Source organism: Amphritea pacifica (genome assembly GCF_016924145.1).
Classification (GTDB): Bacteria; Pseudomonadota; Gammaproteobacteria; order Pseudomonadales; family Balneatricaceae; genus Amphritea; species Amphritea pacifica.
In genome coordinates this window covers 307-57,977 of record NZ_JAFFZO010000008.1, presented here as the reverse complement: position 1 = coordinate 57,977, position 57,671 = coordinate 307, and the positions used below count along the sequence as shown (strand labels likewise).

General features: G+C 53.7%; 32 protein-coding genes and 6 tRNA genes (1 of these 38 running past the window's edge). 16 read left to right on the top strand and 22 right to left on the bottom strand.

Annotated elements, in window-relative coordinates:
• The 5 genes in view from JW499_RS05710 to hemA are tightly spaced (at most 15 nt apart) and all read right to left on the bottom strand, a layout consistent with a single transcriptional unit that may run on beyond the window.
• Positions 1-55: the beginning of a CoA-binding protein gene (locus tag JW499_RS05710; RefSeq protein WP_175483562.1), read on the bottom strand. It extends 341 nt beyond the left edge of the window; the window shows 55 of its 396 coding nt (coding positions 1-55); the start codon lies at positions 53-55; its stop codon lies beyond the left edge, outside the window.
• Between the two features lie 15 nt (positions 56-70).
• Positions 71-826 carry a HesA/MoeB/ThiF family protein gene (locus tag JW499_RS05705; protein WP_205209698.1) on the bottom strand — a complete coding sequence of 252 codons (756 nt, stop codon included), beginning with the start codon at positions 824-826 and terminating at the stop codon, positions 71-73.
• On the bottom strand, positions 816-1,682 hold the full coding sequence (gene prmC / locus JW499_RS05700) for a peptide chain release factor N(5)-glutamine methyltransferase (RefSeq protein ID WP_332874412.1): 867 nt from the start codon (positions 1,680-1,682) through the stop codon (positions 816-818). The genes JW499_RS05705 and prmC overlap by 11 nt, the downstream gene beginning before the upstream one ends.
• Complete coding sequence (gene prfA / locus JW499_RS05695; RefSeq protein ID WP_205209770.1) at positions 1,682-2,770, bottom strand: peptide chain release factor 1; 1,089 nt, start codon at positions 2,768-2,770, stop codon at positions 1,682-1,684. Before prfA ends, prmC begins: the two co-directional genes overlap by 1 nt.
• A gap of 6 nt (positions 2,771-2,776) precedes the next feature.
• Positions 2,777-4,045, bottom strand: coding sequence for a glutamyl-tRNA reductase (gene hemA, locus JW499_RS05690; RefSeq protein ID WP_205209697.1), 1,269 nt, complete (start codon positions 4,043-4,045; stop codon positions 2,777-2,779).
• Positions 4,046-4,225: 180 nt separating this feature from the next.
• On the opposite strand from hemA, the gene JW499_RS05685 reads away from it, so the two are divergent.
• The 13 genes from JW499_RS05685 (at position 4,226) to JW499_RS05625 (ending at position 14,275) form a co-directional block, all read left to right on the top strand.
• Positions 4,226-5,965 carry a tetratricopeptide repeat protein gene (locus tag JW499_RS05685; RefSeq protein ID WP_205209696.1) on the top strand — a complete coding sequence of 580 codons (1,740 nt, stop codon included), beginning with the start codon at positions 4,226-4,228 and terminating at the stop codon, positions 5,963-5,965.
• A 28-nt stretch (positions 5,966-5,993) separates the two neighbouring features.
• Complete coding sequence (lolB, locus tag JW499_RS05680; protein WP_205209695.1) at positions 5,994-6,590, top strand: lipoprotein insertase outer membrane protein LolB; 597 nt, start codon at positions 5,994-5,996, stop codon at positions 6,588-6,590.
• 96 nt (positions 6,591-6,686) lie between these two features.
• Positions 6,687-6,761, top strand: a tRNA-Gln gene (locus JW499_RS05675).
• A gap of 153 nt (positions 6,762-6,914) precedes the next feature.
• Complete coding sequence (locus tag JW499_RS05670) at positions 6,915-7,856, top strand: ribose-phosphate pyrophosphokinase (protein ID WP_091360156.1); 942 nt, start codon at positions 6,915-6,917, stop codon at positions 7,854-7,856.
• A gap of 129 nt (positions 7,857-7,985) precedes the next feature.
• A complete protein-coding gene (locus JW499_RS05665) occupies positions 7,986-8,585 on the top strand; it encodes a 50S ribosomal protein L25/general stress protein Ctc (RefSeq protein WP_205209694.1) in 600 nt (199 codons plus the stop codon).
• A gap of 21 nt (positions 8,586-8,606) precedes the next feature.
• On the top strand, positions 8,607-9,200 hold the full coding sequence (gene pth, locus JW499_RS05660) for an aminoacyl-tRNA hydrolase (protein ID WP_205209693.1): 594 nt from the start codon (positions 8,607-8,609) through the stop codon (positions 9,198-9,200).
• Positions 9,201-9,216: 16 nt separating this feature from the next.
• Entirely contained in the window at positions 9,217-10,308 is a 1,092-nt protein-coding gene (gene ychF / locus JW499_RS05655) for a redox-regulated ATPase YchF (protein ID WP_205209692.1), read from the top strand.
• Positions 10,309-10,494: 186 nt separating this feature from the next.
• Positions 10,495-10,571: transfer RNA gene (locus JW499_RS05650), tRNA-Met, on the top strand.
• Positions 10,572-10,590: 19 nt separating this feature from the next.
• Positions 10,591-10,665, top strand: a tRNA-Gln gene (locus JW499_RS05645).
• A gap of 39 nt (positions 10,666-10,704) precedes the next feature.
• Positions 10,705-10,781: transfer RNA gene (locus JW499_RS05640), tRNA-Met, on the top strand.
• A 7-nt stretch (positions 10,782-10,788) separates the two neighbouring features.
• Positions 10,789-10,863, top strand: a tRNA-Gln gene (locus JW499_RS05635).
• Positions 10,864-11,218: 355 nt separating this feature from the next.
• Positions 11,219-13,354 (top strand): EAL domain-containing protein, encoded by a 2,136-nt coding sequence (locus tag JW499_RS05630; RefSeq protein ID WP_205209691.1) that lies wholly within the window; start codon positions 11,219-11,221, stop codon positions 13,352-13,354.
• A 528-nt stretch (positions 13,355-13,882) separates the two neighbouring features.
• The gene (locus JW499_RS05625) at positions 13,883-14,275 is read left to right on the top strand and encodes a hypothetical protein (RefSeq protein WP_205209690.1); all 393 of its coding nucleotides are present in this window, start codon (positions 13,883-13,885) and stop codon (positions 14,273-14,275) included.
• A 361-nt stretch (positions 14,276-14,636) separates the two neighbouring features.
• Here JW499_RS05625 and serB read toward each other — a convergent pair whose 3' ends face one another.
• The 16 genes from serB to JW499_RS05545 form a co-directional block, all read right to left on the bottom strand.
• Positions 14,637-15,863 carry a phosphoserine phosphatase SerB gene (serB, locus tag JW499_RS05620; RefSeq protein WP_205209689.1) on the bottom strand — a complete coding sequence of 409 codons (1,227 nt, stop codon included), beginning with the start codon at positions 15,861-15,863 and terminating at the stop codon, positions 14,637-14,639.
• A 61-nt stretch (positions 15,864-15,924) separates the two neighbouring features.
• Positions 15,925-16,728, bottom strand: coding sequence for an efflux RND transporter periplasmic adaptor subunit (locus tag JW499_RS05615; protein ID WP_205209688.1), 804 nt, complete (start codon positions 16,726-16,728; stop codon positions 15,925-15,927).
• The gene (locus JW499_RS05610) at positions 16,728-18,710 is read right to left on the bottom strand and encodes a preprotein translocase subunit SecA (RefSeq protein ID WP_205209687.1); all 1,983 of its coding nucleotides are present in this window, start codon (positions 18,708-18,710) and stop codon (positions 16,728-16,730) included. The genes JW499_RS05615 and JW499_RS05610 overlap by 1 nt, the downstream gene beginning before the upstream one ends.
• Positions 18,710-20,857, bottom strand: coding sequence for a hypothetical protein (locus tag JW499_RS05605; RefSeq protein WP_205209686.1), 2,148 nt, complete (start codon positions 20,855-20,857; stop codon positions 18,710-18,712). The genes JW499_RS05610 and JW499_RS05605 overlap by 1 nt, the downstream gene beginning before the upstream one ends.
• Positions 20,857-22,683, bottom strand: a complete 1,827-nt coding sequence (locus JW499_RS05600; RefSeq protein ID WP_205209685.1) for an efflux RND transporter periplasmic adaptor subunit — start codon at positions 22,681-22,683, stop codon at positions 20,857-20,859. The genes JW499_RS05605 and JW499_RS05600 overlap by 1 nt, the downstream gene beginning before the upstream one ends.
• Positions 22,684-22,755: 72 nt before the next feature.
• Positions 22,756-23,076 carry a DUF3467 domain-containing protein gene (locus JW499_RS05595; protein WP_205209684.1) on the bottom strand — a complete coding sequence of 107 codons (321 nt, stop codon included), beginning with the start codon at positions 23,074-23,076 and terminating at the stop codon, positions 22,756-22,758.
• Between the two features lie 15 nt (positions 23,077-23,091).
• Entirely contained in the window at positions 23,092-41,355 is an 18,264-nt protein-coding gene (locus tag JW499_RS05590) for a DUF4347 domain-containing protein (RefSeq protein WP_205209683.1), read from the bottom strand.
• A gap of 79 nt (positions 41,356-41,434) precedes the next feature.
• On the bottom strand, positions 41,435-42,781 hold the full coding sequence (locus JW499_RS05585; protein WP_205209682.1) for a TolC family outer membrane protein: 1,347 nt from the start codon (positions 42,779-42,781) through the stop codon (positions 41,435-41,437).
• A gap of 477 nt (positions 42,782-43,258) precedes the next feature.
• Positions 43,259-46,003 carry a ribonuclease R gene (gene rnr, locus JW499_RS05580; RefSeq protein WP_205209681.1) on the bottom strand — a complete coding sequence of 915 codons (2,745 nt, stop codon included), beginning with the start codon at positions 46,001-46,003 and terminating at the stop codon, positions 43,259-43,261.
• Positions 46,004-46,181: 178 nt separating this feature from the next.
• Positions 46,182-47,105, bottom strand: a complete 924-nt coding sequence (secF, locus tag JW499_RS05575) for a protein translocase subunit SecF (RefSeq protein WP_205209680.1) — start codon at positions 47,103-47,105, stop codon at positions 46,182-46,184.
• A 14-nt stretch (positions 47,106-47,119) separates the two neighbouring features.
• A complete protein-coding gene (gene secD, locus JW499_RS05570) occupies positions 47,120-48,970 on the bottom strand; it encodes a protein translocase subunit SecD (protein ID WP_205209679.1) in 1,851 nt (616 codons plus the stop codon).
• Positions 48,971-49,156: 186 nt separating this feature from the next.
• The gene (yajC, locus tag JW499_RS05565) at positions 49,157-49,492 is read right to left on the bottom strand and encodes a preprotein translocase subunit YajC (RefSeq protein WP_091360186.1); all 336 of its coding nucleotides are present in this window, start codon (positions 49,490-49,492) and stop codon (positions 49,157-49,159) included.
• Positions 49,493-49,533: 41 nt separating this feature from the next.
• Positions 49,534-50,658, bottom strand: a complete 1,125-nt coding sequence (tgt, locus tag JW499_RS05560) for a tRNA guanosine(34) transglycosylase Tgt (protein WP_205209678.1) — start codon at positions 50,656-50,658, stop codon at positions 49,534-49,536.
• 130 nt (positions 50,659-50,788) lie between these two features.
• Positions 50,789-51,838 (bottom strand): tRNA preQ1(34) S-adenosylmethionine ribosyltransferase-isomerase QueA, encoded by a 1,050-nt coding sequence (queA, locus tag JW499_RS05555; RefSeq protein WP_205209677.1) that lies wholly within the window; start codon positions 51,836-51,838, stop codon positions 50,789-50,791.
• Between the two features lie 284 nt (positions 51,839-52,122).
• Complete coding sequence (locus tag JW499_RS05550; protein WP_205209676.1) at positions 52,123-52,866, bottom strand: hypothetical protein; 744 nt, start codon at positions 52,864-52,866, stop codon at positions 52,123-52,125.
• A 98-nt stretch (positions 52,867-52,964) separates the two neighbouring features.
• Entirely contained in the window at positions 52,965-54,053 is a 1,089-nt protein-coding gene (locus tag JW499_RS05545; RefSeq protein ID WP_205209675.1) for an ethylbenzene dehydrogenase-related protein, read from the bottom strand.
• A 326-nt stretch (positions 54,054-54,379) separates the two neighbouring features.
• Between JW499_RS05545 and trhO the strand changes: the two genes are divergently transcribed.
• Positions 54,380-55,360: an oxygen-dependent tRNA uridine(34) hydroxylase TrhO gene (gene trhO / locus JW499_RS05540; RefSeq protein WP_205209674.1), complete on the top strand. Its 981-nt coding sequence runs from the start codon at positions 54,380-54,382 to the stop codon at positions 55,358-55,360.
• A gap of 64 nt (positions 55,361-55,424) precedes the next feature.
• Here trhO and JW499_RS05535 read toward each other — a convergent pair whose 3' ends face one another.
• On the bottom strand, positions 55,425-56,303 hold the full coding sequence (locus JW499_RS05535) for a LysR family transcriptional regulator (RefSeq protein WP_205209673.1): 879 nt from the start codon (positions 56,301-56,303) through the stop codon (positions 55,425-55,427).
• A gap of 145 nt (positions 56,304-56,448) precedes the next feature.
• Here JW499_RS05535 and JW499_RS05530 point away from each other — a divergent pair, with 145 nt between their 5' ends.
• Entirely contained in the window at positions 56,449-57,222 is a 774-nt protein-coding gene (locus JW499_RS05530; protein WP_205209672.1) for a ferredoxin--NADP reductase, read from the top strand.
• 122 nt (positions 57,223-57,344) lie between these two features.
• Positions 57,345-57,431: transfer RNA gene (locus JW499_RS05525), tRNA-Leu, on the top strand.
• The last annotated feature ends 240 nt before the right edge of the window (positions 57,432-57,671 follow it).

The window sequence follows — 57,671 nt, the reverse complement described above, 5'->3', positions numbered from 1 at the left end:
CTCCTACCATCGCAATAGTTTTGGTATTGGTTAATATCTGACGAATTGTGTCCATGAAATACGGTACCTCTTATATATTTTTATCGCCGCAACAGGGACACTCAGGATCCCGTCGCAGCTTCAGTGTTCGCCAGTCCATATGGCGACCGTCCAGCAGTAATAACCTGCCCACCAGCGGTTCACCCAGATCCGCCAGTACTTTTAATGCTTCCATCGCCTGCACCGAGCCGATAATACCGACCAGCGGTGCCAGCACGCCACTTTCGGCGCAGGTCAGATTTTCATCATCGCCATCCCGATAGAGACAGCGATAGCAAGGGGCACCTTCACGACGCGGATCAAACACCGCCACCTGCCCTTCGAGGCGTATCGCCGCCCCTGAAACTAGAGGAGTCTGATGCTTTACACAAGCAGCATTCACCGCAAAACGGGTAGTAAAGTTATCACAGCAATCGACTACCAGATCGCAATCAGCCACATGCTTTTCCAGCTCTGCCTGATCCAGCCGGGTGTTGATTGCTATCACCTCAGTATCGGGATTGAGCCCGGCAATGGTCGCTTTCGCCGAATCAACCTTGGCCATCCCGATGGTCGCCGTACGGTGGATAATCTGCCGCTGAAGATTGGTTAACTCAACCTGATCGTCATCCACCAACACCAGACGACCGACGCCCGCTGCAGCCAGATACATCGCCACCGGACTGCCCAGCCCTCCCAGGCCGATAATCAGCACAGAGGCGGTTAACCAGGACTCCTGTCCGGCGATATCCACCTCAGGCAGCATAATCTGGCGACTGTAGCGCAACAGCTGATCATCATTCAGCATCACATCTCTTCTCTTGTTTCACTGATTCTGTCCAGCGAGCCCAGGTGATGCGGTCATTCGCCCCATAATCCTGTGCCGTTCCGATCTCGTGGTAGTGCAGATCAGCGAGCAGCTGCTGCACCTTCACCGCCTGATCATAGCCATGTTCAAACAGCAGCCAGCCACCATCTACCAGATAATGGCGGGCTTCGCTGGCGATATAGCGAAGATCGGCCAGTCCATGATCCTCTGCGATCAGCGCGCTCAGCGGCTCAAAACGCACATCCCCCTGCCCCAGATGCGGGTCATCAGGATCGATATAGGGCGGGTTGCTGACAATCAGCTCAAACCGCCCGGCAACCGGCTCAAACCAGCTACCCTCTGATACTATGACATTCTCCAGCCCGATTCGTTGCCGGTTTTTTTCTGCCAGGGCAACAGCCTCCGGCACCCGGTCAACGGCAACCACACTCCAGGTTGGGCGTTCCGACGCCAGCGCCAGTGCAATGGCGCCGGTTCCGGTGCCCAGATCCAGGACTCTGGCAGCCTGCGACGGCAGCAGTTCCAGCGCTTTTTCTACCAGGCACTCGGTATCGGGGCGGGGGATCAGGGTGGTGGCATTCACCTCCAGGTCCAGGGTCCAGAAACCGCGACTGCCGGTCAGGTGCGCCACAGGCTCCCCCAGAATACGGCGCTGAATCAGCCGCTCAAACTGCGCCTGCTGATGCGCAGTCAGGGGATCGTCCCGGTGGGTAAACAGAAAGGTACGACTGCATTCAAGGGTATGACAGAGCAGCAGTTCGATATCGGCTGCCGGACTATCGCTGGTCGCGGCAAGCTGCCCGGCACAGGCCTGAGCGTCACTGATCTTCATCATCAGTTCTCGTCAGACAGGGCACCCAGCAACTCCGCCTGGTACTCACTGACCAGAGGATCAACCACCGCGCCCAGAGCACCTTCCATCACTTCCTGAAGTTTATACAGGGTCAGATTGATACGGTGATCGGTAATCCGCCCCTGCGGAAAGTTATAGGTGCGGATCCGTTCAGAGCGGTCGCCGCTGCCCACCAGTGACTTACGGGTGCTGGCCTGAGCCGCAGCATGCTTTTCCTGCTCTGCCGCCTGCAAACGTGACGCCAGCAGAGACATCGCTTTTGAGCGGTTCTTGTGCTGTGAACGCTCATCCTGACACTCAACCACTACGCCAGTGGGAATATGCGTAATACGGATCGCAGAATCGGTTTTGTTGACGTGCTGTCCACCGGCCCCCGAGGCGCGGAAGGTATCAACTCTCAGATCAGCCTTATTGATCTCAATATCACTGACCTCATCCATCTCAGGCATCACCGCCACGGTGCAGGCGGACGTGTGAATCCGCCCCTGGGATTCGGTTTCCGGGACCCGCTGCACCCGATGCGCACCGGATTCAAATTTCAGGCGCGAATACACATCCTTACCAACTATGCGCGAAATAACCTCTTTATAACCGCCATGTTCCCCCTCGCTGGCGCTGATAATCTCCAGCTTCCAGCCCTGGTTTTCTGCATAGCGGGTATACATCCGCAGCAGATCACCAGAGAAGATAGCAGCTTCATCGCCACCGGTTCCCGCCCGCACTTCAACAAACACATTACGGGAGTCATTCGGGTCTTTCGGCAACAGCAGAATCTGAAGTTCCTGCTCCAGCGTCTCAATATTCTCCTTAGCGGCAGAAAACTCCTCCTTCGCCATCTCCCGCATATCGGGGTCTGAATCATCCAGCATCATCCGTGCTTCTTCCAGATCGGCTTCAGCAGCCTGGTATGACTGGAAGCATTTAACCACCGGTTCCAGCTCAGAATATTCCATAGAATAAGCACGAAACTTATCCTGATTAGAGATAACCCCGGCATCCCCCAGCAACGCCGCCAGCTCTTCATAACGGTCGGCCAGACTTTCCAGTTTATGGGCAATCGATTCTTTCATCACTAATCAGTCTTCTTTTACATTATGAGACAGCTGAAACAGATCCTGCGCCATCTCGAGATAGTCATCACGCCCCTCGGCGCTGGCTTTACGCAGCTGTACGGTGGGGCTGTGAATTAATTTATTGGTTAAACCGCGAGCCAGATTGCTGAGTACCGCCTGCGCATCTTTGCCATTGCTCAGTTGCCGTAGCGCTTTTTCCAGCTCGACATCGCGCAGCTGTTCTGCCTGCTGGCGTAACGACATCACGGTCTCTACGGCCCCCAGAGCGCGCAGCTGACGCATAAATTCCGAGGCACCCGCCTCTACCAGGGTTTCCGCTTCCTGCGCGGCGGTTTCACGGCTGCGCACATTCTCTTCGATCACCTCTTTCAGGTCATCAACGGTGTAGAGATAGACATCATCCAGCTCAGCAACTTCGTGTTCAATATCCCGGGGAACCGCGATATCCACCATGAAAATGGGACGATGTTTGCGCTTTTTCAGCGCTGACTCAACCGCCCCCTTACCCAGAATCGGTAGCTGGCTGGCGGTCGATGCAATAACAATATCGGCATCTTCAAGCGCGTCAGGAATATCCCCCAGCAAAATAGCCCGGGCATTAAACTCTTCCGCCAGCGCCTCGGCTCGCACCAGCGTCCGGTTGGCCACGGTCATCTGTTTAACGCCGGCTTCGGACAGATGCCGGGCGACCAGCTCAATGGTTTCCCCTGCACCGATCAACAACGCTTTACTCTGGCTCAGATCGGCAAAGATATGTTGCGCCAGACTCACCGACGCATAAGCCACCGAGACCGGGTTTTCACCAATCGCCGTATCGGTGCGGACTTTCTTAGCCACGGCAAAGGTTTGCTGAAACAGGCGATCCAGTTCTGCCCCCACGACTCCGGCACTCTGTGACACCGCATAGCTGGACTTAAGCTGGCCCAGAATCTGCGGCTCACCCAGCACCAGAGAATCCAGACCACTGGCTACCCGCATCATGTGCTGAGCAGCTTCCTGCCCCCAATGGGCATAACTGCAGCGCTGCAACTCATCCGGATCAAGACTGTGATAACTGCCCAGCCACTCTAACAGCGCACGGGTTCCTTCCAGCTCAGTGGAGCAGTAAAGCTCAGTTCGATTACAGGTCGAGAGAATTGCCACCTCTTTCAGATGCGCCAGTTCACAGGCCTGTGCCAGTGCATCGGCCATCTGCTCTGGTGCAAAAGCGACCTTCTCCCGGACCGAGACCGAAGCTGTCTTATGATTGATGCCTAATGCGAGCAAAGCCATAAAGGAAAATATCACCCAGATTGAAATAGCGCGTAATAATACACTTTATTCACTGAAAGGTTAAAATACCCGTGCCGCATCAGGTCAATTTTTTGCAATTTACTTCCATATATGACAACACCCCTGCGATTCATCTATAGTGGAGCCATCAATCTCTTTGCGACAGATAAAATCAGCAAAATGAAAGCACCTACTCCTGTAAAAACAGCCGCAACATCGGTTGCCGTTACCTTAATAGCCGCACTGATGACGTTAAGTGGCTGCACCGGCAAGTTTAGCAAACCCGGGCCCGACACTGAGGTTACTCCACTCGCCCCGGTGGAATACCATCCGGGAGAGCTCAACCGGGAAACCCTGTACGAGCTGATCGTGGCGGAAATTGCCGGACAGCGAAAGGAGTTTGATCTGTCGCTGAACAACTATCTGCATCAGGCACAGATGACCGGTGATCCGGAGATCGCCAAGCGCGCCACCTATATTGCCCAGTACCTGCAACGGGATGATCAGTTGCTTGAAGCCAGCAAACTCTGGCAAAAAGCAGAGCCGGACAACCCCGAGCCCTACCTGATCTCTGCCAGTCTGTTACTGCGCAAAGGCGATTTCACCGCAGCCCTACCGCTGCTGCGTAAAGCGCTACACCACTCCGATAAACAGACACTGATGATCATCAGCGCCCAGGCTGACAAGTTCAGCCCGGAAGAAGCCGACGCCTACATTAAACTTCTGGAGGAGCATGCCAGCAAGGAGACCGATGCCACCCTGCTGACAACCCTGGGGATTCTCTACGGAGTTCAGGGCAACAACATCAAGGCCTTACAGCGTTTTAACGCGGCTATCGCTGAAGACCCGGATCACCTGGAAGCGGTGATACAGAAAGCGGAACTACTGCGGTCACAAGGGGATTACCGTCAGGCGATCAAAGTGCTTGAACCACAGCTGGCCGCCGATCAGCCTGATCAGCAAATCTTCACCCTCTATGTCCAGTTGCTGTTCCAGTCAAAACAAACGAAAAAAGCGGTAAAACAGGCCCTGCTGCTGGTGGATACTTTCCCGGATGAACCGCAGCTAACCTTCTACACCGCCCTGCTCCTGCTGGAAAACGAACAGGTGGAACAGAGCCGCAACATTATGCAGGAGCTGCTACAACGTTACCCGGACAATACCACGCCCCACTACTATCTGGGCCTGATTGAACAGCATGAAGACCATACAGAAGAGGCGATCAGTCATTTTCTTAAAGTCAAAGACCCTAACAATATCCTCCAGGCTTACCGGCGTATCGGGGCGTTGCTCGACCACCCCAACAACCGCACCCGACTACAAAATATTCTGCAGGATGCGCGCGGCAATATGCCCGAAATCGATATTCAGCTATACGTCATGGAAGCGGAATGGCTCAACCTGCATGATTATAAGGATGCCGCGCTGAGTAGTCTTGATGAAGCCCTGCAGCTGCATCCAGATGATGCCAACCTGCTCTACACAAGGGCGATGACCCTTGATCCCCAGGATATAGGTCTGATTGAAAAAGATCTGCGACAGGTACTGGCGCTGGAACCGGACAACAGTATGGCGCTGAACGCGCTGGGCTATACACTGACGCTCTACACCGACCGGTTTGATGAAGCCTTTGAGCTGATCAGCAAAGCCTTAGCACTTACCCCGGACGATCCGGCAATCCTCGACAGCATGGGCTGGATACTGCTGAAACAGGGCAAAGCCGCTGAAGCGGTAGGCTTCCTGCAACAGGCCTACGACCAGTTTCCCGATCCGGAGGTCAGCGCCCATCTGATTCAGGCTTACCATGCCGCGGGACAGCAGCAACAGGCACTGCAGCTATTAAAACAGGAGCAACTGAAGCACCCGGATAATGAGTTCTTAATCGAAGCGGCGACCTCTATTAACGCCCCTCTGGATTAAGATCAGGAATAAGTGACCGGATAACACCATGCGATTACGTTTACTGATCTTAGCCGCGATCCTGCTACTGAGCGGCTGTACCGGACTGACACCCAAAGACCAGGTGGCGCCTACAGAGCGTCCCTGGGAGGAGCAATACCCAGCTCTGTTAGCAGCGGACAGCTGGCAACTGAAAGGTAAAATCGCGATCCGTACCGCCCGCGAAAATAACAACGCCAGCCTGTTCTGGCAGCAGTTGCAACAGCACTATCAGATTGAGCTGACCGGCCCGCTGGGTCAGGGGGGCGCCCGCATCGAAGGTGACGATGATGGCATCACCATCGATATCGCCGGAGAGGCCCCCCTCTGGGCCGCAACCCCTGAACAGCTGATGGAACAAACCCTGGGGTGGCAGTTCCCGGTGCGGGACCTGCCCTACTGGATCAGGGGAATTCCCGCACCAGGACACCCCTTCGAGCTCAGCATGAAACAGCAACATCTGCAAAAACTGCAGCAGAATAACTGGGAAATCAACTACTTAAGATTTACCAACCAGAACGGATATATGCTGCCGGAGAAGCTGACTATCAGCCGCAACGATCTGCGACTGACCATCATCGCCAAAGAGTGGCAGATACAACTCTGAAATTACCGATTTTCAGCGCCATATGTTTGACTTTAACTTCCTGTTCCGGGAAAATGTGCGCCTCTTTTACGGGCTCAGCCCGTAGATTTGGGTTACTGGGGTATCGCCAAGCGGTAAGGCAACGGGTTTTGATCTCGTCATGCGGAGGTTCGAATCCTCCTACCCCAGCCAACTTTAACCTGCCCCCTGATCGGGGAGTTAAAGAACCTGGCCGGGCAACGGCTCCTGACCCCTTTTTAATGAGGTTTAAGTAGAGTGGAAGCCCCGTCACAAACAAAGTACGAATCTCAATTTAACGACTGCAGATCCGAGAAGGTAGACACTGTGCCTAAAATGATGGTCTTCACTGGCAATGCAAATCGCCAGCTGGCTGAGAAAGTTGTAGAGCGCCTGGATATTCCCATGGGCGAAGCCTCAGTAACAAAATTCAGCGATGGTGAAATCAGCGTTGAGATTCTCGAGAACGCCCGTGGCAAGGATGTATTTATCCTCCAGTCCACCTGCGCGCCAACCAACGACAACCTGATGGAACTGATCGTCATGGCTGACGCACTGCGTCGCGGTTCTGCCAGCCGGATCACAGCGGTTATCCCCTATTACGGCTACGCCCGTCAGGACCGCCGGCCACGTTCCGCCCGGGTTGCCATCAGCGCCAAGGTGGTTGCCGATATGCTGGCCGGTGTAGGTATCGACCGGGTACTGACGGTCGATCTGCATGCAGACCAGATTCAGGGTTTCTTCGATATCCCTGTGGATAACGTTTACGGATCTCCGGTACTGCTGGATGAGATCGCTCGTCAGAGCTATGACAACCCGATTGTTGTCTCGCCTGATGTTGGTGGTGTGGTACGTGCCAGAGCGGTTGCCAAGCAGCTTGGTTGTGACCTGGCGATTATCGATAAGCGTCGCGAGAAGGCCAACGAGGCACAGGTTATGAACCTGATCGGTGATGTGCGCGGTCGTACCTGTATTCTGGTCGACGATATGTGTGACACCGCAGGCACCCTGTGCAAAGCCGCCGGAGCTCTGAAAGCGAATGGCGCCGAGAAGGTAGTCGCTTATGCAACCCACGCCGTACTATCCGGCGCTGCAATCAGCAATATCTCAGGTTCTGATCTTGATGAACTGGTTGTCACTGACACCATCCCGCTGAGTGAAGCTGCAGCGAACTGTTCTCAGATCCGCCAGCTAACTCTGGCACCGATGCTGGCAGAAGCGGTACGCCGCGTCTGCAATGAAGAATCTATCAGCGCAATGTTCCGTTAAGGCCGCGATCTTAACGGTAGCTGATATATATCCCAAACGGGAAAACGTGCCCATTGTGGGCTTACTGAAATAACTGCAAGTACCTGGTCGCAAGGTGTTTGCAGTTTTGTTTTTACTGAAGGTATTAAAATGACCGATTTTGTATTGAATGCACAGCCTCGTACTGACGAAGGGAAAGGTGCGAGCCGCCGCCTGCGTCATACTGGTTTTGTTCCTGCTGTAGTTTATGGCGGTGACAAGCGTAAAAAGCCTGTGTCTATCTCTCTGGAAAACCGCGTTCTGGTTAAACAGATCGAAGATCCAAGCTTCTTCTCCTCTATTCTGACTCTGGAACTGGAAGGTAAAGAAGAAAAAGTGATCGTTAAGGACCTGCAACGTCACCCGGCTAAAAGCTCTGTGATGCACGTTGACTTCCAGCGCGTCACTAAATCTACGCCTATCGAAATCATCGTGCCGCTGAACTTTGTTAACTTCAACCAGTCTCCAGCCGGTAAAGCGTCAGGTAAATTCACTATCCAGCAAAACACTGCGAAAGTTCTCTGCCTGCCAGAAAACCTGCCAGAAGCACTGGAAGTTGATCTGTCTGGCGTTGCGATGGACCAGGTTATCCACCTGTCTGACATCACTCTGCCAAAAGGTGTTGAGATTGTACAACTGCGTCGCGGTGCTGACCGTGACCAGGGTATCGCTCAGGCTTACGCACCTCGCGCAGCTAAAGCAGGCAAGTAATAGCTGACCACAGGCTCCGGTATGCAAGACCAGATACAACTGATCGTTGGCTTGGGCAATCCAGGCCAGAAGTATGACCAGACCCGTCACAATGCCGGAGCCGACTTTGTCGGGCAGCTTGCTGCCCGACACCTTATCCGACTCAAACCAGAAACGAAGTTTCACGGTCTGTACGGCAAGATCACACTGAATGGCAACCCCGTTCATCTGCTGATCCCAACCACCTTTATGAATCTCAGTGGCCAGGCGGTTGCCTCACTGGCTAATTTTTATAAGATTCCTGCTGAACAGATACTGGTCGCCCATGACGAACTCGATCTGCCCCCCGGTGTTGCCCGCTTTAAGCAAGGCGGAGGTCACGGCGGACATAACGGTTTACGCGACATTATCAGCAAACTGGGCAACAACAAGAATTTTTATCGCCTGCGCATCGGCATCGGACACCCGGGCAGCGCAGGCGAGGTTACCGGCTTTGTATTGAAAAAAGCCCCCGCGTCCGAGTTCAGCATAACCGAAGCGGCTTGCGATGAAGCGATGCGGGTACTGGAACAGGCCGCCGGTGGCGACTGGCACAAAGCGATGACAACCTTACACTCTTTTAAGCCGAACAACTGACGACAGGATTACAGCCATGGGTTTCAAATGCGGCATCGTTGGCTTGCCAAATGTAGGCAAATCGACTCTGTTTAACGCCCTGACCAAAGCGGGCATTGGCGCAGAAAACTTTCCCTTCTGCACAATTGAACCCAATGCCGGTGTTGTTCCTATGCCGGATCCCCGTCTGGATGCTCTGGCTGAGATTGTTAAACCTGAGCGGGTTCTGGCAACCACCATGGAGTTTGTTGATATTGCCGGCCTGGTTGCCGGAGCCTCCAAAGGTGAAGGTCTGGGCAATAAGTTTCTCGCCAACATCCGCGAAACCGATGCCATCGCGCACGTGGTTCGCTGCTTCGAAGATGATAATGTTATCCACGTCGCCAATAAAATCGATCCCATCGATGATATCGAGATCATCAATACCGAACTGGCCCTGGCTGATCTTGAGTCGGTTGAGAAACAGCTGAACAAGGTGATGCGGGTTGCCAAGAGCGGCGATAAAGACGCCCTGAAATCCAAAGTAATCCTGGAAAAAGTGCTGGCTCAGCTGGAACAGGGCAAACCGGTTCGCGCCCTTGAACTGAATGACGAAGAGCAGGCGGAGATCCGTCAGTTCCACCTGCTGACCGTTAAACCGACCATGTATATCGCCAACGTAGCCGAAGATGGCTTTGAGGATAACCCTCATCTCGACAAAGTCATTAAACTCGCTGAAGAGGAAGGTGCAGGGGTAGTGGTCATCTGTAACAAGATGGAAGCCGAGATCTCTGAACTGGAAGATGAAGAGAAACTCGAGTTTCTGCAGGAGATGGGCATGGAAGAGCCAGGCCTGGACCGGGTAATTCGCGCCGGATACTCCCTGCTGGGGCTGCACACCTACTTCACCGCCGGGGTTAAAGAGGTGCGGGCCTGGACTGTCAAACAGGGCGCAACAGCGCCTGAAGGCGCCGGCGTTATCCACACCGACTTCCAGAAAGGCTTTATCCGCGCCGAAGTGATTGGCTATGACGACTTCATCCAGTATAAGGGCGAAGCGGGTGCCAAGGATGCAGGCAAATGGCGTCTTGAGGGGAAAGATTACATCCTCAAAGATGGCGATGTGGTCCACTTCCGCTTTAACGTTTAATACAGAAACGGGAAAGTCTCTCCGACTTCACCCTGTTTTTCGTACAAAAAACAGCCATTCTGAAGCCATTCAGGATGGCTATTTTTTTGCCTGACAAAAGGCAATGAAATTGACCGGTTTTTTCCCGCCAATTGGTTGACATGATTGGTAAAAAAGAGAATAATTCGCGGCCTTGATAAGTGCTAAGGCAATATAGCTCAGCTGGTTAGAGCATCGCATTCATAATGCGAGGGTCGCAGGTTCGAGTCCCGCTATTGCCACCATTCACTTATCAGACAATGCTGGGGTATCGCCAAGCGGTAAGGCAACGGGTTTTGATCTCGTCATGCGGAGGTTCGAATCCTCCTACCCCAGCCATATTTATATAACGGTTATTAAACCCACTGTTATATAGATGGCAATATAGCTCAGCTGGTTAGAGCATCGCATTCATAATGCGAGGGTCGCAGGTTCGAGTCCCGCTATTGCCACCATTTTTGCTGGGGTATCGCCAAGCGGTAAGGCAACGGGTTTTGATCTCGTCATGCGGAGGTTCGAATCCTCCTACCCCAGCCATTCTTTCCTGGCTTCAAGCTACTCAGTTCTTAAAATAATTCCAAGTCCACACAACCACCTGGTACATAAACGATAAGTGGCTAGTGTCGTTAGTAGCTAGGAAAAGCAAATAATTGATCCTGCCAGACAGATAGAATAACTTTCTTACAAAGCTCTTACTCCATAAATCATCACATACTCGCTTAAGAAGGCTTTCCGAGCAACGAACAAGTCACGCTCTTTGTGACGTCGAGCAACGAGCGACGGCTCTTCAAGCTACGAGCTACTGTTTTTTTAACAGCCTTCCCGCTGACAGATCAACTCAAAGCGGATACACTCAGAGATCCATAGAGTGTTTTAACTGCAGAAGAAAACCATGAGCGGACAAGCAGCAACAGGCGCACCTGATGGCCTGTTAAAAAGGATTATTTCTGAAAAGCGACAGCGACTGCGCAAAAATGTGCACATCCTGTTTCTCGGCCTGACCGCAGCGGAAGCGGATCCGATTATCACGCTGTTGCGGGGCGCACGTCTCGCCCCCAGAGGGCAGCAGGCACAGTCGGCCGAAGAGTTTCACCAGGCCCTCAGCGAACGCTCCTGGGACCTGATTCTGAGTCCTCAGGTAGAAGGCCAGTTCGGTGCCAAAGAGGCAGTACAGATTCTTCACCGGCTGAACAAAGATATCCCGATTATTCAACTGGTACCCAAAAGCAACAGTCAGGCCCTGCTACAGGGGCTGAAGGCCCGGATGGCCACGGTGATCTCGCTGGAGGAACAGGAGCTGTTGCTGATTCAGATTCGCAGACAACTGGAGCACCTGGAAAACCGGCGACGTCTGCGCATTGTTGAGGCACAACTGGCCGAATCTGAAAAGCGCTGTCAGCAACTGGCAGAACTGTCAAAACTACCGGTTATCTATCTCACCTCTGATCTGGTAACCCTGTATAGCAACCCGGCATTCTCTGAGTTGTTTGGTCTGGATGACAGTAACGACCAGCAGTATGAACCGCTGGATAAGTTCACCGTTTTAAAAGACCGCGATCTGTTAAAAACAGCACTACAGGACGCTCTGCAAAGTAACAGTCACGGCGTTAAAACTGAGCTGAAAGCACGCCGTGTCGATGGCACAAACTTTCAGGCGCATTTCAATATCCAGCAGACGCGTTATCTCAATCAGGACTGCCTTCAGGTTATTATCAGCCCGGAGATCAGGGGCAATGAAGAGAGTTTCGAAAACCTCGACCCAACCACCCGTCTGTTTGATGCCAACTACCTTATAAGTGCCCTGGAAAAAGCCGTTCACCGGGCACTCACCGGGGGATCAGACTGCCATCTCCTGTATATCAGATTTGATAATTACAGCGCTCTGCAATCTGAACTGGGGACCAGCGGTTGCGATATTGTATTGGCAGATGTCGCCGAGTTAATGCAACAGAAGATCAACAAAACCCATATCTGTGCCCGCCTGGAAGAGGATGTATTTGCCATTCTGTTCCATGACCCCAGCCCCGATAAAGCGATAAAGCTTGCCGACCTGCTGTGCCAATCGATCGCGCAGTTAAATATTGATGTCACCGGCAGCAGCGTACAGACCACCTGCAGCATCGGGGTCTGCTCAATCAATGATAATGCCCCCCACTACATCGAGTTGATAGACCGTGCCAGAGTTGCTGCGGATGAAGTGCTTAACAATGGCCAGCGGGGTAACGGCGTCAAACTGTTTGAGCTGGCAGATGAAGATCATGATGATATCGATGACTCTTCAATCAAAATGATCGTCGATGCACTGGAAAACGACAAGTTCCGTATCCTGTTTCAGCCCATTGTCGCGCTGGCATCGGCCAATGGCTGGGGTAACTATGAAGTCTTCCTGCGCTTGCAGGAAAACGAGGGTGAGGAGGGCTTATCGCCCAACGTTTTCCTGGCGACCATGGACAACGCCGATATCAGTATCCGAATCGATCAGTGGGTTATTCAACACGCTTTTGTCCGTGTCGCAGAGCAACTCAGGCAGCATCAGCGAAGCCGGTTATTTATCAACCTGACCACTGGCTTTTATCAGGATGCAGATGCTCTGAACTGGATTGCAGATCAGCTTAAGGAACACCGCATCCCAGCTGAGATGATCGTCTTCCAGGCCAGTGAGTCAGACCTTAGCACCAGCCAGGTGCAGGCCGAACAGTTCCGCTTTGGACTGAAAAAACTGGGTTGCAAGTTCTGCATCAAACATTTTGGCGTCTCTGAAAACCGTGAACTGCTGCGCAAAAAACTGAAACCCGATCTGGTTAAACTGGACGGTTTCTACATCCAGGATCTGAGTAATTCATCGGAATCGGACAAAGCCTTCGCGGCCCTGATCAAAGACCTGAAAGGTTCGGGCATCGGCAGCATCGCCCCGCTGGTTGAAGACACCCGCCTCATGGGTAAACTCTGGAAACTGGGGGTCGATTATATTCAGGGCTACTACCTGCAACCCCCTGCCGAAGATATGACCTACGATTTTTTTGAATAGTATTAAAAGCAGTGGCTAGATCGCGGCTTCGCCGATAACTTCAGATCGCCGCTTCGCGGCTAGCTAGTTGTTAGAACGTCGCTTCGCGACTGCTAGAAAAAACATAAAGAGCCGTGGCTAGATCGCGGCTTCGCCGCTGGCTAGTAGTTAGAACGTCGCTTCGCGACTGCTAGAAAAAGCAAAGAGAAACAGCCACTGTAGTCATCGATAGGATAACTGCGGTATAGTTAAATCGGATGGGTAACTGGAGTACCCGTATCGTAGTCTGTGATTTTAACGGGTCTGTGTCGCTAAGCAAGGCGCGTAAGACAGTTCAGACGGATATTCAGGATGAATACCAAATACCATTAATCCTCTTTTCCTCTCTGGCCGCACTTGCCTTTGCATATTGAGTCACTATTCCTGATACTGACGGCTTATGCGAGACACCTTTACCCATCTCTGAATATAAATGTACCTTGCAAGGTAGCAAAGCTTACATGGGCTCAATAATAAATTGTTATGTGAGAAAGGGTTCAGGTTATTTCCATGAATGAAAGCTATGAATTGAGTGAACTAACCAAGATCGATAATCAATGCATATTGGTGGCTTTCTCGTTACTGGTTGCATGCTTTTTATGCTGGAATTTTGGATGGTCTGGGTATTTCATGCCAGATTATGTGGAGTCAGATTCATGGTTTCAGCGCTCTGGTAGTTTGAGTCTGGTGTTTTGTATTTTTTCCGAGTTATTTCTTATAAAGAAGCTTTCGAGTGCATCAATAATACTCAGCAAAAATCCCGATGCTCCTCAGCCTTTCTCGGGTTTGTGGTTTAACAGTTTAAATAATTTTGTAAAAATTATGATCCACTTCCTCACAGTATCTTCTACTCTCATTTGTGGATATGGAGATGTGATTTACAAATCGATAGTGGTTACTTGATGGGTATGAATGATTTAGCACATAATCGGGTAGCCGAGGGTCTCTAACCCTCAGCCGCCACAACACCCTGCATGCGAGTCCGCACACGACTGAAAGGATTCAGGAGGTAGGGTGAAGCAGGAAGCCAAAACCGAGGGCGTCTCATTTGCCATAGTGAAGCTTGATCCATCCGTCACGTAACTCATATCCCGTTCCCACGCGGGAGCGTGGGAATGAGTGGAATATCTTGCCAGAAGGCGGGGCTTTAAGCTCTTGCTTTTTCTAGTAGCAAGTCACGAAGTGACGTCTAGCGGCTAGCGAGCTGCGCAGCAGCGTTCTGATTTCTCAAGCGGCGAAGCCGCGTCTAGCCACTTCTTTGCTCTTAAAGCGTATCCCGGTCACGGAAGCCGATCAGGTATAAAATCCCATCCAGCCCCAGGGTGGAGATCGCCTGTTTGGCGCTCTGTCGCACCAGCGGTTTGGCCCGGAAAGCGATACCCAGACCGGCGATAGAGAGCATCGGCAGATCGTTCGCGCCATCACCGACAGCGATGGTCTGCTCCAGGCTCACCCCCTCTTTCTCTGCGATCTTACGCAGCAGTTCTGCCTTGCGCTTACCGTCGACGACGGTGCCGGTAACGTTACCGGTGACTTTGCCATCCACAATCTCAAGCTCGTTGGCATAGACGTAGTCAAAGCCCATCTTCTGCTGCAGATAGTTACCGAAGTAGTTGAAACCGCCAGACAGTATCGCTGTTTTAAAGCCCAGCGCTTTCAGCTTGGAGACCAGCTCCTCAACCCCTTCGGTGAGCGGCAGGCTGTGGGCGATCCGCTCCAGTACAGATTCATCCAGCCCCTTTAGCAGCGCCATACGCCGGGTAAAGCTTTCGGTAAAGTCGATCTCGCCCCGCATCGCAGCTTCAGTAATCTCAGCAACCTGTTCGCCAACACCCGCTTCTTTAGCCAGCTCATCGATCACTTCCGCCTCAATCAGGGTCGAATCCATATCGAACACCACCAGACGACGATTGCGACGGTAGATATCATCCTTCTGAAAGGCGATATCCACATCCAGATCACTGGCAATACGCAGGAACTCTTCGCGCAACTGGGCGGAATCTGCCGGCGCACCCCGCACGGAAAACTCGACACAGGCACGGGTCTTCTCGCCGCTTTTTTCCAGCGCGGCGGCTCCAATAGAGACCCGGCCCGACAGGCGGCTGATATTATCGATATTCAGACCATGATCAGCCGCAGTCTGGGTGACCTTGCCAATATGCTCAGCGGTGATCTTGCGCGCCAGCAAAGTAATAATATGACGCGACTTACCCTGTTCACCAACCCAACCGGTATATTCAGCTTCAGTAACCGGTTCAAAGCGGATATTCATATCCATCTCATGGGCTTTAAACAAGACATCCCGTAGTAAGCTGGACGCTTCCGCTTCCTGAGGAACGCCGATCAGAATGCCCAGTGACAGGGTATTATGGATAACCGCCTGGCCAATATCGAGAATATCGATCTCAAACTGGGCAAGAATACTGGTAATAGAGGAGGTAACGCCCGGCTTATCCTGGCCGGAGATGTTGAGCAGGATGATCTCTTTCATGACCTATTCGCAATGCGTGCTAAAGATGAGCGGATTATACCACCGCTATAATTTATTGCTGTTAAAGATCGAAGCGGATACTGCACTTCAGGCCAGCGGGTAACCGGTAACCGGGATTAGGCAATGAGAGCCGGACACCAAACGTACCACTGGCGGCGTCCAATACCCGGTCGACGATAACAACTTTCGCCGAGTGTTTACTCTCCAGTGGCTCTTCCAGAGTGACTTCGGCGGTACTGTCAGTGGGGATTGCCCCAAAATAGCGGGCCGGCACCACCGCTTCTATATACAGAGGATCCAGCTGTGCAACCTGCAGAATTGGCGCATCGCCCACATATTCGCCGGGATCAAGGAAGGTCTCTACAACAACGCCGTCGATCGGGCTGCGAATCGTTTTCTGGCCCAGCATCGCCTCGGTTTGGGCCACTTCAAAGCCGTACAGACGGTTGTTGATAATGATCTCATCTTTCTCCTGTTCGGAGATCAGATTACGCTCATAGAGCCCGATATTACGCTGTATTGTACGCTTTCCATATTCAGCCTGAGCCCGGTTGAGTTTCAGGGTTGCCTGTTCCACTTCGGATCGAAGCTTCACCAGCACCTGCCCTTTTTTTACCAGATCACCCCGCTGCACCAGCACCTTATCGATGACGCCAACCACCGGACTGGCTAAACTGGCATCGACACTGGGGGTCAGCAAACAGTCGGAAGCCAGCGCTTTGTTACCACTGCCGGCGGTTGTTTCAGCGGTGGAGGGAGCGCTGTTTTCCAGCGGCATGGTCAGTAGTTTTTCAGCTTCTGTATCGGTCACAGCCAAAGCGGTACCGGAAAGCATAACTGTCAGTAATAAAAGAGGTTTGAACATTAATCTACCGATCCTGCAAAGGCTAAAAGGTCTTTCTGTTTATGATCATACTCAAGGGTCGACTGCCTGGCCAGATAGTTCTGCCGTTCAACAAACTGCTGCTCCGCCCGCAGCAGATTCCGAGCGGCCTGCTGCCCTGCCCGACTGGCAAGTCCCAGACTACGACAGGTTGGCATCAGGCTCTTACCCCGCAGGGATCTGAGCGGCTGATCTTCCAGGCTCAGCAGCATCTCGAAACTGCCCGGATCTCCCTGTCGGGCACAGCGGCCGGCCAGTTGCCGGTCGACCCGGCTGGATTCATAATGCTCGGTGAGTATGACATGCAGCCCACCCGCCTGTTTGACTTCAGGCGCTAATTTGATATCGGTGCCACGCCCCGCCATGTTGGTGGCTACTGTAATCCGGCCCGGCTGCCCGGCGGCTGCGACGATCTCCGCTTCCTGTTTATCCTGCTTGGCACTGAGCAGATAGTGAGCCAGTCCTGCCTGTTTCAGTGACGCGCTGGCAGTTTCGGAAGCGGATACGGAAGCCGTTCCGATCAGCACAGCCCGCCCCTGCTCAACCTGCCGACGACTATGCTCAACAACCGCTTGCCAGCGCTCCTGATCTGTAGCAAACACCCGGGCTCCCAACTCTTTACGCTGCTCGCGCCTGTTCGGCTTCACCCGGCTAACCGCCAGACCGTAGACCCGCCACAGTTCATCTTTCACCTCCCAGGCGGTGCCGGTCATACCAGACAGGTGCAGATAACGGCGGAAAAAATTCTGATAACTGATCCGTGCCAGCGTCACCCGCTGCTGGGTCAGTTCACACTCCTCTTTAAGCTCGACCATCTGATGCAGCCCCTTCTCCCAGGAGCGCCCCTCCATGACCCGTCCCGAAAGCGGATCAATCAGTTCAATCTTGCCCTCGCGTACCAGATAATCTTTATCCAGCTGATAGATAAACCGCGCCAGCAGCGCCTTATGGATAATCTCCTCGCGGCGAATGGCCCCCTTCCAGAGCGGCCCCAGAGTTTCACTTAACCGTTGCAGATTATTACGCCCCGCCTCAGTCAGATCGATATGACGGCGTTCCCGGTCAACCAAAAAGTCATGATCTTGCTGCAACTCAAAGGAAAGCCGCCAGCCGGTTTCAATAAATCGCTGCTCCTCTTCATTTCCCTGTACCCCCGAGATAATCAATGGCGTACGGGATTCATCGATCAACACCGAATCTGCCTCATCCACCAGGGCAAAGTGCAACCCGCGCAGCTGAAGCTGTGCTTCAACACGGGTGCTTTTGAGCGCGGCCACCTGCATTCTGAGAGGGTGCTGATGGGTTAGTTTCATCTGATCACGCAGATAATCAAACACCAGCTCTTTACCGGTGATATAGACAATATCGCTTTGATACGCTGCCCGCCGCCCCACCGGATCGACCTCATGAGTAACCACCCCCAGGGATAAACCAAACCAGCGGTACAGTGGTGCCATCTCTTCAGCATCACGGGCGGTCAGATAATCGTTGACAGTAATCACATGTACCGGAAGCCCCGCCAGTGCCACTGCGATGACCGGCAGCACCGCCGTCAGGGTTTTACCCTCGCCGGTTTTCATCTCCGCAATCCGGCCCTGCACCATAATCCAGCCGCCGGTCAGTTGACTGTCAAAGTGACGCATCCCCAGAACCCGGCCAGAGATCTCGCGGATAATGGCAAACTGCTCGGCCAGCAAATGGTCGTTAAAGCCCTGCTGTCGCATCCGTGTTCCCAGCTCCCGCGCGCGCTGCAGCAGTGCGCTATCGGCCTGAGTCCCCAGCGGTTGGCTATGCCTCCTAACCGCCGCGAGAAAGCGTTTCTGACGTAGCTTAAGACGCCAGGGATGCAGCTCTAAACGCCCCACTACACGTCGCTGCAACCGTTCCAGCCAGTCCAGTTGAACCACCGGGCGTTCGGGTCTGTGACGGTAGTCCGCCGGGGCATGCCCCGCGCTCCTGCTCATCAGAACTCCAGTTGCCGTAGCAGGGTCCGGCGGATCTGCCGATAGAGACGAAAACCGATCGGTTCAGGGGTGTGTTCAAAGCGCACATAGACCCGTTCTCCGATACGGGAGACTGGCATATTGTTCACTTGCAGATCAAACAGAAACACCGGTTCAAATGCTTCCGGGCGCTCTTTCACCGTTGGGTCGAGGGCAAACTGACCGCCACCATCCACTGATAACGCGGCACTGGGCAGGGCTTTCTGAGCGCTGGGAACCTCCCCCACCAGTGTTGCCGGAATAGTCTTCTCAAGACGTTCAGACACCCTCACAGACACCCCCTTAAGATCATTACGCACCGCTTCAACATCACTCTGTCCGACGACGGCCCGGATGCGGTAATCCCCGGCCTGCAACAGATAGCCCATCAGGGTGCCGCGGGGGATAAAGCGATCTTTAGGGTCAACCGGCAGAGCCAACTGGAATATGCCATCGGCGGGGCTTGTTAATTGCAGTCCACGCTTTTCAGCAAGCCCCCGGCTCAGTTCTGCCCGGGCCTGTTGTATCTCTTCAAGAATGATCCCCGCTTCATTTTGCCGTTCCTCTGCCACCGCGGTACGGTAATGCACCAGCAGCTCTTTAATCCGGCCGGCGGTTCGGTCAAGTTGAGATTCCAGTTCAGCATTGCGGCTTATAAACAGCACCTGTCCGGCTTTCACCGGTTCCCCTGAGGCCGCCGCAACGGTTTCCAGAAAGCCATTACTACCGGCCATCAGCCGCGCCGAATCAGGCGCCCAGAAAACTCCATGAACCACTGACATTCGCGGTACGGGCACCACAAATAACAGCACTCCGGTCAAGCCTGTCAGCACGGCGACCACCAGGGCCGCCCGGCCTCTTTTCTGTACCATACTCCGATCCATAAAAAGATATTTAACGATGCTAAATAAAGGCTTACCAAACATATTATAGAGCGACAGTATCGCCAGCAGAATGCCGATGAAGAACAGCTGGCTGGCAACAAACAGCACTATGCTAATAGTAATAAAAATTCGATAGATAAAACTGGCAATCGCATAAAAGACCATCCAGCGCGCTTCTCCCCGACTGTAAGCCGGTGATTCCTCATGCTCCTGTGCCAGCAGATAGCGCTTACACAGATACGCTATCTGACGGGTACTGCGGGACCCCAGATTGGGAATTTCGAGAAAATCAGCTAACACATAATAGGCATCAAAGCGCAGTAAAGGATTACCATTGAACAGCAGCGTCGAGACACCTGCGATCAGCAGTGCATTAAAGGCCACACTGCGCACCAGCCCCGGTTCAGCATACACCCAGACTACCATCGCAATCGCTGCGATAAAGGCCTCAACAACAATGCCCGCAGCCCCCACCATCATCCGCGGATACTTGTTAGTAAAGGCCGCAGAGGCTGATGCATCGACATAGGGAATCGGCATAAAGATCAGGAACATCAACCCCATCTCATGCACTTCGCCCCCCCAGCGCTTCAGGGCATAAGCGTGACCAAACTCATGGATCAGTTTGACAAACGGATAGACCAGCCAGATCAGAAACAGGTTTTCCGCTGCCAGTACCCGGTCAGCCAGGTTTTCAGTCAGCGCATCCCAGTGGTAGCCCGCCTGCATCAACGCCCAGCCGACACAACAGAGCCAGATCAGGCCACTCAGCGGATTGAACAACCAGCGGCTAAGCCCTGCCGTCCGGTTAAGAAACGGCTCGGGATCGAGCAGCGGAATTTTTATCGCCAGGGGGGACTTCACCATCGCCAGCAGCTTACTGCGCCGGTCTTTCTCCCGCCGTTCTGACGCTTCGGCAATATCAGGAATCACGTCGGTCTGAATAAGATCGACCCGGTAGAGCTGAGATAACAGATGAATCACCTCATCCTGAGAGGGCATATCATCGCCCAGCTGTTCACCAGCACTGTGCCAGATTTCGTCCAGATTACGCCGACCATCCATCAACCCGATCAGGGCGTAAGCCTGCGGCGTAAAACGGTGAAAACGCCCACTGGCATCGTCCTGAATCACATACCAGACATCCCCCCGATAGAGGTGACGGTTTATCTCAACATGGGAGCGCAAACGCGGCTTAACGGCGGCCACCCGATGCCAGAATGAGCTGAACAGCGAGGTGGACATCAGGGCATCCAGGACCAGAGTTTAAGCTTCAGCCACTGGATCATCGGATAGGTCCAGATCCAGATCAGGTGGCGCTCATCCACCTCCACCTTGGCGACCCCTTCCATCCCCGGACGCAATCTGGATGAGTTGTCGTTTAACTGCGCATCCACCCGGAAAAAATTACTGCCATCTTTTGCCTCGGTCACCGGTGTCACCCGGTTAATAGTAAAGGCAAAACTTTCCTCAGGCAGGGCGTTCAGCACCAGTCGCCCGTGCTGACCGTTGGCGATGTCAGCCATACGGTGTTCATCGATCCACAGCACCACCCGATAACTATCAAGGGGGGCCACTTCAAACAGCACTTCACCCTGCTCAACCGCACCGCCCAGACGCTGGCTCAGATCGCCACTGATAACCAGACCATCAAAGGGTGCCTTTAGCCGGGTACGCTGTAGTTTACTGTCGACCAGTTCCAGCTGCGCCCGGCTCTGCTCCATCTGCGCCTGAAGCACCTGGGCTTCGGCCCGGTCACGCTGCGCCACCGCATCCTCATATTGCCGTTGCAGTTTTGCCTGTTCACTCAGATAGCCAAGCTTCTCCAGGGTCAGATCCCGGTCATCCAGGCGGCTCATCACCTGCCCGGCAGAGACCCGGTCACCCGCTTTCACCAGGGCATCATCCAGATAACCCTGAAAGGGAGCCACCACGGCTCTGCGGACTTCACCCTCCAGCTTACTGTCAGCAGCAACCCGATAGGTGCCGGTGGCAAAGGTAAAAAACAGCACGATTATCGCGCTCCCCAACAGCAACAGTTTGCGTCCCAGATAAGCCGCTCCGAACAACCGGCCCAGTTGGGTACGGCTGGCCCGGTAAAGATGCTGCAGCCAGCTGCTATCCTGATGCTCCTTGTTTCGCAAGACCTCGCTGGATAGCGCCACAATGCTGCTGATTCTTCCCTGCTCCTGCTCATCAAAAGGCTGACCGGTGGCCCGCTCCAGGGTGACCGCACCAAAGTAATCATCGCCGCTGTGCAACGGAATTGTCAGGATATTACCGTTGCCTCCGGACTGGGAAAACTGGGCATGTTCGCGCAGCACCATCTGGCTGTCGCCAGCACCAATCACGTTATAGTTAATAACACCCCGCTGCAGGATCGCTTCATCCATCACCCCGGACAGACGGCGAATAAGATTCATCTTTTTACCAAACTGAGCACTGTGAGACAGTGCGATCACCTTGGTCTGACTGCGCTTGGTCATGCCAAAGCTGACCCGGTCACAACGAAAGGCAGCGGCCAGCTCATTGACAAAACGCAGTGCCGACGGTTGGAAACGGGGTTCGCTGAGTACCGCGGACAGCAGATCAACGGCTCCTGAAAGGCGGTCGTACTGCTCGCCCTGCTCCCTGCCCCGCTGTCGCCTTACCAGCAACTCAATCCAGGCACTGCCCCATTGAAGCTGCTCCATTACGGCGGGCAAAGCAGTCTGAGGCAGCCGCAGAGAGACCGCAACAACACCGACCAGTTGATCGTCAAGACGGATAGGAAATGCCACGCCATAGCATCCCGATGCCATTGAGTGCACCAACCCGGTCGCCTCATCAATGCCCTCTTCAATCAGCGCAGTAAACTCATCATCCGGCTGACTCTTTTCCGGCCAGATCGCGGTTGGCAGAAAACCCGCATCGCCACTCTCCAATACCAGCGCGGCAAGGGTGACGCCGTCAATGCGGGTACACATCAGCTCCAGCCAGTACTGACAGTAATCGCTATAGCTTACGGCGTTGCTGAACTGCACCCAGGCCTGGCGCAACTGGTCGTTATTTGATTCAGAATCTAGCTGCATGAAGTCGGCTTTTCAGAAGGTTGAAAAACAGTTATGCCCGGCTATACCGGGCATAAGATATAACACTCAGTGTTAGTGGCTTTCAGGATTAACCGCTTCCGCAGCTTCCGGACTGCCCTGTCCGATCTCGCCGAAACGTTGTTCATACTTCGACAGTACATTGTTCAGCAGGTCCGCCATCCGTTTTGCCGCATAGGGATTCAATATAATGCGGTCAGACAGTTCGATGGTCAGTTGCTTCTGTTGCGCATTCCACGCCTGGTTGAGACCGAATAGCAAAGTGATCTCTTCACGGGTGCTGGAAACATTGCAAACATTAGCGTAGGTACTTTTCATTTTAGAATCATCCCAGCGAATAGTTGGGCCCTGTACCTTGTTGTCTTGCTCTGCCATAACAGTTCCTTACGTTTAGTGTTTGGTATTACTTTTTAAAGCCTGTAACCAGTCATTCCCGGCTGCAGAGCTAATCGTTTCTGCTGCAATAAAACGCTGTGATGCTTCATCCCAGCGTTTTACCCGGCGTTGCTGATGCCGTAACTGGCTGAAACCTTTCTCAGCCAGTCTGCCGCTTTGACTGCGCTCACCACGGGCCAGCTTCCAGCCAGCCAGTGCCGCAATCGCGGCAACCGTATCGGTCTCAATGCTCCGGAAATCCGTTGTCTGTTGCTCCGTTTCATGCCCGGCCCCATGGCGGTTATTGGCAGAGTTATCTTCACTCCCCTGGCCCGCCTCTGGCTGGCCTTGCGGTGCCTCAGGCTGTTGCGTTGCATTCGCCGGTTGCTCTGTTGCCGGTTCTTCTACCGGGCAATCGACACTCTGCCCCTGGTTATCAAGGCAGATGTTATCCTCATCATCACCAGGCGACTGTTGTTGATCAGATCCATGCGCTGCAGTTCTGCTGCCATGATGGCGGGTCTTGGTTTCTGAATAGAGATCGGTATCACCCTCTGAACCTTCAAAACGAAGCGGTATAAACGGCGCCACCGCCGGTGCCAGTTTTTGCAACGGCTGATAACCCGTTTCACTCAATCGGTCACTGTAAAGACTGAACTGAGTGCTGGCAATAATATCAAGCTTACCCTGTCCAAAGCGGATAGCAGACACACCGGACTGGAAACCACCACTGGAGCTGCTAATCAGCGCCCGGCCATACTCACCAATAATCAGATCTTCTGACAGGTTGCCATAGAACAGATCACTGCCGAAGCCACCGAACATCAGGTCATTACCGGGGCCGCCATTAAGGAGATCATCACCACCGATAAACAGCTCAGATGCTTCTGCGCTGATCAACCGACTGTTCTGGAAGATCGCCAGACCACCGTCACCGGAAATAAAGTCATCGCCACCTTCACCGTAGAGAGCATCAGCCTTAGCGCCACCGATAATGACATCGCTATCGTCACCGCCATAGATCTCATCGTCGCCACCAATATCTGAGCGGAAACTGAACACCTGATCTATCGTGGTTGGATCACTGTCACCAGTGGTGAAATCCGCCTGCCCCAGATCACCAATAATATTATCGTTGCCCGCGCCCCCCTCTATGGTGTCATCACCCAGACCACCAAAAATCAGATCAACCCCGGCTCCACTGATAAGGGTATCATTACCGGAAGTAGCCTCGCTGGTATCAGTGGTGTGATAACTAACCGCCTGCCCATTGACATAGACAGGTTCGCCGTTATCACCAAAGATCACATCATCCCCGGCACCGGTTTCGATGCGGTCGTCGCCAACACTGCCAAATGCCAGGTTATTGCCCCCCCTGGCGTTGATATCATCATTGCCACCCAGTGTACTGAGTTCACTGACCACCTCAACCAACTGATCACCAGTGCTGTTCAGCTGAACAAAACCGTTGTCCCCCATCAGAATACTGTTGCCGGTACCGGAGTCAATATCGTCCCCATGGGTACCGCCAAACACCCGGTTATCGCCGTCACCGGCTTCGATTGTATCGATTCCTCCGGTTGTTTCAGCAGTATCAGTGGTTGATATGCGGTTAACAATGCCACTCAGATAATCCAACTGACCATTATCCCCCATCACTATATCGTTACCATTGGCGGTAGTAATGGTATCTCCACCATAACCACCCAGTACGATATTATCCCCGGCCAACAGGGTAATGGTATCGCCATCCCCGTCATTGCTGACACGACTCGCCACCGCCAGTGCCATTCCGGCCAGATAGGTGACAACCCCATAATCACCGATCACCAGATCATTACCACCGCTATCGCTGATCAGGTCCCCGCCTGCTCCACCAATGATGATGTCATTATCGCTGCCGCCCTCGATGGTGTCGGCTGCAGCACCTGTAACCGGCGTTTCAATTTTCGTCAGTTGGTTACGCGCAATCCGGCTATCCCAGACTGTGACTCCGTCAGCCAGGAACACCTCGCCGAGATCACCAAAAATGATGTCATCACCGGAGTCTCCACTGACCAGATCGGCCCCTAGTCCGGCGATAATCAGATCGTCCCCGGCATTACCGGCAAGGTCATCATCAAACACCGAACCGTAGATACTATCAGCCCCCTGATTACCCTGTACGGTGACGGCAAACCCAGATGCGGTTGCATCGATCCGGTCCTCGCCCAGTTCTCCGTGCAGCGTCAGGGTTGTATTGTCGGTGCCACTGCGGGTGGTGTTGGCCGTCACGGTGATATCATCGTCACCGCCTCCTGCCAGGATAGTGGTTGGCGCATCAGCAATAACACCATCGATGCTAATATCATCATTGCCGTTGCCCGCCTGCATAATCACCCCCTGCCCATAACTGCCACGGTAATGAATCTGCCCGGTGGCGATGCCGGTCACTGAGGTATATCCCGCCCGCTCACTGTTGTTCATGGCGATCTGCTCACCACTACTTTCCGCTATATCATTGATATGCAGGCGATTACTGCCGCTTCCGGCGTCCACCAGCAGCTGCGAAACAATCCCGTCTGTAGTGTTGTTTTCATCGCTGACAGTGATCTCATCATTGCCACCGCCCGTCTGCACATAAACCTCGGCCGTCGATTGTCCCAGAGTATCCAGCACCTGAACGGTATCGTTACCCGCGCCGGTTTTCACTGTCAGCGTCTCAACATCGTCGAAGCCAACATGAACAGCGGCATCCCCAACCGCCATCCCACTAACGGAGGTCACCGCTGCATAGTCGCGGCTATCCTCCTTGAAGATCACCGAACTCTGGGTGGTACTGCGAACCAGATTACCCTGATCATCACGAATCTCGGTCAGGAACTGACTGATATCGATCGGATCCCGGGTCGCATCCTCATCGATAATACTGTACTCGTCGTAGAAACTGATCATCTCCGAAATCAGGCTGCTATCATCGGCAAAACCATCGATATTCTGATTCGGCCCCCGCGCTTTAATCACTTCAACGGCAAAACTACTCAGCTCTTTCAATACCAGATACTGAGCATTCAGCTCATCTTTCTGCTGCTCATACTGGGTGCCCAGTGCCGCTATCTTGCCCTCCAGCGTTGTCTCAGTGCCCTGGTAGCCACTCAGCAGACTGTTGAGACGATTAATCTGGCTATCGCTGTCGCTGTAGTAACTCTGGGCCTGTGCCAGCTGGGTATTGAGTCGTTCAACCAGTGCCTTCTGCTGGACATAGCGGAAATCAACCGTGTAGTCGAGCTGAATGGTACGACTAAACCACCAGTAGTTCAGGGTCACCGTGTAGGCACTCTGCAGATAGGTTACCAGGCTGTTGTAATCCGTCACCGCCTGATCCCGGGCAGCCAGCAGCAGGTTATACTGCTGCTCATTCAGAGCCGCCAGCGTGATAGTATCGCTGGCATCCTGAGTCAGGGAACCGGTCATCGCCTCGTAACGGGCTTCAGACTGCAGATAGCCAACATACTCAGGATGGTCGGCAACAAACTTCTGCACCGCCAGTTGATTGGCCAGATAGCTGCTGCGGAAGGCATTGAAGTCAAATCCGCCGTTGAGGGCATCAACAAACGCATCAAAGCGGGTAGCCGCCCGGTCTAGTATCTTGATCTGCCTGAGGACGTCGGTCACGGTCGCCGGCAGATTTTCCATATCCGGCTGCCCTGCGGTGTAGATCAGATAGCTATCGATCAGCGCCGACGCCTGGCTGTAGGCACTCTGTGCCTGCGCATAGTTAGCGGTCTGGTAAAGTGCCTCATAGTCACTGTACTGGGCCGCTGCTGCGGCAGCATTCTGGATCGCGGTAAAGTCGGTGCCGGCCATCGCCGCGCGCAGCGACACCGCAGCACTGAGCAAACCACTCAGACCATTTTCCGTGTTCCCCAGCAACAGGTTATACACCGGCGCCAGTACCATCTGCTTGTCGGCGGACAGCCCACTACCGGAATAGGGGTTGGTATCGCTGATCAGGGCCGCCAGATCGTCACTGATGGCGCTCAGGGTGGACTGAGCGTAATCACCGTTGCTCAGTGCGCTCTGAATCTTCGCAATCAGGGCATCAAACTTATCATCATACTGATCAGCAAAACTGTTGCTGATCGTCAGATCCATATTATTAAGCTGGGTCTGTACTGTGGCACTGCGATGGGCAAGGATATCGGCCGACAGATCGATACTGACCGCATCGACAGAACCTACCAGATCACTGCTGTAATAGGCTTTGCCTCCCGCCAGTGGGTCATTGATATTAAAACCCTGAATCGCGGTACTGCTGCTGTAGGTGTTATACAGCGTGTTGATCTGCGAGCTGCTCAAGCCCCGGTCCAGCAACAGGTCTGAGTAGATCTGCCGGGTACCGATGTAGTCATTGACCAGAGTATCGTAGATCTTGGCGTAGGCCCGCACTTTGTTGTCATTGGACTGATGCACCGAGGTGGATACCAGCTCCAGTTTAAAATCAACATCCAGCCAGCTGCCGTCACTTTCGCTGGCGGTAAACACCGTCTGGCGATTTTTATTGATGGCATCATTGATCAGACTGTAGATATCGCTGTTACCATTGCTGTCTTCAAGCAGCTGCTGCAGCGCACTGCGGTTGCCAGCAGCATCCAGATTGATCGTTTGCGGATTGCCATCGCTATCGCTGATGGAGACTTTAGAGCCAAAGGTTCGCAGCCACTCCTCGGCGGCATTAAAGCCCGCCTGGAGACTGCCGTTGACACTGGTCGCGGTAAACGGACCAAAATTGATACCCAGAATATTATAGGTATAGGTCACGGTAAACTGTGCTTGCAGCCCCAGCGCGGTCAGCTTATCCAGTATTGCATCATCGGTGCTGTTATCCTCGTAATATCGGGCCCGGGTATACAGCTTGACCTGATTTTCCAGCAGTTGCTGATCGTTCAGACGCAGGGTATCGGCGGCATCGCCCACCGAGGTGGCCAGTTCAGTTTTTGCAGCCTGAGTGACGGCTAACAGCTGTGTTAACGCATCTTCGGCAATCTTGCTGGCAGCGGTATCCAGATCACTGTAACTCACCGCAAAGGCCGCATCACCGTAACTCAGAGAAGCGGCTTTCAGGTTATCTTCCAACAGCTGGTTTTCCGCCGTGGTGATATTATCCAGGCTAAGGGCACTGGTGATGCGGCTCAGCTGTTCAAAACCGCTGCTGTGTTGCAGCAGGTTTTTATCGATAGTGACATCGGCATCGCTGGCGTCCTGTTCACGGTCAAGAATGATCGAGTCTGCACCCGCATCACCAAACAGGTACACCTGATCAGCGATCTGATCCATGCGACCATTGTTGCCTACGGTAATCTGATCATCGCCAGCATTACCATGTACCACAACCTCTGCAGCGGTCTGCAGAATACGGATATCGTCACGCTCACTGCCCCCCTGCACCAGCAGCTTGTCGTTCAGGGAAAGGGTGGCCGCAGACCCCAGTAAGTTGTTATCGATCTCAAGCACCGAACCATTCACCGGATCCTGTTCACTCAGATTCAGAGTGATCTCATTGATACCGGTCATATGCAGTTCCGGAGCTGCGCCGATCACACCCAGGGTGTTCATCGCATCGGCGCGCACCGTCTGTACCTGGGTCACCGCGCCAGCAGAGAAATCGACCGTCAGTGCTGAGGTGGTTTTCAGTGTCAGGGCGGTCAGATCTTTCAACTCGGTAACATTGCCACTGATATCAAACAGTACCGTTTCCTTATGCTGGGCCTCAAACGCCACCGTATCGCCGTTCGCGGTTTTAATCCCCTTCAACTCATAGAGTTTTTCACCATCGCTGTAATCACCGTCACCATTGGGATCAGCGCGGGTCGGATCAGGATGGTTGACGATGACCCAGTCGAGCGTCAGGTTAAACTGGGCCGCCAGATCGATCAGCTCATCCCGGGCATAACTGATCGATCCGTCGCTCTGCAGGGTATTCTGGATGTTGAAATAGCTGAGCCCTTCAGGAATCACCAGTTGACTCAGTTGATCGCCCGCCAGCTGGCTGACCAGTCCGGTATCGTAATAGCGATCCTGGAAGCGGATATAATCACCCGCGGCACTGGACAACAGTTCCTGAGCCACGGCACTGGTGCTGCTGTCTGCCAGCATAGTGCCGACAAAATCGGTAGCGCCGCTGCTCAGCGCAAACTGACTGTAATCGAAGCTGACTTCCTTGCGTTGCAACTCGGTATTGGCAAAACGGATATTACTGGCACCCTGCTGGTTATTGACAATAACCTGGTCGTTAGTGCCTTCGCCACCATCGATCAGCACTGGCGAAACAAACGCATTGATATCGTAAGACTCAGGCATCGTGACCTGAATAGTGCGGGCGGGATTGGTCACTATAAAGGGCACGACCCGGTCCACCTCATCGATCCGATAGAACGGCATACCACTGACCAGGCCGGCGTAGAGGTAGTTGCCCTCAGCATCCTGATCCACTTCGAAGCCTTCGACACCGGAATAAAACAGATCACTGTTTTTCGGGTAGTTCAGATCGATGATCTGTTCCGGACCACCGATCTGAATGGTATCGCTGCCGGTACCGGTTTTCACCACCATATCACCGATCAGCCCCATATCGACGCCATACAGATAAACCGTATCGTCACCACCACCGGTGAGCAGTTGCAAGCGTTCGATATTCAGCAGCTTCTGCAGTTTGACACCGGCACCATAGATCCGTTGTACCGTCTCACCGGTGGTGGCATCCTGCTCTACATAGACATAGAAGGTGTCACTCAGTACGGTGCCCACCAGCGCAACGGAGTCAAAACCTGCACCACCATCTATCGCGATGTTGGCATTCTCAACATACACCAGAGTGTCGACATCCACTTCCCGGGTGTCATTGGGGTTCTGCCCCTGCGACACCCCGGAAACACTGGCGGTACCACTATCAAGATCCAGCAGTTCTCCATCATCATCCAGTGTCAGCAGAGCTTTGACAAAGAAAGTATCATCACCGTTGTCACCATACAGTCCGATATCTGCGGCATTATGGTTTACTTCAAAGTAATCATCGCCCTCGCCACCAAAGAAGGCAGAACCATTAACGTTAGCACCATCGGTGATCTCCAGCACGATGGTGACCTCCTGCCCTTCGACCAGCACTGTATCGGTACTCAGCACCGAGCCGACATAAAACAGATCGTCACCATCATCACCGTAGACATCAACCTGCGCGGCGGTGCCGTCAGAGATGAACTTATCCTGTTCATCCCCCCCATGGACGGTAACCTCCTCTACGGAGTTGTAATTCACCACCTGATAATCGTTACCCGCGGAGAGGCTGGCGGTATTCACCTGCATCAGTGAATCTTCGTCATCCAGGTTCACTTTGGTGAAGTTGTTACTGGCATCAAAGTGAGCGATCAGCAATCCGTCTCCATGATCACCGTAGCTGTCCCAGCGGTTATCGGTAAAACGCTTATCAACATCTTCATCACGCTTGTACACAGTATCCAGCTGAATAGTGTCCTTACCTGCGCTTCCGCTGTACAGCAGCGTATCGGTGCCGCTGGCTCCGGTATCATTAATATTCAGGTACTGACGTCCATTCGCCAGTTGCGCCAGTTCTAAGGTGTAGCTGTCCCCCCCTTTTCCACCGTCGAGAATACCGCCGCCGGACCAGTTGGTCAGTTCAAAACGGTTGGCACTGTCGAGCCCTGTCAGCTCCACGTTTTCGAAAATCTGGGCAAAAATTTCAGTTTCATTGCCATACTGATTCGACAGAGCGGAATCATCGATCACCAGCAGATTATCACTCAGGGTAAAGTAGGCATCGCGGGTCTCCACCAGCACATCCACATCACCGGCATTATTGCTATCGCCGATCACGCTCTGCTCGTAAAACTTATCAACCCCTACCGCCCCGGTCAGCCGGTCTGAGCCGGTACCACCGACAATCACATCTGAAGTTCCCGCCAGACTGGAACCGACAATCGTATCGTTATCTGCACCGCCATCCAGGAACAGCTCCGACACCAGTTGCTGAGTCACCCCCTGAGCATCAATGCTGTCGTCGCCGCCCAGGGTTTCCAGCTTGCTCTGGTCGCTGGCTTCAAGGTCGTAAACATCAACAATGACATGGCTGGTCGGATTACCCGCCACATCGCTGCCCCCATCAAGCTGTTCGTAGCGGATCGCGGTTTGTGCTTCACCGTCAATGCCGGTCGATTCCACCGTACTGACCAGATAGTTATCGGCACTCTCAGTCCCCTCTACGTGTACCGTATCGATGGCATTATCATCACTGACCTGCAGAATCTTGAAGTCCTGGGTTTCACTGCCATCCACCAGATCACCGTCAGCATTTCGAACCTTAACGGTGCGACTCTCTGTCACCAGAGTCCGGGTGGTGCCGGTACTGACCTTAACACTGTCAGTCGGGGTATTTTTCAGGTTGCCGACGTAAATATCATCGGCTCCCCGGCCAGTGTCCAGACTCAGGGTTTCGACACCGCTGCTGGTCAGGGTTACTGCAGCATCACTACCGTGCTGCCAGGCGATATTAGTGTTGCCTGCGGCATCACTCACCTGCACCGTATCGGTCTGAGCATCATCAACAATGTAGTTGCTGGTATCGGTCTCATAAAACTGCTCGGGATTGATCTGATAGCCGGCCATAAAGATCTCGTCGGTACCACTGCCCCCGGCAAAACTGTCGGCGCCATCTCCGGTTTCCCAGTTGAGACCATCGTCTCCGGCCCCCGCAACAATAATATCGGCCCCGGTTCCGGCATCGATATAGTCGTTGCCATCTCCGCTATCGATATTATCGGCGCCAGCACCGGCATCGATGGTGTCATCACCGGCACCGGTAATAATCCTGTCCGCACCATCACCGCCCAGCACCCGGTCAGCCCCGTCTCCGGCATCGATATAGTTCGAGAAACCAGCGGTGAGTCCGGTGGTGCCAACGCTATCCCCTTCGGCCCAGATAAAGTCATCACCGCTGCCGCCATAGAGGATATCGACCCCTTTCTTTGAACGGATATTGTCGTTACCGCTGCCGCCGTCGATAGTATCGGCCATATCGGTACCGATCAGGGTATCATTGCCATCCTCGCCAAACAGCTTACGGCTGCGGTTGTCATTCTGCTTACCCGTGATAATGATGTAATCATCGCCACCCGCCCCATGGATCTCAAGATCCGCATCAATACTGCTATCGATTTCGAAAATATCCTGGCCATCGGTACCGCTGGAGACAATCTTAGTCACCAGATTCGGGTCGAAATACTCGGTATGGCCATTACCGGTAACCATGATCATCGCAACCGGGTTATCCACACTGTCATTGGTCAGATCAACATCGGCCATGGTGACGGTGTACTGTTCCTGCGCGGCACGATTACCATCAGCGTCTTTATAGGCCAGAGTCATCACGCCATTCTGAATGGTTGCCACTTCCGGATCCGGAAACTCGGGACAGGTCCATTCAAAGGTCGCCAGGGTGACCTCGACAAAACGCTTACTCGCCTCAAACAGAGTAATTTTTGAGCCGAACACCTTCACCCCGACCCACAGGTAGGCTTCCAGGAACGCTTTGATCGCCCCCTCCATATCAAACAAACAGAGGGGGTTGTGCTGAATAATGGTGCCGATCTCATCGAAGCGGATCTTGCCGTCATAGATTGCCGGCGGCTGATTCTCTCCCCCGGTGCCGGACTTTGGCAGATCATGCAGGTTCAGGCCGATCTGCGCTTCAATCCCCCCCAGTACACCCGCTTCTACCAGACCACCAATCCCCAACGCCGCTCCGGCCGCAAAGGTCACGTTCAGCACTACCTCAGGAATATCATTGTTTTCCTGCAGAACACCGGTATCGCTGACGGCCCAGTCGGCGATAAAGAAACCATCAAATATATCGCCAAGATTCCCAACCGCCGCATCAAAATCATAATCCGATGCTTCGAATTTAGTAAACCAGCTACGGATGCCGGTGGTATCAAAGCCGAAGAAGAAGTCACTGTAAGCTTCCAGTGATCCCTTGATGACCGCATTCAGGCCGGTAAAGATCGGGAAGGACTGCTCATATTCCACCAGGAAATCGATATCTGGAGTATCGTAGATAAACAGATCAACATCTTTGCCAAGCAGCAATCCGATCGCCGTCATCGGGTCGTACATAATCGGGAACATGATCGAGCCGGGAGAACTACCCAACTGGGTGACCAGTTTTTTCTGTGACGCCGAAGCGCTGCTGTTATTTACCGCATCGGTAGAGTTCTGTTGGGTCCCTTTCTGATTGAAATCCGTCGTGGCGATGGCAGTGCTGTCTGAGGTAACCAGACTTCCGCCCAGTTCGAACGTACCAAAGTTCACTTCAATCGGGGTATTACTCTGGGCCGCTTCCGACGCCAGAGTGATGAAATCAGATACCGCTTTCAGTGCGGTAATGGTGGTTCTCAGGGTATCGCCGGTGCCCGGACTCTTGGCATTCATAGCGATTACGGCGATATCCAGCAGATTGAGTTTGGCAACGCCCAGATCCACATCGGTGGTGAGAATATCAATCACCCGACGTAACTCGGAATCCTTACCCAGGAACGGGTCCAGCTCCAGCGCGATCGGACCGATAAAGCCACTGAACAGATCACCGACATCGATGGTGACATCTTCCAACACCACCTGTGGTGCTTCAAAGAAGCTGGCACTGAAGCTGCTGCCGGTACTCCAGCTAATATTCGCCAGTTCCTGATCGTAATGGACGGTAGTATGGGCTCCCGGCAGGGAGATACTCTGGCCACCAAAGTCCATATCCAGCGTTGCAAACAGATCGACATTGGCATCGGCCGAGATCAGGGCAGCCATCTCCAGCGCCTCGCCTACCCGCCAACGATCATCGTCATTATCGGTCAGGTCGATGGTAATCTTCCCGCGCAGCCCCGAATTCCCATCACTGTCATCAACTTCGGTCAGGCTCATCTGCAGGAAGCCCAGCGTTCCCATCAGGCTGGTGCCGTCACTAAGGGAGGCATCCAGGGTCAGCCCCAACTCCTCTCCTGCCTCGGTGACACCAGCGGTGTCAAGAAAGAAACCACTCTGATCAAGACCAAATCCCAGCCCAAAGAAGTAATCCAGACTGATCTCAATCTTATCATTCGGCCCGGTTTTCAGCCCCAGCCCCGGAGCTGACAGATCGAAGTTGATCGGTGCTTCCAGATAGCGTTTTTCGATAATCGTCGGATCAGCCGCGCTGTATCTCACCCGATAGGCGGCCAGCCCCTCAAACACACTACCGGCCAGCAGTACGTTAAACGTCAGCGCGCCTTCCGGAGTCAGCTCCAGACCGATATCATCGGCACTGAGAACATCTCGGTACATCAGATTGCCCAGCTCATCAAACAGCGGATTGCCATCGGTATCGGTGGCAGCCACCTGGAGATAATCACCCAGCTCATTAAACATCGCGGTGCGGATCAGACTGATCACATCATCGCCGTTGGTCGCGGCATCCTCGAGAGATTTTCCCAGCGAACCGCTGGCATAAACACCTCCGCTTTTAACCCCCAGCATGCTATCGCGCAGCTGATCGACAAAGGCGCCGGAGTCTTTCAGCACATCGCCAATAAAGGGCAGCCCAAGCTGTCCCAACTGATCAGCCATTACCGATTTGATACCGCCAAACATCCCTTCCAGTCCGGCCAGAATAGTGGCCGGATCATTGAGGAAGGCGATCAGATTAAAACCGGCGAAATTGGGAGCGATCACCTCCTGTCCGGAGAGACCGCTGAGATCAAAATCAAACCCTGCATGTAACACATTATCGGCATAACCGTCGCCGTTCAGATCCGCCTGCGAACCTCCCATCGGCAGGCTGCCGGTGCCCAGGAACATCGGCAGATCGATATTCGCTTCACCCCCGGCACTGAAGTCGAAATCAGCGATATCAAAGCCACTCAACTGATAACGACCATTGCTGACCTGGGGCAACACAATAGCGGCCGCAGCCTCGACAATAGCACTGCCATCTTCGATCCAGAACCCGATAGCTGGCAGAGAGTCGCTGATGCTCAGCGATGCTTCGACATCAATGTTTTCGCCGCCGGCCCGGGCTTCGATGGCGATCTGAGTATCATCCCCGATAAAGGCGTAATCCTGAATATCCAGACCGGACGGGCCGCTATTCAGTGCTACCGCCTTAACATATTCCTGTACTGCAAACTCAAGATCCAGGTTGATGTCCAGATCGGCATCCACCAGCAGGGTTCCGTCAGCCGCCATGGTAATGCCCAGCTGCGCCGGGTCAAAGCCGGCAGGCAGATCGAGGAACGCCGCCAGATCCGCCAGATCAAAATCAAACCCCAGAGCCAGTTCCGGCAGGCTCATCGCGGCCAGCAGATCGGCCAGATTAACATCAAAGTCGAAGCCGATATCCAGGCTGAAGCCGTCCCAGCCGAAATCAAACTGCGGCAAGGCCAGTGCCGGGAAATCCGGCAGCAGCTTAGCCAGTTCGGCATTCAGATAGTCCGCCAGCCCCTGTAGTCCCAACGTCAGATCGAAGCTATCCAGCGGCGCCAGCAGGTTGTCAAGGAAGTTCTGTAATCCCAGATCCAGGCCGGGAATATTCTTGAAAATATCATCAAAGGAGAGATTGATACCCGGTATCTGCATACTGAAATCAAAGTTATCCACCAGATAGCTCAGGCCGCTGCGCAACATCGTAAACAGCTGATCCATACTGATGGAACTCAGATCAAGCAGCTCACTCAGGTCAGGCAGTTCCCAGTCCAGATTGGCAAACAGGCCGGTCAGATCAGCCAGACTGGGGAACGTTGGAAACTCAGGCGTTGTCAGTACAATCGTTGGCAGGGTCGGCAGATCGATCCCCAGCCCGGAGACATCCACAGACACCGGCAGTTCAGCGGTAATACCGGTGGCCGGCCCGGTTTTCAGCGCAAACAGGGAATCGAGACTCACCGCAGGCACACCGCTATCCAGCGCATCCAGCAGGATCTGCTCACTCAGGTCTCCCTGAGCTGTCAGCCCCAGATCCAGCGTCATCGCCAGTGAACCGTCAGCGACCGAGGCCGCAATAATGCCAAAATCCAGCCCGGCATTGATAGCACTGTCCGACAGGCTCACCGTCAGGTTCAGGGTCGGGTCAGCGACATGGAAACTCAGATTGGAGTCCGGCACTGCCGGATCCGCCGGGAGCACGCCAAAAGCAAAATCAAAGGTTCCGGTGGTGGTAACATCCGGATTAAGATCAACCGTCAATCCGGGAATGGTACTCAGTGAACCACCCAGATCGAGCCCCAGAGACTCAGTGCTCTGGAACAGATCAAGGGTGGTGGCGAACTCCAGCAGCCGGGTATTTTCACTGATCCGGAATAAGGGATTACCACCACTGTCAGTCAGCGCCAGCAGGGTATCAGTATTGCTGCTGTTGCCATCGTTTACGGTGGCCGCCACATCACCCCAGAACAGCGTTTTCAGCGCATCGATACGGATCTGCAGTTGCTCTCCGATCACCGTGGTGAAGTCGACCACAGTCCCATCGCCATGTTTCAGCAGATCGCCCAGTGCGGTACCGATCAGGGGCAGATCCAGTTGCATCAGGTTACTGAATTCGGTGTAACCGCTGGAGAGACCATCAACCACCGCTTTCAGCGCCTCCAGGCCACTGATGATATCGTCCTGCACCGCCGTCGACAGGGTCACATTGGCCTGTTGCAGGGTATCTGCGGCTTTAACCCCGGCAAAACGTTCGACATTGAAATCGGTGGTCAGGGTGTTGCTGCCATCGGTGACGGTGACGGCATGGGTCAGCGCACTGCTCAGATCCACTTCTGTGGCATCCACACGTCCGTTATTAAACGTCAGCGGCGCGGATACTGCGGAGAAATCCAGCGTATCATCTCCCTCATCCAGAGCATCGATAACACTGTCCAGACCAAAACCGGCATCAAAGACATAGATATCGTCGCCGGCGCCGCCCTGTAGCGAGTCATCTCCTGCGCCACCGTTGAGAATATTGGCCAGTGCATCACCGATCAGCGTATCGTCACCAGCACCACCGGTAAGATTTTCAATCCCCACCAGCCCCGCCAGGGTCTGAACCGTGGTATCCGCTTTCTCATGGGTTACGGTGCCTGCAGACAGATCGGCGACAATCGCAAAATCACTCTGGTCATAGGTAATAAAGCTGACCGTATCGTTGCCATCACTGCCACCATCAATACTATGCTGACGGCCGGCGTCGCCATCCAGCTCGCCCCAGGTGCCAACATAGAAATGGTTATCGCCGGCATCGCCGGTGAGTGAGTCGGCCCCGCCGCTGAATGATCCGTAGATATCTTCAATACCGGAGACAGCGGTGAAACCGGTGGCCGTGCCGTTTTCCAGATCAACGCTGACAGAGGATTTATAACCACCGCTGATATCACTGCCATTAAAATAGTCCAGCAGATCCTGGCCGCCGCCGGTGTTCAGCGTGCCATCAAAGGTGACCCCGTCGTTGACGATGACGGTATCGTCACCTGCACTGCTATGGCGATTAATGGTCCAGCCGCTGCCGGCCTGATTGAGCTGTATTTTATTGCTCAGCGGGCCCCCCAGCGCAACGGCAATCGATAGATTGGTTCCGCTTGTTGCATCATCGCTGAAAGTCAGCTTCAGATCTTTGCTGATCGCCGTCAGATCAAGAGTATTACTGCCACTACTGTCACTGATGGTATCGGTCTGAGTCGGTGACAGGCCGATATCCAGCTTGCCCCATTGACTGTCGACCTGATAGGTATCATCACCGATCCCGCCCTCGAGACTGTCACTGCCAGTTCCTCCGATCAGGATATCGGCACCACCAGCCCCTTTCAGGGTATCGTCACCAGCCCCACCCGCCAGCGTGTTGGCTCCGCCATCACCGCTGAGGCTATCGTCATAGTCGCTGCCCGTCAGGTGGTTAATATTGCTCAGCGTGCCGCCCACCAGTTTTTGATTGATATCGGCCACCGCGGTGGCGGTTGCCGCTGTCAGATCGACTGCCACCGCTTCATCATAATCAGAGAAATCAAGGGTTGCCGTGCCGGTTGCCGAGAAACCGGTCAGGTTGCCCGACAGACTGGCACCCGCGGCAAAAAGGTACTGGTTATCGCCCTGGCCGCCAATCAGGTTTTCTACCCCCCGGGCTGTGACGCTATAGACGACATCATTGACCACTGTGGTCACCGTCACCAGAGTGACACCATTATCATCGCTGATGACAAACTTCAGGTCGGTAGTCACCGCAGAGAAATCCAGTGTACCGTTAGCCGACGCGGTATCATCCAGACTGATACTGCGACTGCCACCCTGCCACCAGTTGTTGCGGAACTCATAGCGGTTATTACCGCTACCGCCCAGCAGACTCTCAATATAAGGCATACTGGTTGCGGCAACCGCCAGTGTGTTGCTGGCGGTATCCGCTACCGCCAGTGCACCGGCATCAAAGCTGAAGGTCAGATCCTGAGTAACCGCCAGAATCGCATCCACTGCAGCCAGATCAGCCGTCGCCGCAACGGCATCCATTCCGGCAAAACTGATCGTATCTGCGCCGCCGTTAACCCCTTCAGTAATACCGCTATCCTGGCCCCAGCCATCGCTGAAATAGTAACGGTCATCGCCCTTGCCACCATCAAAGCTGTCGCTGCCAGCACCACCGCTGAACGTGTCATCACCGCTTCCGCCAGACAGCGTGTCTGCCTGAGCACCTCCGATCAGATAATCATCACCACGCCCACCGGAAAGACTCTGTCCCGCGGCATCAGCCACCAGCAGATCCTGTTTCACACTGCCAATGATCTCAAAACTACCGCTTACCACTCCGCTTATACCGGGCGGTGCGGTATTGGTTTTCAGGTCAATCGCCACACCAAAGCGACTGTAGTCGATAATATTGGTCGCTGCGCCGCCGGTAATATCACCACTAAAACTGGCGCCCTTTTCAAAGATAAAGGTATTCGTGCCTGCTCCACCGGTAATGGTATCCGCATTGGCGACGATCACCCGGTGTCCGCCACTGCGGTTAGCCGTATCGGCTATTTCGACGGAACCGTCCGCCCGGAAGGTAAAGTAAAGATCGCTGGTTACCGCACTGAAGTTTAGATTAACCGTCGCCGTCTCCGTCGCCTCAATCAGCAGTTGATCGGCCCAGCTATTCTGGAAATTGAAGTTATTAATCGCACTGCCGGCGATCAGTTTTTCCACCTGTTTCACCGCCGATACGGTTTTTCCGGTGGCCGAGATGGTGGCACCGGTCGCCGCCATATCATTCAGGGTAAAGGTGAGATCGGCACTGACAAGGCTGAAATCCAGGCTATCGGTTCCGCCACTGGCGCTTTCAGTTACGCGGGTACCATTCCAGTCCGCGGCATCGCTGAACTGGTATATATCATCACCACTACCACCGCTGAGATCATCGCCACCAGCACTCGCCAGCAGGGTATCATTGCCTGCGCCACCTTCAACAGTATCGGTCGCCGCGCCACCGTCAAGCCAGTCATCCCCGGCATCTCCCCGCAGAGTATCGATACCGGCGTTACCGCTTAACGCATCATCCCCTTTGCCACCGGAGAGGTCATCGGCACCACTGCCCCCTTTAAGGAAATCGGTGGTTTTGCCGCCAACCACGGCATCAATATTAAGCATACCATCAAGGGCAAAACTATCGATTGCGGTTGCCTTACCGTTCTGATCAGCATTGCTGCCGAAATCAACCAGCACCGCTCCGGTATAGCTTTTATCTGATATCAGCCCGGCGTCGGGATCGGTGTAACTCAGTGTATTCGTCCCGGCCCCACCATCCAGATAGCCTTTCAGCTCCGCCCCTTTCTGCACATAGAAGGTGTCATTACCGGAACCGCCGATAATATTCTCAATATAACTGGCGGTAATCATCACCGTACCGGAGGAATTTTTTACCTCAACGACCTGATCTTTTTTGATGGTGATAGTCAGATTCGCACTGATACCGGACAGATCGAGGGTATCGGTTCCCTCATTCTTAACCTCGGACACCGTCACTTTACTGACAGGCAGCGTATTGAAATCATAAGTATCATTCCCCGCCAGCCCCTTGATAGTCCCGGTCGGGTTAGTCAGAATATCATTACCGGTGGTGGGCGTTGTCGCCAATACCCCGCGCATTACCTCACTGCTCAGGCTCGTCGCTTCAATCTGCCCTGTGTGCTGCTCCAGATCCCAGTCGGCACCCGGGGCATTCCCGGTATCATCATCCGATGCCGCAACATCCGCCCCGGTTATCAGAGACAGTTGTTCGATAAACTGAACCCCCTCAACACCCTCGGCCACATCACAGCCGTACAACAGCAGATCACCATCGGCGCTCAGGGCATTGCCCCAGCGTTTAATCTGTTGCTGATTCTGCCGCAGTTGCTGGCTGTTCAGCTGGGCATTCCCCAGAAACAGGGCACCTGCTGCACCATGACTGAGTAGATGAATAGCCGCCACCTGGTCAAAATAGTCGAGGATTGAGCTGATCTGAGCGATACCATCCTGAGTAGAATCCAGGACAAAAACCTTGACTTCACGCCCGGCATTAAAGCGCACCTGATCGTCGACAGACAGACCTATGAGGCTGGCCGGATTTTCTGCAGCACTCTCGTCCTGTTCAGCGTCAGACACTGGCAACGGCTGCATCACATCGCCGTTACTGACCGTATTCATTACCTGCTGCAGATCACTTTCAGGACGATTAAACAGCTCATTGATAACCGACTCGATCTGAGGGACGCTGGCATCAACAATAACAATCTCTTTCGCCTGAACTTGCTGTGCCAGATAGAGCGCTGCGGGGGACAGCGCGACATCAGTGGCGTCAGCAGATTCGGCATCCTTCGAGACACTATCCGCATCATCCGATTGCGCTGCGTCGGCTTCGGGGGCTGAGTCATCAGACGGTTCATCGGCCGCCGGATTTTCTGCAGTATCGTCTCCTGATGGAAGCGCTTCAGCGTTTACCCCGGCACTACTGTTCGCCTTAACCAGCGTGTCAGCCAGGCGGGTCAGGGAACTGTCAACGGCGATGGTTTCAGGTTCAAACTCAGCGCTGCCTGCCACCTCCGGCTGCAGTTCTGAGGCAATAACATCTGCGCTACCCGGTTGCTGCAGATCACTGGCAACAATACCCAGATCCGCGGAAAGCAGTACCCGGTTTTCCAGCGCCTCCAGCTGCAGCTTCTGCTTCTGCTTCGACGCTTTGCGCGCCTTCTTGCTTTTGCCCTTACCAAAGAAATTGTTCACAGCAACGCCCCCGCGTTATAAAACATATGCTATGCCCTTACCTGGAAATCAGGCAAAAACAGAAAAACGGCTAACTGAGTTAGCTTTTCAACCAGTTATTGACAAGGATCAGGTCATCCTGAGTCAACACACCCACCAGCGCCTTAAGACGCAAGCCGTTGATCAGATAATCATATTTGGCGCGGGACAGGTCCCGTTTGGCGGAATACAGATCCCTCTCAGCATCCAGTACACTGATCGCTGTTTCTATACGTGCTTTGTAGGATTCACGGCGCAGATCAAGGGTCGCCTGCTGTGCGTTAACCGCTTGTTGCAGCGCTTTAACACGTTTGACCGCATTCACCACTCCCCAGTAAGTCTCTTTGGATTGGCGACGGGCATCCCGCATAATCCGGATCAGCTCCTCTTCGGCACTGTGATAGCGGGCAACCGCCTCACGCTTCTGCGAACTCACTGAGCCACCGGAGTAGATTGGCAGATTGAAGCGCAGGGTTAACTCCTGCGTTTCAACCTCACTGGCCCCACCAAACAGCGAGCCGCCAACATCCTCGTAGTGATTCCTGAACTCAGCATCCAGTGTAGGAAAGTGACCGGCATTCTGACGTTTCACTTCCTGACGGGCGACATCCACCGCTTCACGCTGAGCCACCAGGGCCGGATTATTGGTGATAGCACTTTGCAACCAGTACTGTTCATCAGCAGGAAACGGTAGGGACAGGTCGATACTTGAACGCAACGCCGACAGTGCTGAGAAATCCCTGCCAGTCATCTCGTAAAGCGCTTCATAGGCGTCCCGCAGGGCGATATCCGCGGCAGCATAATCCGCCTCCACAGAAGCCACCCGGGCCTCCGCATCATAGCGATCCACCTTACGCCCGACCGCAGCGTTTTCACGCCCCCGCGCTTGCTCAAGCTGTCGCTGGGCAGCATTCAGCTCGGCCTGTAAAAAGCCCAGCTCATCTCTGGCGGCCAGGGCCTGCATATAGGCTTCTGACACCCGCAGCATAAGGTCCTGTTGTGCACTGATCAGCTCCGCATCAGCCTGACGCAGTTCCGTTTTGGCCTGACCGATACGAATATAGTTGGCATAGCGGAAAATGGGCTGACTAATCGTCAGGGACCAGGCGGTAGAGGGGAATGAGGTATCGCCCCCCTGATACACTGTATTATCACTACTGATAATTTTCTGTTTGTTTTCAACCTTCTGATAGTCAAAATTGACTGAAGGCCGGTAGCCCGCCCAGGCCTGAGTGATCACTTCCTGACTGGCCTGATGGTCAAACTGGGCGGAGCGGAGTTGCGGGTCACCGTCCAGTGCCGCCTGATAGAGCTGGAGAAGATCCTCGGCCTGGGCCGGGGCAGAACAGAGCAATACAGAACAGAAACCCGCAGCAGCAATAGCACGGATCATTTTTTTGTTTTCCATGGTTCCCCCTCGACCTCATCCTGAGGAGTCTCCGCCTGGCAACCTTGCAGGAGAGTGAGCGTCCATTGCTACACATGATATTAGTTTATAAACAGCAACATAGATTGAATTTTAATCCGCATGAAGTATGGCCAGATAACCACCATTATTCAAACAAAAAGAGATTATAATAGTATATTGTTACTGGTTTCAAAATAACCCACTTTAAATCAAGCAATTAAAATAAAATCTTTCCAAAACAAGAAATTAGAACACCCTAATATACCCCGTCAGACTTGACAGTACCTGGGTTTCAAACAAGCAAATGATACAGCGACACAGGTGTCTGTAATAGAACACAGGACTGCTGTTTCAATAACGCCACGCCAGAATCGCAACCACCGCCACCCACCAGCAACAGGCCGTCCCCTCTCGGTGTGAAAGACTCGCTGCGTTTCAATCGATAACCGCCATCACTACGCTTCAGCCTGAAGCGTGTTATTTACGTGACGTTTTACCCCGCAACTTCTTCAACTTCCGTTTTTTAGCCCGGTTGCTCAGGCCTTTTGAGGGTTTTCTGGATAACCGGATCACTTCCAGTTCAGATTCGCTTAATCGTGCGCCACCTGGATTACCCGGCTTCGCCTCTAACTTTTGCCGCGACCCCTGCCCCGCTTTCGGCTCAGTTGCGCGTTTACGGGAGGGCTTAGCCGAGGCTTTCCGATCTGCCGCACCACCCCAGGGTGTTTCGCTCTCAGCCCCTTTTCGTGAAGATGAGCGTTTAGGGCGGGCGGACCCCGTTCTTTCCGGCTCGGCGCGGCCTGATCCTGACTTGTCTGAGTGACGGCTACCCGAAGGTCTGCGCCCCTGGCGACTTTCCAGCTCAGCCATGGCAATCTTTCCGGAGCGTAGCAGCTCGCGCTTACTCAACTTCTTTGGTTCAGGCTTTGTATTATCACCTGACTCGCCGGTCCCGACGCCCTGTTTGTCCGCCGCATCGAGTTTTTTCACCAGATCAAAATCGATCTTGCGGTCATCCAGATCCACTCTGGCCACCAGCACCTGCACCCGGTCACCGAGACGGAAGGACTTTCCGCTACGCTCACCATAGAGACGCTGCAGGGCAGCATCGTAGTGGTAATAGTCCCCCGGCAGCGCCGAGATATGGATCAGGCCTTCAACATAGACCTCCTCCAGCTCAACAAACACACCAAAGCCGGTCACCGCAGAGATAACCCCACTGAACTCCTCGCCGACACAGTCCTGCATATACTCACATTTCAGCCAGGCCATCACATCCCGGGTGGCATCATCGGCACGCCGCTCGGTCATCGAGCAGTGTTCACCTAACTCAACCATCTGTTCCATGGTGTAGCGGTGCATAAAACGCTTATCAGGACGGAAGTTGGCTGGCCGGGTGATATGCCGGCTATCACTATCGGAGTGGATCAGCCCGCGAATCGCCCGGTGCACCAGCAGATCAGGGTAGCGGCGAATCGGCGAGGTGAAATGGGTATAGGCCGGATAGTTCAGACCAAAATGCCCCTTATGCTCAGGACTGTAAACCGCCTGCGACATTGAACGCAGCATCATCACCTGAATAACATGTTTATCGATCCGTCCTTCCAGCGACTCAGACAGCGCCTGATAGTCTGGCGGGGTTGGCTCATCGCCGCCCCCCAGACTCAAGCCCAGCGGCCCGAGATAGGTACGCAGCGCCTGCAACTTCGACTCTTTCGGGCCATCATGCACCCGGAACAGCGCGGGCTGTTTCAGCTTCTGCAACATCTGCGCGGAAGCAACGTTGGCACACAACATACACTCTTCAATAATCTTATGGGCATCGTTGCGCACCACCGGAACGATCTTCTCGATCTTACGCTCTTCGCTGAACAGAATTCGTGTTTCGGTGGTTTCAAAGTCGATCGCACCCCGCTCCTCCCGGGCCTTGCGCAGGGTACAGTACAGCTCATGCAGATCTTCGATATGGGGCAGCACCTCAGCATACTGCTGACGCATCGCGGCACCGAAATCGGAATCCGGCTCCTCCAGCATCGCCCCCACCTTGGTGTAGGTCAGTCGTGCTTTGGAGCGGATCACCGCCTCGTAGAACGTATATTCACTAAGATTACCACTGGCGCTGATGGTCATCTCACACACCATCGCCAGCCGGTTCACATCGGGGTTCAGCGAGCACAGCCCGTTGGACAACATCTCCGGCAACATCGGCACCACAAACTCGGGGAAATACACCGAGTTACCCCGTTTATGCGCCTCAATATCCAGCTGACTACCGGGATGAACATAGGATGACACATCGGCGATGGCGACCCACAGCCGCCAGCCACCGGCGCGTTTCGGCTCACAGTAGACCGCATCATCAAAATCTTTGGCATCCTCACCATCAATGGTTACCAGAGGCAGATCACGCAGATCGATGCGGTTCTCGACGGCGGAATCGGGCACCTCGGGGCCAAACTCGCTGACCTCCTGACGGATCGCATCGGTCCATTCGTTAGGGATATCATAGTTATGGATGGCAACCTTGATCTCCATTCCCGGTGCCATATGATCACCCAGCACCTCGGTGACCCGCGCAGTGGCTTTGGCACGCTTCGATGGCGGCGTGATCAGTTCAACCACCACCAGTTGCCCCTGTTTATACTCCAGACCGCTATCAGGGTCGGGCAGAATCTGAATATCATTGGTGATGCGCTGGTTTTCCGGGGTCATATAACCGAACCCACCATGACCATGAAAACGCCCTACCAGCTTGCGGGTTTTGCGCTCCAGGACTTCGACAATCGCCCCCTCGACCCGCCCTTTACGGTCTTCACCGGTGGCCCGCACCAACACCCGGTCGCCATCAAACACCTGACGCATCTCCCGCGCCGAGAGAAAGATATCATCGCCGCCTTCGTCCGGAACCAGAAAGCCAAAACCATCCCGATGCCCCATAATGCGTCCGGCCACCAGATCCAGCTTACTCAGCAGCACATACTGGGCTTTGCGGTTGCGCATCAGTTGGCCATCCCGCTCCATCGCTCTTAAACGGCGGCGCAGTGCTTCGGCGGAATCTTCATCCTCTATGTTCAGTAAATTTTCCAACTGGGGACGGGTAAGCGGTTCACCCTGCTCAGCCAGCAGCTGCATAATCAGCTCCCGGCTGGCTATCGGGCGATCATATTTTTCCGCTTCGCGGTCGGCATAAGGGTCTTCAGAAAAGTGCTTTGAATCAGACATTAATCATCTTCTGTTATATCCGTTTTGAATAACTATACTCCAACCATTACTGAATCTGGAGCGTTTTCCTGTTCCTGCAGTTTAGTCAACCAGTTGCAAACCGGTAACCCGGAGGTGGCCGGACCAGTTAACAAAAAACCGGCTGATAGCCGGTTTTTTTAACACTACAAAATGCAATTTATGGCATTTCGTCGATCTCATCACCATCCGGCTTCTCTGGCGGGATCAGATCCTCTTTACAGATGCCCAGCATAATCAGGATGTTCGCCGCCACATAGATAGAGGAGTAGGTACCGATAAAGACACCCACCAGCAACGCAACCGCAAAGCCAAAGATCATCTCACCACCAAACACCGCCAGCGCCACCAGCACCAGCAGGGTGGTCAGAGAGGTGACCAGCGTACGACCCAGGGTCTGACTCAGGGAGACGTTCATAATCTCAATCGGCTCGCTCTTACGCATCCGGCGGAAGTTCTCACGGATACGGTCCGACACGACAATGGTATCGTTAAGCGAGTAACCGATTACCGCCAGAATGGCGGCCAGCACGGTCAGATCAAAGTCCAGTTGCAGCACGGAGAAGAAGCCCAGCACAATCAGCACGTCATGGGCCAGAGCGGTCACCGCACCCACAGAGAACTTCAGCTGAAAGCGGAAGGCGACATAGACCATCACCATAAACAGCGCCAGCAACATCCCCAGGCCGCCCTGTTCACGCAGCTCTTCCCCCACCTGAGCACCCACATACTCGTTACGGCGCAGGGTCAGTTCTTGAGCCTCACCGCTCTGCAGCGTCTGAAGAACCATATCTCCCAGTTTCGGATCGTGAGCTACGCCCATGCGGATCAGAATATCGACGGGAGAGCCAAAGGTTTGCACAATAGCATCTTCATAGCCGGCATTCTTCAGCTTATCGCGGATGCCGTTGAGGTCTGGCTCCTGCTGATATCCCACTTCGATCAGTGAACCACCGGTGAAATCAAGACCGAACTTAAGCCCGTTGACCGCCAGCGAAGCAACCGAGATCAGCAACAGGGTGATCGAAAATGCAGCAGCGATTTTTCGCAGCCCCATAAAGTTATAAATTTTTTCAGTCGTCATCTTACTCTACTCCGTCAGATCGACAGTTTCTTCAGCGTACGACCGCCGTAGGCCAGATTAACCAGCATCCGGGTAACCATGATCGCGGTGAACATGGAGGTCAGGATGCCGACCGACAGGGTGATCGCGAACCCTTTCACCGGGCCGGAGCCCATCGCGAACAGAATCACCGCAGCCAGCAGAGTGGTAATGTTGGCGTCAAATATGGTGGAGAATGCGCGGTCAAAACCGGCGTTGATCGCCGACTGTGGAGGCATACCATTTTTCAGCTCCTCCCGTATTCGCGAGAAAATCAGTACGTTAGCATCCACCGCCATCCCCACGGTCAGTACGATACCCGCGATCCCCGGCAGAGTCAGGGTTGCCGACAGAATCGACATCACTGCCAGCAGCATCACCAGGTTAAGCGTCAGGGCAATATTGGCCAGCAGACCAAATACCCGGTAGTACGCCAGCATAAACAGCAGCACCAGGGCAAAACCGATCTGCACCGACATCATCCCCAGCTCAATGTTCTGCTCACCCAGGCTCGGACCGACAGTACGCTCCTCGACAAAGTAGATAGGTGCCGCCAGCGCACCGGCCCGCAGCAGCAACGCCAGCTCAGAGGACTCTGTAGCGCTGTCCAGTCCGGTTATACGGAACTGGTTTCCCAGAATACTCTGAATGGTTGCCAGTGAGATAATCTTCTTCTCGACATAGGGGATCCGCTTGGTCACCTGCTCACCATCGACGGTTTCAGAGAGGGTACGGCTCTTATGTTCAACAAACAGCACCGCCATACGCCGCTTGATCGCGTTACGGGTGGTACGGTTCATCAGCTGGCCACCTTTGGCGTCCAGAGTGATATTCACCTGCGGCTGACCATTTTCATCGAAGGATGACTGGGCGTTAGACACGCTGGAACCGGTGATGATGACATCTTTTTCCAGGGTCGCTTCACGGTTCTCATTACGGAACTCATAGGTTTCAGTGGTCACCCGGGGGGCATCGGTTTTCGCTTCCAGACGGAACTCAAGGTTCGCAGTCTTACCGATAATCCGTTTCGCCGCAGCGGCATCCTGAATACCCGGCAGCTGAACCACGATACGGTTACGTCCCTGACGCTGCACCAGCGGCTCGGCAACACCCAACTCATTCACCCGGTTACGCAGGGTGGTCAGGTTCTGCTTGATGGCATAGTCTTCGATCTCACGAACCTTGCTCTCCACCAGAGTAATGGAGAGGTAGAAAGCGTCATCCCTGTCCTCGGTGTTGATGAGAAATTCGGAATAATCTTTACGCAGCAGGGTCGCCGCCTGATCGCGCACATCGGCCGCTGAGAACTTCAGTTCCAGACTGCCATCTTCACGATGCTCTACCGAGCGATAACGCAGTTTCTCGGTACGCAGCTTGGTTTTAATCTCACTGACATAGACATCCAGACGCTGTGCCACTGCGGACACCATATCCACTTCCAGCAGGAAGTGCACACCACCGCGCAGGTCGAGCCCCAGTTTCATCGGGCCTGCACCAATCGATCTGAGCCACTCCGGCGTGGTTGGCGCCAGGTTGAGGGCCACAATATACTTATCACCCAGCGTACGGCTGATAACCTCTTTTGCCTCAAGCTGAGTGCGGCTGTCTTTGAAACGAATCAGACCGCCCTGTTCTGTCAGCTCTTCACCTTTAACGTTGATATTGGCCTGCTGCAAGACCTCTGTCATCTGATCCAGCAACGGCTGATTGACTACATTTGATTCCCGGGTACCGGAAAGCTGAACAGCATAATCGTCGGGAAAAAGGTTGGGCGCGGCATAAAGACCACAAACCAGCAGTACCAGCACGATCAGCGCATTTTTCCACAGTGGATATTTATTGAGCATGGCGCTCTGTCCCTAACTAGCCCGGCTATCAGATCAAACGCTTATGCCTGCAAACGTTTGTCTCTGACCGGGCACCAATGTTTAGATTTTAACGTTTTAACCAGCGCAAACGACAGCCTGCGCCATCTCAGCTCTAATCACATAAAAACAACGCCACGATAGTGGCGTTTGGTTATGGATTTGTTACTAGATCTGCTTAATGGTGCCTTTTGGCAGCGCAGCACTGACATGAGTTTTCTGGAAAGTCAGCTCAGTCGTGTCATTCACGCTTAATACCACGTAGTCTTCATTAAGACGTACAACCTTACCGATCAGACCACCGGCGGTGATCACTTCATCACCTTTACTCAGTCCGCTCAGCAGTGCTTTATGCTCTTTGGCACGCTTGGCCTGTGGACGCCACATAAACATGTAAAAAATGACACCGAAGCCAACCAGAAAGATCAGGTTGAACATACTTGGATCTAAACCACCCGGTGCGGCGGCTGCTTCAGCGTAAGCTGGAGAGATAAAAAAGCTCATCAAGGCTTCTCCTAATACTTATTAAAATCAATAAATTAAAGTCAAATCTCATTATCAAGAGGCGGTGTTTCCATCCCCTTTAAATGGTAGAACTGGTCAACAAAGTCGTCCAATTTACCCTGTTCAATCGCCTGACGCAATCCAGCCATAAGTTCCTGATAATAGTGCAGGTTGTGGATAGTGTTCAGCTGCGAACCGACGATCTCCTTGCACTTATCAAGATGGTGCAGATAAGCACGGCTGAAATTCTGACAGGTATAGCAACTGCACTGTTCATCTAATGGCCGGGTATCGGTTTTATTGGCGGAGTTTCGCAGCTTCACCACCCCGTGACGGGTAAACAGGTGACCGTTACGGGCGTTGCGGGTCGGCATCACGCAGTCAAACATATCCACACCACGGCGCACACCTTCGACAATATCCTCGGGCTTACCCACCCCCATCAGGTAGCGGGGTTTATCCTCTGGCATCTTATACGCCAGATGATCCAGCACCTTCACCATCTCCTCTTTCGGCTCGCCCACTGACAAACCACCAATGGCATAACCATCAAAGCCGATCTCATTCAGTCCCTCGATCGACTCATCCCGCAGGTGCGGATACATCCCCCCCTGCACGATACCAAACAGAGCCGACGGACTGTCACCATGGGCTTCTTTAGACCGTTTCGCCCAGCGCAGAGAGAGCCGCATCGAATCCGCGGCTTCAATTTCAGTGGCTGGGTATGGGGTACATTCATCGAAGATCATCACGATATCAGAGCCCAGGTCGCGCTGAACCTGCATCGACTCTTCCGGCCCCATGAACACTCTGGAGCCATTCACCGGCGATTGGAAATGTACCCCCGCTTCGGTAATCTTGCGCATCGCCCCCAGACTGAACACCTGAAAACCACCGGAGTCGGTCAGAATCGGGCCTTTCCAGTTCATAAAGTCATGCAGATCACCGTGGGCTTTGACGACCTCGGTACCGGGGCGCAACATCAGATGAAAGGTGTTACCAAGAATGATCTGCGCACCGATCGCCTCAATATCTTTCGGCAACATCCCCTTCACCGAGCCATAAGTCCCCACTGGCATAAACGCCGGCGTCTCGACATCCCCCCGGGGAAAGCTTAAGCGGCCGCGCCGGGCCTTGCCATCGGTCGCCAGACGCTCAAACGTCATAAAACATTCTCTGGTCACAATCGGTCCTAAATAAGTTACCTGAACTCAGGTTTCGCCTGGGGAGTTTTGCGGTCTTCTCCCTATATAAGGCTGAATAATATAAATTAAAGGCTCATCACTGCTTTTCGGTTCAGTCCGCGCCATTGTGGCGGGTCTTTTTCGACAAAAACATCGCATCGCCATAACTGAAGAAACGATAGCGCTGCGCCACCGCCTCTTTATACGCCGCCATCATCTGTTCATAACCGGCAAACGCCGACACCAGCATCAGCAGGGTCGACTCCGGCAGATGGAAGTTGGTGATCAGCAGATCCACGGTGCGAAACCGATAGCCGGGAAAGATAAAGATATCGGTATCACCAAAAAACGGCTGAATCTCACCCGTCTGACTGGCCGTTTCCAGACAGCGTACCGAGGTCGTACCCACCGCCAGCACCCGGTTGCCCCGGGCTTTGGTGTCACGCACCGCCTGACACACCGCTTCCGGCACTTCGATATATTCAGCATGCATCTTGTGATCCTGAATATTCTCGACCTTGACCGGCCGGAAGGTACCTGCGCCCACATGCAGGGTCACGAAAGCTTTATTAACACCCTTTTCTTCCAGACTGGCTAACAGTGCATCATCGAAATGCAGCCCCGCTGTCGGTGCGGCCACCGCCCCCGGTTTCTCGTTATACACCGTCTGATAGCGTTCCCGGTCAGAAAGTTCATCTTCCCGTTTCATATAGGGGGGCAGCGGCATGTGTCCGAACTGTTCTAACGCTTCAATCAGATGGCCCTCTGCCAGATCAAACTCAAGCTCAAACAGATCATCATGGCGGGCCACCATGGTGGCTTTCAGGCCGCCCTCCAGGGTCAGCTCGGCACCCGGCTTGGGCGACCGGCTGGAACGGATGTGGGCCAGAGCTGAGTGTTCATCCAGCACCCGCTCAATCAGCACCTCGATCTTGCCGCCAGAGGCTTTCTCACCAAACATCCGTGCGGGAATCACCCGGGTATTGTTAAACACCACCAGATCACCGGGTTCCAGCAGATCCAGAACCTCGAAAAACTGTCGGTGCTGAAACTCACCGCTGTTGCCATCCACACAGAACAAACGGCTGTCGCTGCGCTTTTCTAATGGATAGCGGGCAATCAGCTCGTCGGGAAGATCAAAATGAAAATCTTTTACCTGCATAGATAAACGTTAACCTGAGACGCAATAAATTAGCTGAAATCGACCATCGTTTCGCTGACCGGCCGATAAAAAGGGTGCGTATCCTACCCGATTTGCGGTGAAACTTCAGCTAAATTAGACGATGAAAGATGATCTCAGGCATCAGCAGCCAGTAAAACAGAGGGGAAAGGGCGTCAGCAGTGTCAGCGCAACCGAAAACCGGCAAAAGCATCAACCCGGCTCACCGGGTCACGCCTCTCAGACAATTTTTTCAACCGGGCCGTTCAGACAACGACACGCTGCTGTTATTCAGCCCTATGTTCTTCAGGCTCAAGTACTATCGCCGGCAGCCGACACCAGAGATTCAACAGACAGAGTCCACTCATGGCACACACCGCACCAATCTCAACAGTGCCCGCCACCGATATAACATAGGCAAAGCCGTTGTAGAATCTGGCCAGCCACCAGGAACCAATATCCAGCCACAAGGCGATCCAGCCTGCAGAGATCAACAGGCTTTTCATCCATGATCGGTAACTGCTGTACGCCATGATCAGCGATACGATCACCAGAAACACCGCGATGCCAAACAGATGTATATGTGCAGTTCTTGCCATCTGGGTCCAGCTGTAGCCCCCTTCGGTGTACTGCACAATATCCTCGTAGCTGCTGAAGGGCATAGAGGTGATCGCCCTGCTCATCTGCGAGTTGCGACTATGGCACTTCTGACAGTCCTCACTGAGGATATACATCACCTCATCTTTGAAGAAATCATCATTCTTCGCCCCGCCGGCAATCCATTTCGCGATCACATCAATATCGCCATCCTCGGTGACATATTGATACATCGGGCCTTTCATCGCCGCTATCAGGCGTGAATCACTGTAGTGTGACTGAATCCTGTCCATCTCCGGGATATTGAAGCCCCGGTCATGGGATGAATAGAGTAAGCCGATCAGGGTGGTTGCACTGAGCGCCGCCAAAATAACAGTAATGAGAAAGCCAGAAAGTGCCAGCTTTGCCGAAACGTTAAGTACCGTGATACGCATAGCTTAACCTCTGATAAGTAGCATCACATAAGCGGGGTCTCTTCCCCCGCCGGAAGAAGAGACCATCTGTTGAGAAGCCGGTCATACCATCAATGCTATTACTTAAAGATCAGATCATAGGCACCTTCATGGTAGAGGTGATCAATCTGTGAATTATCAAACACCGAAACCCCAAAACTGTAAGCTTTGCTCAGGTCACTGAACTGAACATCCTGAACCCCGGCATTCTCTCCGGTTGTCACCAGCGCCCGTTTGATTTCGATGGTCCACCGGCCATCCTGCCACTCCCCTTTCGCCCAGATATCCCCGCGGGACCCGGTAAAGGGTTCAGACATAATGCCTGGAATCCGGTCACCCTCTCTGAAGGTATCGACGAAGGGCGTTTTCTGCGAAGGCGTAATGGTATAGCCATCCACATTGCCCTGTGTACGATTCATAAAAGCAGGTCCGGTCTTGTCGGCATTCACGTTATCAACATAGCCACCACCGGTTTTACTATCCCCATGACGGCCCCATTCACCATTCACTGTGGGGTCATTTACACTGTCGATGTACTGATCATCAATCAACCCCAGCGGATTCATACGCACACTTTTCCAGTGCCATATATCGATGGTCTCACCGTCGCGGGTATATTTCCGTCCCGGCGCTTTGCCGGTTTGATCAAAGCCATTAATTTTGCCGCTATCATCCTGCATATGACAGGCGACATCACAGCCTTTCTTGGCGAATCCCCGGGCATTGATGTTCCACAACAGCGCCAGTTTATCTTCATAAAAAACGTTATCGTGACCCGTCTGATCCTTCCCCTTCAGTTGCTTCCAACTGCCATCAGCCTGCTTTTCCCAGGGAAAGCGCGCCAGACTTTTAGTCGGATCGTCATATTGAACCAGGAGGTAGATAAAATGCTCGTCGTAGAGGGATTTCAGTCGTACATTAACACTGCTCATACCACCATAGTTATCGGCTTTATAGGGCAGATTATCAAGCTGAACACTCAACTCAGGGGCTTTATCCCATGCACTTTCAGCCATGCCATCAAGGATGATGGTGGTATCCGTCTTTACACTGGTCAGTGTCTCGTTGGCGGCCTGCACGGCACTACTTAGCGCACAACTTAAAGCGGCGCCACTCAGTAGTACCAGTGACCCTATATAACCGGCCGGAGTTTGCATAAAGCTTCGCATAGCTTAATCCTCTCTCTGAGTTGATATAGCGGAGCCCCCCCTCCCCTTTTTTTAAACCCTTACGCTACAGCTAAGTCTATAAACGCCGAAAGTGCGAACCCGGAAGCCAAATGAACCGGCTATACGCCATGATCATATTGATCGGCTGTGCAGCTGCGCGACCACTCTGGCCACACTGCAAGCCCGCCGCGTTACCCGCAAACCCTTACAGTTTGTCCGTCTTTCTGCGTCGCTAATCCGGGTACAATGGCGCCCTGATGTAATACCCTACACCCATAAACCCAAAGGCTCCGGATTTACGTTCCGATCGGCTGAGGAGAACAAAAATGTCACAGACCATCGTCTGCGCAATGTATAAGTTTGTTGCGCTGGAAGATTTCGAAAACCTGCGCGAACCGCTGCATCAGGTAATGCGGGATAACGGCGTCCGCGGCACCCTGCTACTGGCCAGTGAAGGGATTAACGGCACCGTTGCCGGTAGCCGCGAAGGCATTGATGCCCTGCTGGCCTGGCTGCAGAACGATCCCCGACTGGCCGATATCGTCTACAAAGAATCTCTGGACGACAGCAATCCGTTTCACCGCACCAAGGTGAAGCTGAAAAAAGAGATCGTCACCATGGGCGTTGAGGGGATCGACCCGAAACGGGTGGTCGGTACCTACGTCAAACCCCGGGACTGGAACGCACTGATCTCAGACCCGGATGTGGTGTTAGTAGATACCCGCAACGACTATGAGGTTCAGGTGGGCACCTTTAAGGGGGCGATCAACCCCAATACAGAGACCTTTCGCGAGTTTCCTCAGTATGTGAAAGAACATCTCGATCCACAGAAAAACCGTAAGGTGGCGATGTTCTGCACCGGCGGTATCCGCTGTGAAAAATCCACCGCCTACCTGAAAGAGCAGGGCTTTGATGAGGTTTACCATCTGGAGGGCGGTATCCTCAAATACCTCGAAGAGGTACCCCAGGACAGCTCCCTATGGGAAGGGGAATGCTTCGTGTTTGATAATCGGGTGACGGTGAATCATCAACTGGAAAAGGGCAGCTACGATCAGTGTCACGCCTGTCGCCTCCCCCTCACTGCCGGGCAGATACAAAGCGAAAAGTACCAGGCCGGCATCAGTTGCCCCAACTGCTATGACAGCCTCAGCGATGAGCAGCGCCAGCGCTTTATCGAACGACAGAAGCAGATGCAACTGGCACAGCAACGGGGTGAAGCCCATCTGGGGGCCGATGCCAACGAAACCAGCAGCAGACGACGCGAACTGAAATTGCAGGAACGTCTGGCGCAGCAGGAAAGCAGCTGATCCCTGGCGATGTTACCGCAGTCCGGTCTGCGTACTTATCTTCAAACACAGCCGGACTGTTTAATCATGCCTGATGACACAGCTCAATCCAGCGCTCGATCCCGGCGCTACGGTACTTATGCTTATTGATTACCAGATACAACTGGCGGCTGAAATCTCGTCCGGCGACCCACAAGGGCACCAGGGTTCCCAGCTCAAACGACTCTTGTAACGCGATGCGCGACAGGCAACCGATCCCCAGTCCCTGCGCCACCGCCTGCTTGATCCCCTCGGCGTGTTCCAGCTCCAGCAACACATTCAGATTTGGCAACAGTCCGTGCAACGCCCAGTCAAACGCCTGACGGGTACCCGACCCCTGTTCCCGCAGAATCCAGCGGGCTGACAGCAGATCGGTATCACTCAACTGCGGTTTCTGCGTCAGCGGATGATCCGGGGCACAGAACACCTCAAGGCGGTCATTGAGCCAGGGGATCACCTCCAGATCGGGGTGTTGCACTTCCCCTTCCACCAGGCCGATATCCAGATCAAAATTGATCAGCCGGGCAGCAATCGTCGAGGTGTTCGCCACCTGAAGATCCAGTTTCGCTCTGGGTTGCTCATCGAGATAGCGGGCGATCAGCCCCACCGCCAGATAGTTACCAATGGTCATGGTGGCGCCGATCTTCAGTTCACCCACCGCCTCATGCCGGGCCATATCCTGTTCCAGACTGCGGGCCCGTTCCAACAGCGATTCCGCCCGGGGACGCAGCAACCGCCCCAGCTCATTGATCTTCAGCCGCTTACCCACCCGGTCAAACAGCTGGATATCAAACTGCGCTTCCAGATCCCGCAGTGCACCACTGACCGCCGATTGCGACATCGACAGACTCTCCGCCGCGCGGGAGATATTGTCAAAATGGGCGACCGCCAGAAATACCTCCAACTGCCGTAAGCTATATTTCATAACCTGTTTTTCCGATAACTGTTACCATAATAATCGTCTTTAACAATATAGCAGACCGATCTACTATGCACTCAGGAAATAGACAGCCCCTTTTTTATAACCTGAATCAACAGTGTTATCAGTTGCATAAGTATGAGGTAGTTCCATGTCAAATATCGGTCGTGAAGAGGTTCTCAGCGTACACCACTGGAACGATACCCTGTTCAGCTTTACCACCAGCCGGGATCCCGGATTTCGCTTCAAGAACGGTCACTTCACCCTGATCGGTCTGGAGCACGAAGGCCGCCCCCTGATGCGCGCCTACAGTATCGCCAGTGCCAACCATGAAGATCAGCTGGAATTTTTCAGCATCAAGGTACAGGATGGCCCCCTGACCTCGAAACTACAGCGTATTCAGCCCGGCGACCAGATCCTGATCAGCCGCAAGCCCACCGGCACCCTGATAAATGACCACCTGCTACCCGGCAAACACCTCTATCTGATCAGCACCGGCACCGGCCTGGCCCCCTTTATGAGCATCATTAAAGATCCGGAAATTTATGAACAGTACGATAAAGTCATCCTCACCCACGGGGTTCGTCAGCTCTCCGAACTGGCCTATGCCGATGTGATTCAGGAACACCTGCCCGGCAACGAATACTTTGGCGATCTGGTGAGCGACAAACTGCTCTACTACCCCACCGTCACCCGGGAGCCGTTTCGCAATCAGGGGCGGCTGACCGACCTGATCTCCACCGGCAAGCTGACCCGCGACCTGGGCCTGCCTGACCTGAGCCTTGAGAATGATCGCTTTATGATCTGCGGCAGCCCGAGCATGCTGAAAGACACCACCAGCATCCTCGACCAGATGGGCTTTATCGAAGCCCGCCACGGCGATCTGGGGCACTATGTCATTGAGCGGGCTTTTGTGGAACGTTGAAACAGAGACGTTGCAACAGCCGTCTGATTGAATGCAGCGGCTGTGACGCAACGATTTCAAAGATATTTCACTAATCGCATTGACCGTTTGCAAACGAGCCGTATAATACGCTCCACGTTTGTGCCAGTGTGATGGAATTGGTAGACATAGGGGATTCAAAATCCCCCGCCCTTAAAAGCGTGCCGGTTCGAGTCCGGCCACTGGTACCATGAACGTTTGAAGAGAAAGCCTTGCTCATTCTTAAGTAGAAAAGCAGGGCTTTTTTGTATCTGGAGTTTGGGCAGGAAACACATAGGGGATTCGCTTTCTAAAAGATCTTGGCCCGCCCTTAAAAGCGTGCCGGTTCGAGTCCGGCCACTGGTACCATGAACGTTTGAAGAGAAAGCCTTGCTCATTCTTAAGTAGAAAAGCAGGGCTTTTTTGTATCTGGAGTTTGGGCAGGAAACACA

Coding starts and splice junctions, on each gene's coding strand:
- JW499_RS05595 (WP_205209684.1), bottom strand. CDS start 23,076: ATGGCAGAGCAAGACAACAAGGTACAGGGCCCAACTATTCGCTGGGAT.
- secD (WP_205209679.1), bottom strand. CDS start 48,970: ATGCTCAATAAATATCCACTGTGGAAAAATGCGCTGATCGTGCTGGTA.
- yajC (WP_091360186.1), bottom strand. CDS start 49,492: ATGAGCTTTTTTATCTCTCCAGCTTACGCTGAAGCAGCCGCCGCACCG.
- JW499_RS05625 (WP_205209690.1), top strand. CDS start 13,883: ATGAATGAAAGCTATGAATTGAGTGAACTAACCAAGATCGATAATCAA.
- JW499_RS05630 (WP_205209691.1), top strand. CDS start 11,219: ATGAGCGGACAAGCAGCAACAGGCGCACCTGATGGCCTGTTAAAAAGG.
- JW499_RS05530 (WP_205209672.1), top strand. CDS start 56,449: ATGTCAAATATCGGTCGTGAAGAGGTTCTCAGCGTACACCACTGGAAC.
- serB (WP_205209689.1), bottom strand. CDS start 15,863: ATGAAAGAGATCATCCTGCTCAACATCTCCGGCCAGGATAAGCCGGGC.
- queA (WP_205209677.1), bottom strand. CDS start 51,838: ATGCAGGTAAAAGATTTTCATTTTGATCTTCCCGACGAGCTGATTGCC.
- prmC (WP_332874412.1), bottom strand. CDS start 1,682: ATGATGAAGATCAGTGACGCTCAGGCCTGTGCCGGGCAGCTTGCCGCG.
- JW499_RS05615 (WP_205209688.1), bottom strand. CDS start 16,728: ATGTTCAAACCTCTTTTATTACTGACAGTTATGCTTTCCGGTACCGCT.
- pth (WP_205209693.1), top strand. CDS start 8,607: ATGCAAGACCAGATACAACTGATCGTTGGCTTGGGCAATCCAGGCCAG.
- JW499_RS05605 (WP_205209686.1), bottom strand. CDS start 20,857: ATGTCCACCTCGCTGTTCAGCTCATTCTGGCATCGGGTGGCCGCCGTT.
- JW499_RS05705 (WP_205209698.1), bottom strand. CDS start 826: ATGCTGAATGATGATCAGCTGTTGCGCTACAGTCGCCAGATTATGCTG.
- trhO (WP_205209674.1), top strand. CDS start 54,380: ATGTCACAGACCATCGTCTGCGCAATGTATAAGTTTGTTGCGCTGGAA.
- JW499_RS05685 (WP_205209696.1), top strand. CDS start 4,226: ATGAAAGCACCTACTCCTGTAAAAACAGCCGCAACATCGGTTGCCGTT.
- tgt (WP_205209678.1), bottom strand. CDS start 50,658: ATGACGTTTGAGCGTCTGGCGACCGATGGCAAGGCCCGGCGCGGCCGC.
- JW499_RS05585 (WP_205209682.1), bottom strand. CDS start 42,781: ATGGAAAACAAAAAAATGATCCGTGCTATTGCTGCTGCGGGTTTCTGT.
- lolB (WP_205209695.1), top strand. CDS start 5,994: ATGCGATTACGTTTACTGATCTTAGCCGCGATCCTGCTACTGAGCGGC.
- prfA (WP_205209770.1), bottom strand. CDS start 2,770: ATGAAAGAATCGATTGCCCATAAACTGGAAAGTCTGGCCGACCGTTAT.
- JW499_RS05535 (WP_205209673.1), bottom strand. CDS start 56,303: ATGAAATATAGCTTACGGCAGTTGGAGGTATTTCTGGCGGTCGCCCAT.
- ychF (WP_205209692.1), top strand. CDS start 9,217: ATGGGTTTCAAATGCGGCATCGTTGGCTTGCCAAATGTAGGCAAATCG.
- JW499_RS05600 (WP_205209685.1), bottom strand. CDS start 22,683: ATGCAGCTAGATTCTGAATCAAATAACGACCAGTTGCGCCAGGCCTGG.
- JW499_RS05665 (WP_205209694.1), top strand. CDS start 7,986: ATGACCGATTTTGTATTGAATGCACAGCCTCGTACTGACGAAGGGAAA.
- JW499_RS05550 (WP_205209676.1), bottom strand. CDS start 52,866: ATGCGTATCACGGTACTTAACGTTTCGGCAAAGCTGGCACTTTCTGGC.
- rnr (WP_205209681.1), bottom strand. CDS start 46,003: ATGTCTGATTCAAAGCACTTTTCTGAAGACCCTTATGCCGACCGCGAA.
- secF (WP_205209680.1), bottom strand. CDS start 47,105: ATGACGACTGAAAAAATTTATAACTTTATGGGGCTGCGAAAAATCGCT.
- hemA (WP_205209697.1), bottom strand. CDS start 4,045: ATGGCTTTGCTCGCATTAGGCATCAATCATAAGACAGCTTCGGTCTCG.
- JW499_RS05610 (WP_205209687.1), bottom strand. CDS start 18,710: ATGAGCAGGAGCGCGGGGCATGCCCCGGCGGACTACCGTCACAGACCC.
- JW499_RS05545 (WP_205209675.1), bottom strand. CDS start 54,053: ATGCGAAGCTTTATGCAAACTCCGGCCGGTTATATAGGGTCACTGGTA.